Raw genomic sequence first — 57,154 nt, forward strand, 5'->3', positions numbered from 1 at the left:
GGCGGCCCGGCGGCCCCGGCGGCCCGGCGGCCCCGGCGGCCCGGCGGCCCGGCGGCTCGGCGGCCCGCGGTCCTCACCGACCACCCCGACCGACCCTGCGACCCGAAGAACCTCCCTGCTCCTCTCGGCCGCCCTGCTCACGGGGCTCCTGCCGTTCACCGCCACCGGCACGGCGTCGGCTGCCGAGCCCGCGAGCGTGCTGACCGACGCCGCCGTGCGGCCGGTGCGGGAGGGCGGCACGGCGGAGGTGCGGATCTCCGTCACCGGCACGGTCTCCGCACCGGTGACGGTCGCGTACGAAGCTTCCAACTCCCGGGCAACCCGGTTCCAGATCCCGCTGACTACGGCGTGGACGCGGTGCACGGCCACAACAACCTGGTCGGCGCCACCATCACCCCGCACAACGTCGGGCTGAGGGCCGCGCGCGATCCCCGACTCGCCTACCGCGTGGGAGAGGTGACCGCGGCCGAGACCCGTGCCACCGGCAGCCCGGGACTTCTCGCCCTGCTCTGTGTGACACGGGATGAGCGCGGACCGTCTGTCGCTCTTCGGGCGCTACCGGGAGGCGGTGCTGAAGCTGACGGAGGCGTACGGGGCGGTGCGAGGCCGCCGATAGAGGCGGCGGGGGCCGGGTTTCCCCGCTCCTGCCGCCGGCCGCCGACATCGGGGATCGCCCCGCAGCCGCCGGCCGCCGGCACCGTCGGCTCGCCCCGCAGCACAGGCCTCATCGGGCAAAAACCCTCGCCACTGATGTCCCTTTTGCACCCATTCGGGGTAGCGTCAAAGCATGAAGGTCGCACTGACCCGGGCGTTTCCCCGCCTCCTGGTCGCGCTGGTGATCGCGGCACTGGCCATGCTGCCGGCCATGGCGCCGAGCGCGGACGCGGCCACCGGTGTCTCCACCGTCGCGGAGGAACTGCGGGAGGACCCGGTCTACGTGGACCCGGACGTCCGCTTCCCCACGGCGGAGGCGGAGGCCCTCGAGAACGAGATCGAGGACGCCGGTAAACCCGTCTTCATCGCGGTGCTTCCGCAGGACTTCCCCACCGAGGACCTCTTCAGGGACCTGCGCACCGCCACCGGCATCACCGGCCTCTACGCGATCCGCCTCGGTGACCGCTTCGATGCCCGGGCCGACTCCTCGGTGCTCTCTCCCGACGCCGTCCGGAACCTGGTCGCCAGCGTGCAGGGCGAGAACGCGGTGAACCAGCTGAACCAGTTCACGGACCGCGCGCTCGCCAACATCGGCGGCTCGGCCCCGAGCAGCTGGGGCGGGACGAGCGGCGACGACGTACCGACCGGCACGCTGGTCGGGCTCGGCGCGGTGCTCGCCGCGGGCGGCGCCGGCGCCTACGCCCTCGTACGGCGGAACAGGCTGCGGCGCGAGGAGGAGCAGCGAGCCGCCCTCGAAAGGCTGCGGGTCGTCGTCGACGAGGACATCACCGCCTTCGGCGAGGAACTGGACCGGCTCGACTTCCATCCCGCGGAGCCGGGCGCCGACGACGCGATGCGCGCCGACTACGAGCGTGCCCTGGACGCGTACGAGCAGGCCAAGTCCCGGATGGCGGCCGCCGTGCGGCCCGAGGACGTCAAGGCCGTCACGGAGGCCCTGGAGGACGGCCGCTTCTCGCTGGCGCAGCTCGCCGCCCGCCGCGAGCGCCGACCGCTGCCCGAGCGGCGCCCACCCTGCTTCTTCGACCCGCGCCACGGTCCGTCGGTCACCGACGCGACCTGGACCCCGGCTGCCGGCGCACCACGCGAGATCCCCGTCTGCGCGGCGGACGCGACCCGCCTCGCCGACGGACGCGACCCCGAGATCCGCGAGGTCGACACCGACTACGGCCGCCGCCCGTACTGGGACGCGGGCCCGGCCTACGGCCCCTGGGCGGGCGGCTACTTCGGCGGCGGCCTGCTGCCCGGACTGCTCGTCGGCACCCTACTGGGCAGCATGATGGCGACCCCGTCCTACGCGGCCACCTATGGCGCCGGCTACGGCGATTTCGGTGGCGCCGGCTACGAAGGCGGCGATGTCTCCGGCGCGGACTTCGACTCCGGCGACTTCAGCGGCGGTTTCGGAGGCGGCGACTACGGCGGCGGCGACTTCGGGGGTGGCGGGGACTTCGGCGGAGGGTTCTGACCGCGGCGGCGGGCGGGCCTCACACGAGGTCGGGGAGCGCCCTCACGCGAGGTCGGGGAGCGCCCTCACGCGAGGTCGGGGAGCGCCCTCACGCGAGGTCGGGGAGCGCCCTCACGCGAGGTCGGGGAGCGCCCTCACGCGAGGTCGGGAAGCGCCCTCACACGAGGTCGGGGAGCGCCAGCCACTCGTCCCACGAGAGATCACGCCCGACGAACCGCGGCCGCTCGAAGGGCCACACCTCGGCGATCCACCGCGGCACGAAGGTGTCGAGAGACCGCTCAAGTCCGCCCCCGGCCTCGCTGTCGACGACCCACCACGAGATCTCGGCGTCGGCACCGGCCTTCTCCGGCGGATCGATGTAGACGCAGCCGAGCAGGGCCGTGCGGTCGTCGTTCTCGACGGTGTAGTTGAAGGACTGGTGGGCTTCGATCTCGTGCGCGTGCCGCTCCAGGTCGGCCTGGTTCGCCTCGTAGGTCATGGTCTCCGAAGGCCACCCCCAGGCCTTGCCGTAGATGGACCACAGCCGTTCCCGCGAGCCCATCACGGCCGGGTAGTCGAGCGGCGCGTCCGCCCCGCTGATCGGCCGCAGGTGACAGCCGCCGGGGATCTCGACATGAACGGGGTGTGCAAAGCCGTCGGGCAACCAGGTCATGCGCGCGAGGCTAACCGTCGCGCGCACGGCGACGCACCCGGTTTACCGGTGGCCGCTGCGCTCCCGCCTCCACTGCCGCCGAACGCGAGCGCCCGCCCTCCCCGGATGGGGCAGTGGCGGGCGCTCGCGTACGGCAGCTCGTCGAGGAGGCTCCCGGAGGGGTCACTCGGCGTTCTTGATCGCCGAGATGTCGAAGTTCAGCTTGATCTTGTCGGAGACCAGGACGCCGCCGGTCTCGAGCGCCGCGTTCCAGGTCAGGCCCCACTCGGAGCGGAGGATCTCCGCCTTGCCCTCGAAGCCGACGCGCTCGTTGCCGAACGGGTCCTTGGCGGCGCCGTTGAACTCCAGGTCGATGGAGAGCGGCTTGGTGGTGCCGAGGATGGTGAGGTCGCCCGTGATGCGGTAGTCGTCACCGCCGAGCGCCTCCGCCTTGGTGGAGCGGAACGTCATCGTCGGGAACTCCTCCGTCTTGAAGAAGTCCGCGCTCTTGAGGTGCCCGTCCCGGTCCGCGGAACCCGTGCTGATGCTGTCCATCTTGACGTCGATCGACGCGGAGGACTTCGAAGGGTCCGTGCCGTCGAGGTGCAGCGAGCCGGTGAACTCGGTGAAGCTGCCCTTGACGTTGGTGACCATGGCGTGCCGGGCGACGAAGCCGAGCGTCGAGTGGGACGCGTCGATCGCGTAGTCGCCGGTCAGCGCGGCGAGGTCCGGGCTCACGGCGGCGGGCGCCGCGGTGGCGGTCGCCGTCTCGCTGGTCTCGGTGTTCTTGCGGCCGAAGATGCCCATGACGTGCTCCTTGGGGATGTGCCGCGGCCGCTGCGGGGCCACGACGGGAAGCTGTTGAAGATTCAATGGGTCCAACACGGATGACCGTAGACCTATTCCGTTCAATATTCAACATCCCTGAGTCGACGAGTGACGGGTGTTTGGGGCAATCCAGGCCACGGTGCTGTTGGACATTCACCGACAGCGACTGATAAACGGCGTCCCCATGACTGCCACCCGCCGACGTCTCCTCCTCGTCGCGGCACTCGCGGGCGTGCTGTGCCCGGTGCCCGCCGCTTCCGCCCGCATGCACGCCAAAGACCTCGAGGACGAAGGCGAGGATGAAGGCGGGGGCGAGGGCGAGGGCAGGGGCGGGGGTGGGGGCGGGAGCGAGGGGGACGAGTACGAATCCCTTCGCACCCGCTGGCTGGAGATCGCCCTCGGTACCGGGTACGACCCGACGGCCGAGCCCTACGCCTCCCGGCTGCGCGCGACCGGCGAACTCGCCCGGGTGCACCGCGCCACCATGGCCCCGGCACCCGGCTCCCTCTGGCCCGACCGTCCCTTCGACCCGCCGTCCGGAATCACCCAGAGCTACGGCAGGCTGTGGAGGATGGCGCAGGCGTACGTCCAGCCGGGCACCGGATCGACCGGGGACGCGGGCCTGCTGGCGGACGTCGTAGCCGGTCTCGATCATCTGTCGGCGACCGTCTACAACCCGGACACCACCCATTACGGCAACTGGTGGGAGTGGCGGATCGGCAGCCCCCGGATCCTGATGGACATCGTGGCCGCACTCCGCCCCCGGCTCACCGATGACCGGGTGGCCGCCGCCTGTGCCGCCGTGGACCACTTCGTCCCGGACGGCCTGCTGAGCGACTACTCGGGCACCTCCACCGGTGCCAACCGCGTGGACCTGTGCCGCTCCGTGGCCCTGCGGGGCATCGTGGGCCGGGCACCGGACAGGATCGCCCTCGCCCGTGACGCCCTCTCGCCCGTCTTCCCGTACGTCACCCGCGGCGACGGCCTCCACGCCGACGGCTCCTTCGTCCAGCATCTGTGGGTCGCGTACTCGGGCACCTACGGACAGGTCCTCCTCGACGGCCTCGGCCGGCTCTTCGCCCTGCTCGCCGGGTCGCGGTGGGCCGTCACCGACCCCAACCGGCAGATCGTCCTCGACAGCGTCGAGTACGCCTTCGCGCCCCTCATCCACGACGGCCTGGTGATGGACTGCGTCAACGGCCGTGCCATCAGCCGGGGGCGTCTGCTCGGCGACGACGGGCAGGTGATGCGGAGCGACCACGTCCACGGCCAGGCGCTGATCGCCGCGATCGCCCTGCTCGCGGGCGGTGCGAGCGCGGCGGAGCGCGAGCGCTGGCACGGCCGGATCAAGGGCTGGATCGAGCGGGACACCGTCACACCGTTCCGCGCCGCCCCCCAGTTCGGCGTGGCGGATCTGGTGCGGCTGAACGCGATCGCCGACTCCCCGGTGCCCGCCGCCCCCGAGCCCGTGGGGCACCGGCTCTTCGCCGCCATGGACCGCGCGGTCCACCGCCGCCCCCGCTTCACCGCCGCCATCGCGATGGCCTCGGACCGGATCGCGTACTACGAGTGCGGCAACGGCGAGAACCCGCGCGGCTGGCACACCGGCGCCGGGATGGTCTCCTGGTGGCCCCGACAGCCGGACCGGTCCGGCCAGCCGGGCCGTTCCTCAGGCCGGTCCGGCCAGCCGGGCCGTTCCTCAGGCCGGTCCGGCCAGTCCGGCCGGTCCGGCCAGTCCGACCAGTACACGGACTGGTACTGGCCCACCGTGGACTGGTACCGGTTGCCCGGAACGACCGTGTCCACCAAGCGGCTCGCCGACGAGGCGGGCGGCGCATGGGGCGCCGCGCGCCCCGACGTGCGCTGGGTGGGTGGCACCACCGACGGCGAGTACGCGGCCGTCGGCCAGCACCTCAAAGGGCTCGGCTCCACGCTGGAGGCCCGTAAGTCGTGGTTCTGCGCCGACGACGCCGTGGTCTGCCTCGGCGCGGGGATCACCTGCTCGGACGGTGTGCCCGTCGAAACCGTCGTGGACAACCGGAACCTGGGCGAGAACGGCACCCAGGCCCTCACCACCGGCCGCAACTGGGCCCACCTCGAAGGCCACGGCGGCTGGGTCCTCCCCACCGGCCACGGCCGCACCGGCGTCCTGCGCACCCTCCGTGAGGACCGCACCGGCGCCTGGGCCGACGTCAACACCTCGGGCGCCACCGAGCGGCGCACCCGGCGCTGGCAGACGTTGTGGCTGGACCACGGGAGGGACCCGGACGGGGCGTCGTACCTCTACGTCCTGATGCCCGGTGCCGACCGCCGGGAGGTCGCCGCACGGGCGGCCGACCCGTCCTGGCTGACGGTCCTCGCCAACGGCCCGGGCTGCCAGGCCGTCCGCCTCGTCACGGCGACCGGTTCCCTCACGGCCGCCAACTTCTGGAAGGCGGGGACGGCGGGGACGGCGGGGACTGAAGCGATCCCTGGGACCAGGGGGGCGCCGGGAACCAGGGACACCGGGGAGGCGGCGGGGGCGTGGGGAGCTCTCACCGCCTCCGCGGGGGCGAGCGTGCTCGTCCGGTGCGAAGGCGGCCGGGCTAAGCTCTGCGTCGCGGAGCCACCGCGCACCGGACGCCCGCTGGAGATCGTCTGGGACCGCCCGGTACGCCGGGTGGTGCGCCGGGGCCCGGGGGTCGAGGTCCTCGCCACGGGGCGGCGGTTACGGCTCCGTGTCACTCCGGGGATGGCATGTGCCACCCAGGAATGTGAGGTGGCCCTCGGGTGACATTTTTGTGAGCCCTCAACAAGCTGAGACCCCCCTGGGCAGTCAGAAGGCCTGCACGGCGGCATGGTTCTGTTTAGGGCTACCAAGGAATGGGGCCGGAGACTGTGAGGAGTCAACGGCCCGTTTTGCTTGCCGGGCTTCGTAAGGTCGCTACATGACCGTTTTGGACGAGGCTGAAGCTGCTGATTCTGCGGGGGTCGATCCCACCGACGCGCGCGGCCGGGTCGCCGAACTGCACGCGATCCGCACGCAGGCGCTGCGCGGCCCGAGCGACAAGGCGACCGAGGCTCAGCACGCCAAGGGCAAGCTGACGGCGCGGGAGCGGATCGAGCTGCTCCTGGACCCGGGCTCGTTCAGGGAGGTCGAACAGCTGCGGCGGCACCGCGCCACCGGCTTCGGCCTGGAGGCGAAGAAGCCCCACACGGACGGTGTGATCACCGGCTGGGGCACGGTGGAAGGCCGCACGGTCTTCGTCTATGCCCATGACTTCCGGATCTTCGGCGGTGCCCTCGGCGAGGCGCACGCCACCAAGATCCACAAGATCATGGACATGGCCATCTCGGCCGGAGCGCCGCTGGTCTCGCTGAACGACGGCGCCGGTGCCCGGATCCAGGAGGGCGTCAGCGCGCTCGCCGGCTACGGCGGGATCTTCCAGCGCAACACCAAGGCCTCGGGGGTCATCCCGCAGATCTCGGTGATGCTGGGCCCGTGCGCCGGCGGTGCCGCCTATTCCCCGGCCCTGACGGACTTCGTGTTCATGGTCCGCGAGACCTCGCAGATGTTCATCACCGGCCCGGACGTCGTCAAGGCCGTGACCGGTGAGCAGATCACCCAGAACGGACTGGGCGGCGCGGATGTCCACGCCGAGACGAGCGGCGTCTGCCACTTCGCCTACGACGACGAGGAGACCTGCCTCGCCGAGGTTCGTTACCTGCTCTCCCTCCTCCCGCAGAACAACCGCGAGAACCCGCCGCAGACCTCCTGCGAGGACCCCGCGGACCGGCGCTCGGACGTGCTGCTGGACCTGGTCCCGGCCGACGGCAACCGGCCCTACGACATGACCAAGGTCATCGAGGAACTCGTCGACGACGGCGAGTACCTCGAGGTCCACGAGCGCTGGGCGCGCAACATCATCTGTGCGCTGGCCCGGCTGGACGGTCAGGTGGTGGGCATCGTCGCCAACCAGCCGCAGAGCCTGGCGGGCGTGCTGGACATCGAGGCGTCGGAGAAGGCCGCCCGCTTCGTGCAGATGTGCGACGCCTTCAACATCCCGATCGTCACCCTTCTGGACGTGCCCGGCTTCCTGCCCGGCGTCGACCAGGAGCACGGTGGAATCATCCGGCACGGAGCGAAGCTGCTGTACGCGTACTGCAACGCCACCGTGCCGAGGATCTCGCTGATCCTGCGCAAGGCGTACGGAGGTGCCTACATCGTCATGGACAGCCAGTCCATCGGCGCGGACCTCACCTACGCCTGGCCCACCAACGAGATCGCGGTGATGGGCGCCGAAGGAGCCGCCAACGTCATCTTCCGCCGGCAGATCGCCGAGGCCGAGGACCCCGAGGCGATGCGGGCGCGCATGGTCAAGGAGTACAAGGCGGAGCTGATGCACCCCTACTACGCGGCGGAACGCGGACTCGTCGACGACGTCATCGACCCCGCCGAGACCCGCGAGGTCCTGATCCGCTCGCTGGCGATGCTCCGCACGAAGCACGCCGACCTCCCGTCCCGCAAGCACGGAAACCCGCCGCAGTAAGCCACGCGGTAACCCAGTGGAACCTCTGCGGTACCCCTGCGGAAACCTCTCTCCCGGAGACTTCATCCATGAACAACTCTGACATCCGTGTCGAGAAGGGCCACGCCGAACCCGAGGAAGTGGCCGCCATCACCGCGATCCTGCTCGCCCGCGCCGCCGCCCAGCCGGCGTCCGCCGCCCCGGCCCACCGCGGCCGCTCCACGGCCGGCTGGCGCCGCCTGGAGCGCGAGCCGGGCTTCCGGGCGCCGCACAGCTGGCGCTAGCTAGGCGCCAGGTACTGGGTCTTCCAGGTCTGGGCAAGCGCACTCCGCGGCGATGATCGCCGCGGAGGACTGGCCAAGAGGGCCCCTCCACCCCGGAGGGGCCCTTTGCGCTGGAGCGCGCATTCCGCACCCCGGACGGGCGCGCTCCCCGCACCTTGCGCCGCACACCAAAGAGCCGGGGCCCCTCCGCATCGGAGGGGCCCCGGCTCAAGTGCTGAGCGCGTCAGCGCAGGCGCGCCATGAGCGCGTGCTCCACCAGGGTGATCAGCGCCGACTTCGCGTCCGCACGGTGCCGGGCATCCGTCGTGATGATCGGGGTGTCGGGACCGATCTGCAGGGCCTCGCGGACCTCGTCGGGGTTGTACGGCTGCTGGCCGTCGAAGCCGTTGAGCGCGATGACGAACGGGAGCCCGCTGTTCTCGAAGTAGTCGACGGCGGGGAAGCAGTCGGCGAGGCGGCGGGTGTCCACCAGGACGATCGCGCCGATGGCGCCGCGGACGAGGTCGTCCCACATGAACCAGAACCGGTCCTGGCCGGGGGTGCCGAACAGGTACAGGATCAGGTCCTGGTCCAGGGTGATGCGGCCGAAGTCCATGGCGACGGTGGTCGTCGTCTTGTCCCCGGTGTGGGTGAGGTCGTCGATGCCCGCGGACGCGGACGTCATCACGGCCTCCGTGCGCAGCGGGTTGATCTCCGAGACGGCCCCGACGAACGTGGTCTTGCCCACGCCGAAGCCGCCCGCCACCACGATCTTCGCGGAGGTGGTGGAGCGGGAAGGACCGCCGCTAGAGCTTGCGAAGTCCACTGAGCACCCTTTCGAGCAGTGTCACGTCTGGCTGGCCGCCGGCGTTCTCGTCGCCGCCCGGCTGATGGATGGCGACCAGGCCCGCCTCCGCCAAGTCGGCGACGAGGATCCTGGCCACGCCGAGGGGAATCGTCAGCAGCGCCGAGATTTCGGCCACCGACTTGATCTCCCGGCAGAGGTTGCAGATCCGCTGGTGCTCGGGCAGCTGGCCCTGCAGCTGGTGCGGATCCGCGGTGGTGTGCACCAGCGCCTCGATGGCGAGCTGGTAACGGGGCCTGGTGCGGCCACCCGTCATCGCGTACGGGCGCACCAGCGGATTACTGGCACCTCCCGCGGGCGACGGCTCGGGAGAGCGGCGCTGGGGCTGCACCGGCTGGATGCGCGGCGCCGACGGCCGGTCGTAGGGCGACGGCCCGGGACCCTGCGGCTGCTGCGGTGCGTACGGCTGCTGCTGCCGGTGGCTTGGCGCGGAGGGGAAGTTGTACCGGTTCGGCGCAGCGTCGCCCGGTCCCTGGCCCTGTCCGTAGGACCAGTTTCCGGACGATGAACCGCCTGGGGGTGTTGCCACTTTCTCCTCCTCCGACTGTGCCGGGCACCCATCGCGTGGGACCGCGTCCCGAAACTTTAAAGCCACGGGACGCCAAACCGCACCGCCTGTCTGTTAGTTGAGAAGGCTTCCCTGGAGCTCCGCGCGGAGATCCGGGGTGAGCACGGTGCCCGCACGGTCCACCAGCAGGGCCATCTCATACCCGATGAGACCGATGTCCGCTTCGGGATGTGCGAGAACGGCGAGCGAGGAACCGTCGGAGATGGACATGATGAAGAGGAATCCACGCTCCATCTCCACAACCGTCTGGTTCACGCTCCCGCCCTCGAAGATGCGGGAGGCACCCGCGGTCAGCGAGGTCAGACCGGAGGCGACGGCCGCCAACTGGTCGGCTCGATCGCGCGGAAAGCCTTCGGACATCGCCAGAAGGAGTCCGTCGGCGGAGACCACCACCGTGTGGGACACCCCGGGGGTGTTGTCCACGAAATTGGTGATCAACCAGTTCAGGTTCTGCGCCGCCTGGCTCATCGGGCTCACACTAACGCTCCTGGTTGTAGGTGCTGTCAGGACCGAAGCCCTGGCCGTTCGTTTCACTGCCTGCGTTGCGTCCCCTTTGGACACCGCGGCGCAGGTTGCTCAGCCTGCCCCGGACGTCCTCGGGTGCGCGGGAGACCTGTGGGCCGCCCTGTGGGGTCGTTTCCGCCGCGCCCTGGACCAGGTTGGCCTTCGGGACCCGGCGCGGCAGGCCGGAGGAGGTGACCCCGCCCGCCTTCGGTTTGCGGAGCTGTGAGGCCTGCTGCCAGCGCTCGTCGTTCGTCGAACGCCAGTCGCCGCCGAGGCCCGTGGAGGCCCCGAAGCCGTTGGTGGACGGGGTGGCCGCCTTCGGGGCTTCCCGGACCGCCTGCTCCTGCTGCTTGGTGCCGCCGGTGACCTGGCCGTTGCCGTTCGCGGTGGTGCCGCGGCGGGGCAGACCGGCGCTGGTCAGGGCGTGGCCGCCCGAAGGGGCCGCCCCCGGCCGCTCGAAGCCTACGCGGTCCGGCTCGGTCACGTCAGTGGCCTGCTCAGATTCCGTTTCCGGAGCGTACTCGGAGCGGTAGCCGCTCTGGTAATCGGTCTGCTGCGGCCAGTCGTCCTGGTAGGGCTGGTCTTCGAAGGCCGCCAGGGATTCCGGAGAGGGACCCGCGACCGACGTCTGCTCGGCCTCCGCATAGGAGGGTTCGGGGTAACCGCCGCCGTTCGGCGAGTAGTACGAGTCGTCGTACGCCGTCTGCTGCGGCTCCTCATACGTCGTCTGCGGGGCGAAACTCGCTTGCGGCTGCTCGTACGGGGCCTGGCTCTCGCCGTAGGGGCTCTGCTGGTCGTCGTACGCGGGACGCCGCTCGTCGTACGCGGGCTGCCGCTCGTCGTAGGCCGGCTGCCGCTCGTCGTACGAGGACTGCCGCTCGTCGTAGGCGGGCTGCCGCTCGTCGTAGGCCGGCTGCCGCTCGTCGTACGAGGACTGCCGCTCGTCGTAGGCGGGCTGCCGCGGCGCCGACTCCTCGAGGAAGTCCTCGGCCTCGGTGAGCTCCGGGTGACCGGGTGACTGGGACTCCAGGGCCGCCCGGCGCTCTTCACGCATCAGCGAGCGACCGATGGGGTCCAGCTCCCGGATGTCGTCCGGGACGTCCGCGTAGCGGCTGTCGTCGAAGCCGAGCTCGGCCGCCGTGCGCATCGGCCCGCCGAAGTTCTCGCCCTGGAAGGGCTGCTGCTCCGGGATGATCTGCGACACGGTGAACTCGTCGCGCTGCGCCTGGTCGCCGCCGCCACCGTGGGTGATGGCGTCCGGCAGCATGACCAGCGAGGTGGTGCCGGCCTGCTCGCCGGAGGGGCGCAGCTGGACCCGGATGCCGTGCCGGTCGGAGAGCCGGCCGACCACGAACAGGCCCATGCGCTGCGAGATCGCGGCGTCCACGGTCGGCGGGTTGGCCAGCTTGTGGTTGATGTCCGCGAAGTCCTCGGCGGTGAGGCCGATGCCCTTGTCGTGGATCTCGATCATCACGCGGCCGTCCGGGAGACGGGTCGCGGTGACACGGACCTTGGTCTGCGGCGAGGAGAACGTGGTGGCGTTCTCCAGCAGCTCGGCCAGCAGGTGCACGAGGTCGGTCACGGCGCGGCCGTGGATGTCGGCCTCCGGGACGCCGGAGAGCTCGATGCGCTCGTACTGCTCCACTTCGGAGGAGGCGGCCCGCAGGACGTCCACGAGGGGCACCGGCTGGTCCCAGCGACGGCCGGGCTCCTCGCCCGCGAGAACCAGGAGGTTCTCGCCGTTGCGGCGCATACGGGTCGCCAGGTGGTCCAGGCGGAAGAGGTTCTCCAGCTGGTCCGGGTCGGCCTCGTTGTTCTCCAGGTCGGTGATCAGGGTCAGCTGGCCCTCGATCAGCGACTGGTTGCGCCGCGAGAGGTTGGTGAAGATCGCGTTGATGTTGCCCCGCAGCAGGGCCTGCTCGGCGGCGAGCCGGACGGCCTCGCGGTGCACCTGGTCGAAGGCGCGGGCGACCTCGCCGATCTCGTCGCGGGTGTTGATCGGGATGGGCTGCACCCGGGTGTCCACCCGGCCGGGGTCGGTGCGCGAGAGCTGGTCGACCAGCATCGGCAGGCGCTGCTCGGCGATGCCGAAGGCGGCGGTGCGCAGCTGGCGCATGCTGCGGCTCATCTGGCGGGCCATGACACCGGCGATGATGAACGCGGTGAGCAGGGCGACGAGGGTGACGGCGCCGTTGATGTAGGCGTCCCGCTGGGCGTCGGAGGCGATGTTGCCGGCTTCGCTCACCGCGGTGTCGATGAGGCCCTTCTCGACCTGGCTGTAGGCCTCGAACTTACTCGTGGCGGCAGCCATCCAGGTTTCCGGGGTGACGCCCCGCTGCTTCAGCTCGTCCGGGGTGGCGCCGCTGCCGATGAGCTTGATCATGTCGTTCATCTGAGGCGGCGTCTTGAAGGTCCCGCCCCTGGCCTCGATCTTCTGCTTGGCCTCGGCGAGCTTCTTCTGGCCCTCTGTCTGGGCCTTCTGCATGGCCTCGGTGAGCCGGGCGGCGTCGCGCTCGGTGCCGCCGGAGATGTACTCCTGGATGGCGACGTTCTCCAGGTACGCGTACGAGGTGAAGGCCGTGATCTGGAGCTTCCTGGTCTGCTCGTTGGTGCTGGGCTTGACGAGCAGGTGCGTGCCGATCGAGCGCATCAGTGACTCACCGCCCTTGGCCAGCGCGAGGGCGTAGACGGTGCGCCCGTAGGCGGTGATGTTGCCGGTGCCGAGGCCGAGTTCGTTGGTGAACTCCATCAGCAGGTGCTCGACCTGGACGTAGCCCTCTTCGGTCTTCACCGGGTCCGTTTCGGGGGTGAAGGCCGTGGCGCGGACCTTCTCCAGCGTCGGCTCGGCCTCTTCCACCAGGGCCAGCCGGCGCTTGAGGCCGGGCTTGTCGGGCATGCCGACCACGGCCTGGTGGAAGACGTCCTTCATCTCGTCGGTGTAGGCGCGGGCGTTCTTGACGTCCGCGTTGTCCTTGTCGCCGTTCAGCAGCGGCTCGGCGGATATGTCGCGCTCGTTGAGCATCGCCTCGGCGTAGTCCGAGGCGGCGGCCACGATCTTGGCGACCTTTTCCGCGTCCCGCGCCTCCTGCCAGGTGTCGATCGAGTTCTTCACCTGGAAGCCGCCCATGACCAGACCGACAAGGACGGGTATGAGCAGGATCGCGTTCAGTCGGGTCGGCACGCGCCAGTTACGTGGGGACAGCCGACTGCCGCTGGGCGCGGGCGCGGGGGTCGGCTCGGGCACATGTGCGGGTGCCGCTCCGCGCGGCGGCGGGGTGAAGTTGCCCCGTGCCGACGGCTCGGAACCGTTCTTGCTTCGCCTCACTCGACCAACAACCTCTCGGCGTCGGCACCTACACGTGCCGCTGTGTCTCTCCGGGCCCCTGAATACCGGGCAGTTCAGCGGCATTCCAGCATGTCAAACGGCGCAGTTCCAAACACTGGGAAGCCGATCTTCCGACTTGCTGGGAGTGACGGATGCCTCAGATAAAACGGTCATAAAGAGCGAGCCCCGCCAAAAGACGGGGCCTTTGTGAACGCAGCGACACCGGGCGACCGCGACGCGTGTCCAGGCCCCCGGATTTCTCTGTCGAAATGTTATGAACACTATTGCCGACCGTGTCAAAAGACACAGCCGGCGCTGGTGGTATCTACGTCAACTGCCGTATAGGAACGACAACTTGAACATCAATTTGGTCCGGTTGTGTACGGACGTTATCGCAACCGTGCCATCAAAGCGTGCTCGACCAGGGTGATCAGGGCACTCTTCGCATCCGCACGGTGCCGGGCATCCGTGGTGATGATGGGTGAGTCGGGACCGATCTGGAGGGCTTCGCGGACCTCGTCGGGTGTGTACGGCTGGTGCCCGTCGAAGCCGTTGAGCGCGATCACGAAGGGGAGCCCGCTGTTCTCGAAGTAGTCGACGGCGGGGAAGCAGTCGGCGAGGCGGCGGGTGTCGACGAGGACCACGGCGCCGATGGCGCCGCGGACGAGGTCGTCCCACATGAACCAGAACCGGTCCTGGCCGGGGGTGCCGAACAGGTACAGGATCAGGTCCTGGTCCAGGGTGATGCGGCCGAAGTCCATGGCGACGGTGGTCGTCGTCTTGTCCCCGGTGTGGGTGAGGTCGTCGATGCCCGCGGACGCGGACGTCATCACGGCCTCCGTGCGCAGCGGGTTGATCTCCGAGACGGCCCCGACGAACGTGGTCTTGCCCACGCCGAAGCCGCCCGCCACCACGATCTTCGCGGAGGTGGTGGCCCGCCCTCCGTCAGAGCTTGCGAAGTCCACTGAGCACCCTTTCGAGCAGTGTCACGTCCGGCGCGCCGCCGGCGTTCTCGTCGCCGCCCGGCTGGTGGATGGCGACCAGGCCCGCCTCCGCGAGGTCCGCGACGAGGATCCTGGCCACGCCCAGCGGCATGGCCAGCAGGGCCGACACCTCCGCCACGGACTTCACCTCACGGCACAGGTGGCAGATGCGCTGGTGCTCGGGGAGCAACCCCATGAGCGCTGCCGGGTCGGCCGTCGTACTGATCAGCGCCTCGATGGCGAGCTGGTAACGCGGCCGGGTCCGGCCACCGGTCATCGCGTACGGACGTACCAGCGGCTGGTCGCCCTCGTCCCCGTACGGATCTCCGTACGGGTCGTGAGAGGCGGTGGGCGGGGTCATGGATCCTCCGGGCGGGACAGCAAGTCGGGTCGGTCGAGTGCCGTCTAGCGAGGCCGGTGGGGGGAGGTGGGCGGCCGGACGGTTTGTGCGTTCGGTGGTGCCGGGGTGTTTCAGTGCAGCAGGCTGCCCTGCAGCTCGGCTCGGAGGTCGGGGGTGAGTACCGCGCCCGCGCGGTCGACCAGCAGTGCCATCTCGTATCCGACAAGGCCGATGTCGCATTCCGGGTGGGAGAGGACCGCCAGTGACGATCCGTCCGAAATGGACATCAGGAAGAGGAAGCCACGCTCCATCTCCACGACAGTCTGGGCCACGTTCCCGCCCTCGAAGATCCGGGAGGCCCCGGCGGTGAGGGAGGTCAGCCCGGAGGCGACGGCGGCCAGCTGGTCCGCGCGGTCGCGCGGAAAACCCTCCGAAAGCGCCAACAGGAGCCCGTCGGCGGAGACGACGACGGTGTGGGACACCCCCGGGGTGTTGTCCACGAAGTTGGTGATCAACCAGTTGAGGTTTTGTGCCGCCTGGCTCATCTGGCTCAACTAACGCTCCTGCTGGTGAGTGGGGCTGGGGAAGCTGCCGGTCTGGCCGGTACCGGCCTGGCGACCCTGCTGGATGCCCCGTCGGAGATTGGTCAGCCGGCCGCGAACGTCGTCGGGCGAACGCGAGACCTGCGGACCGGATTGGTGCTGTTGTTGCTGAGCCGTGCCCGCCACGAGATTGGCGCGCGGAACCCGGCGCGGCAGGCCGGAGACCGTGACCCCGCCCGCGGCGGGCTGGCGGACCCGCTCGGCCTGTCGGCCGAGTTCGTCGTTGGGCGAGATCCGCCAGGAACCGGTGCTGGTCAGTGACCCGTTCGACCCGTTGCCGCTGGTGCTCGCCGACGCGGTGGCCGGCTGCGGCGCGGGGGCGGACGACGCCGGCGAAGAACCGTTGCTGCCGTTGTCGCCGCCGCCGTGGCCGCCGCCCCGGAACCAGTTGGTCTCCAGGGTGTCGTAGACCGGGGTCCGGCCGTCCCCGGGCCCGGTGGCCGGCGGCAGCGCCTCCGGCTCAGTGCGGCGCGGGGGCTGCGGCGGGCGCGGGGGCAGGGGCCTACCGAGCTCACCGCGGGTGCCGCTCGTTCCCGGACGCTCGAACTGGCCGGTGGAGTTGCCGGTGTTGCCGTCCTCACGGCCCCCCGGCAGGGCGAACTGGCCGGTGGACGCCGGGTCCTGCACCGGGAACTGCCCGGTGGACGCGGGATTCTGCGCGGGGAACTGGCCGGTGGACGCCGGGTCCTGCGTGGGGAACTGGCCGGTGGACGCCGGGTCGTGCGTGGGGAACTGCCCGGTGGACGCCGGGTCCTGCGTGGGGAACTGCCCGGTGGACGCCGGGTCCTGCGTGGGGAACTGCCCGGTGGACGAGGGGTCCTGGACCGGGAACTGCCCTGTGGAGGCGGGCTCCTGGACCGGGAACTGACCCGTCGAACCGCTGTCCCGCTGACTGAAGTCCTGAGTGGGAGCCGGGGTCGGTCCGCCGTACACGTCCGAGCGGACGAACTGGCCGCTGCCCTGCTGCGGAGCACCGTGGCCGGGGCGGGGGAACTGGCCGGTGGCGGCCGGACCCTGCTGGTCGTCGATGCGGGGCAGACGCGAGGTGACGTCCGGTTCCTCGTGGCCGCGCGGGGCGTCCAGCGGGGGACGCGGCGGCACCGGCGGCTGCGCGTTGTCGTCGCTCCAACTCGGCGTCCGGGGCTGGGGGTTGCCTCCGGGCAGCTCGGCGCGCGGACCACCGAGCGGCGGGAGCTGCGGACGGCGCCGACCACCGTCGTCGCCCTGACGCTGCTGCGGTGCGGGCGACGTGCCACGGGCACCGCCGAAGGCGTCCTGACGCCCGGGCTCACGCGCGGCGAAGCCGTCGAAACCGCCGTCCTGGCGCCCGGAGTTCGGGGCCTGGAAGTTCTGTGCGCCCGGCCCGGCCTGTCCGAAGGCGTTACCGGCACCGGCCGGAGCCGGCCGGCCCTGCTGGGGGCCGCCCTGCGGACCACGCGGACCGCCGGGGGCAGCGGGACCGCCGGGACCCGCACCCGGAAGTGCTGCCCGCGAACCGCCGCCGACCTGGCCGCGGGGTGCCGCGCCCGCACCGAGCAGCCCGGGACCGCCGCCGGAGGCGCCGCCACCGAGCGCGGGACCACCCGCGCCGCCGCGGCGAGCTGCCGCGACACCGGCGGCGGCCTGCGCGGCGGCGGGACCGCCTGCGGCCGGTGCACCGGGCTTGCCGGGGGCCGGCTTCTTGCCGCCCTGGGCCACGTCGACGGGGAGCATGACGAGTGCGGTCGTACCACCGGAGTCGGACGGGCGCAGCTGGATGCGGATGCCGTGGCGCTGCGACAGCCGGCCGACCACGAACAGACCCATGCGGCGGGAGACGGAGACGTCCACGGTGGGCGGCGAGGCGAGCCGCTCGTTGATCGCGGCGAGGTCCTCGGGGGAGAGGCCGATACCGGTGTCGTGGATCTCGATCAGTACCCGGCCGTCGGGCAGCGCGTGACCGGTGACCTTGACCTTGGTCTGCGGGGAGGAGAACGAGGTGGCGTTCTCCAGCAGCTCGGCGAGCAGGTGCACGAGGTCGTTGACGACGCGGCCGGCGACCTCGGTCGCCGGGACCTGGGCCAGTTCGATGCGCTCGTACTGCTCCACCTCGGACGCGGCGGCGCGGAGCACGTCGACCAGCGGGACCGGGCGGGTCCAGCGGCGGCCGGGCTCTTCACCCGCGAGAACGAGGAGGTTCTCACCGTTACGGCGCATACGGGTCGCGAGGTGGTCCAGCTTGAACAGCGAGGACAGCTGGTCCGGGTCGGCCTCGCGGGACTCCAGCTCGGAGATCAGCGACAGCTGACGCTGGATGAGACCCTGCGAGCGGCGCGAGAGGTTGGTGAACATCGCGTTGACGTTGCCCCGCAGCAGGGCCTGCTCGGCGGCGAGGCGGACCGCCTCGCGGTGCACGTCGTCGAAGGCCGCGGCCACCCGGCCGATCTCGTCCTTGGAGTGCACACCGACCGACTCGACGGAGGTGTCGACGTCCTGCGGGTCGGACTCGGAGAGCTGCTTGACCAGCTCGGGCAGGCGGTCCTGGGCGACCCGGGTGGCGGTGTCCTGCAGCCGGCGCAGCGAGCGGATCATGGACCGGGCCACGACGAAGGCGCCGACGAGCGAGATACCGAGGACGAGCAGGATCAGCGCACCGGAGATGATGGCTTCGCGCTCGGACTCGTTGCGCAGCTCGCGGGCCTTCTGCTCCATCTCGTTCAGCAGCGTGTCCTCGATCTTGGACATCGCCTGGATCTTCGTGGAGTCGGCGTCGACCCAGTCCTTGTACGAGCGCTTGTCGCGCAGCTGGATGCCGTTCTCCTGGCTCAGCACACGCTCGGAGTACTCGTCGGCTTCCTTGATCGTCGCGCTGCCGTCCGTGAGCGGCTTGATCAGTTCCGCGGCGTCGCCCTGGTAGATATTGCGGAACGAGGCCAGCTCGTTGCGCTCGTTGTCCCAGGCGGACAGGCCGTACTGCCGGTCGTTCTGGGAGAGCTTCCCGAAGTCCCTGTCGTTCACCGGCAGGGCCGCGGCGATCACGGCGCGCTGGGTGGAGGCGTACTCCTTGGCGGAGGAGAAGGCCGCCAGCGCGCGGGTGCGCTGGATCATCTCCGGGTTGGAGGTGGCCTGCGCCATGTCCTGGGAGAGGCCGAGAAGCTGTTCGATCAGCTGGTGGTAGGCCTGGACGGTCTGCTGGGAGTTGCCGTCGTCCTTGTAGGCGTCCTGGCGGATACCGCTGAGCTCGCCGATCTGCTGCGCGATCTGCACCACGTTGTCGCGGACACCGTCGAGGTTCTGGTTCCCGCTGGTGTCGATGTCGTGGGTGCCCTCGAGGAAGGCACTGCGGGCGAGGTCCGTCTTCTCACGGACGTTCTTGACCTCGTAGTCCGCGGCGGAGGCGCCGTGCGAGAGGGGACCGGCCGACTGGTCGCGCTCGTCCTGGAGCGCGGCGGCCAGGTTGGTCGCCTGCTTCGTCATGTCGGTCAGCAGCTTCATGTTGTCGAGCTGCTGAATGTCGTCCATGGACTGGTTGATGCGCAGCGCGCCGAGCGAGGTGGCCGCGACCACCGGAAGCGCGAGGAGCGAGACCAGACGCGTGGAGATGCGCCAGTTGCGCAGTGCTACTCGGGAGCCGGGGCCCGTGGGGGCCGGCGGCTTGGGTGCGGTTGTGTTGGGCCCCGCCGTCGTCCCGGGACGAGCGGCGCTGCCGCCGATCTCACCGGCTGGTGCCGGGCCCGGGTTCTGGGCGTGCGGGGGCGAGGAACCGCGGTCGGTTCCGCCGGTCGGCTCCGGCTCGGCCGAAGCGCTGCCATCCCTCTTGAAACGTCCCTGCACTAGCGTCGCAACCTCTGGACCAGGCGCCCCTCCGCAGCTGCGGAGGGACGGTGTCGGTGTCTTCCGGGCGCGTCACGCCCTTGGTGGTCTTGAGTGACCGGCGCTGGACTTTCCCCTTCCCGCCGCCTTCGGCGCTGCTGTGCGCCCCCTGTGCGCCGGTTTCTTCGTCCGCGGCGGTCCCGGGAATTCCAGCACAGTGCCGGATCCTCGAACAAGGCCCGAGGGTCACACTGTGACCTTGGTGACAGATTGCGAATGCAGCGTTACCAAGAGTGTGAAAGGATCCCGGAGATAACGGACCTTTTTCGCTTATCACTTAGGGGCGGGGGGTGTCCCAGTCGCCATGATCGGGAGCGGAATGGTGGCTTCCGAAGGGCAATGTCCGTTTCGAAGGGGTGGCTCACTGATGCGTAATGCCCGATTTGCCCACTAGTCAGTGAGCAAACTCACACGACCTTCACGGCACCTTTCCGGCATTACACGGGAACTGCATGTTTAGCCTGACGCTTTACATGGATGGCCAATCCGACAACCCGCGCCGCTGACAAGGCACTTCGAGCCCGGCGCCCGCACCGACGAGGTCAACTACAACTGTGAAGACGACGATGATGTTCCGCACCATAGCCAACCCGCGCCGCACCACGCTGGCGCACCTCTCGGACGCGGAGGAACTGCGCGCCGCGGAACAGCAGGAGCACTCCGTCGACCTCCCGGAGCAGACCGCCAACCCCCGGCGCACCGTCCTGATGGAGATCCCGGCCGCCGCGGTCGCGGCGAAGTAGCGCGCGACGCGGCCGCCCGGGCACCGGGCGGCCGCGTGCGGTCATTGCCACGGTGCCACGGGGTCACGGCCCTCGTGCCAGCCGGCGTTCGGGGTTCCGGTGGACACCCGGCCGCCTCAACCGCCGGAGACGAACAGCCCATTGCCGACCGGGTCGACGCGGAAGCGGACGCGGTGCCCCACGTCGATGTCATCCGGCCACGAGGAACACGATTGGCGGGTGCGGGTGCGGGTGCGGGTGCGGGTGCGGGTGCGGTTGCGCAGATGCGCGGGCTGGCGCCGGTGCGGCCGCCGGTGAAGTCCTTGTGGACCTTGGCGCTCCGCCGCAGTAGCTCTCCGCCGAACACGAAGCGGTCGCAGGCGTCCTCCGCGGTCGCGGTCGTGCCGGTACCAGGACCGCCGCAGCGGCCACCGCGCCCACCGTGCCAGGCGTCTCCGTTTCCGCCGCTCGCCCCGTTCTCCCTGGTCTCGATGCCCGATGGCCAAGGTCTGGTCTCGATGCCCGATGGCCGAGGCCGATCCCGACGGCATGAAGTGATCATTGGGCTCGTACGGTCCACCCGTCGGGCGTCTGAGCGGTTCCTTCGGGGTGCCGGGCCCGCTCGGCGCTATTACGGATGCGGCCCATCGGCCCTCGGGCGATAGCCTGGGGCCTTACGACTCCAGCAGCTCAGTGACTCAGTGAGGGGCGCAAGGAACCCGTGCGCATCGCCAGATTCTCCATCGACGGCAATGTCGCCTTCGGCGCGGTCGAGGGCAGCGGCAGCAGCCCCGGCGAGCTCGTCCTCGACATCATCAAGGGCATCCCGTTCTCGGACTTCGAGCTCTCCGGCACCAAGGTCCCGCTGAGCAAGGTCAGGCTGCTGCCCCCCGTGCTCCCGAACAAGGTCGTGGCCTACGGCCGCAACTACGCGGAGCACGCCAGGGAACTGGGCAACGAGGTCCCGGACGCCCCGTTCGCCTTCTTCAAGCCGTCCACCTCGGTGATCGGCCACGGCGACGAGATCCAGTACCCCTCCTTCTCCCAGGACCTGCACCACGAGGCCGAACTGGCCGTGGTCATCGGCCGCATGTGCCGTGAGGTGCCGCGCGAACGGGTAAAGGACGTGATCCTCGGCTACACCTGCGCCAACGACATCACCGCCCGTGACGTCCAGAGGCGCGAGAAGCAGTGGGCCCGGGCCAAGGGCTTCGACACCTCGTGTCCGCTGGGCCCCTGGGTGGAGACGGAGCTGGACCCCTCCGACCTCACGATCCAGCTCACCGTCAACGGGCAGCAACGCCAGCTCGGCCGCACCAGCGAGATGATCCACCCCATCGAGGATCTGATCGTGCACATCTCCGAGGCCATGACGCTGCTCCCCGGCGACGTGATCCTCACGGGCACCCCCGCGGGGGTCGGGCCCCTCACCGTCGGCGACGAGGTCGCCGTCACCATCGAAGGCATCGGCACTCTCACCAACAAGGTTGTCAAGCGTGGCTAGCGCACCCTCCCCCAAGCTCTCGGCGGCGCTCGAGCAGGGGGTACCCCCTCGCGTACGTTTCTGTCCGTCCCCGACCGGCAACCCCCATGTGGGCCTGGTCCGCACGGCCCTGTTCAACTGGGCGTTCGCCCGCCACACCGGCGGCACGTTCGTCTTCCGCATCGAGGACACCGACGCGGCCCGGGACTCCGAGGAGTCCTACGAGCAGCTGCTGGACTCGATGCGCTGGCTGGGCTTCGACTGGGACGAGGGCCCCGAGATCGGCGGCCCGCACGCGCCGTACCGTCAGTCGCAGCGCATGGACCTCTACAAGGACGTCGCCGGGAAGCTGCTCGACGCCGGCCACGCCTACCACTGCTACTGCTCCACGGAGGAGCTGGACGCCCGCCGTGACGCCGCCCGCGCGGCCGGCCGCCCGTCCGGCTACGACGGCCACTGCCGCGATCTCACTGCCGAGCAGAAGGCGGCCTACGAGGCCGAGGGGCGCACCCCGATCGTCCGATTCCGCATGCCCGACGAGACGATCACCTTCACCGACCTGGTCCGCGGCGAGCTGACCTTCACCCCGGAGAACGTCCCGGACTACGGGATCGTCCGGGCCAACGGCGCGCCCCTGTACACCCTGGTGAACCCGGTCGACGACGCCCTGATGGAGATCACCCACGTCCTGCGCGGCGAGGACCTGCTCTCCTCCACCCCCCGCCAGATCGCCCTCTACAAGGCGCTGATCGAGCTGGGCATCGCCAAGTCCGTGCCCGAGTTCGGTCATCTGCCGTACGTCATGGGCGAGGGCAACAAGAAGCTGTCCAAGCGCGACCCGCAGTCCTCCCTGAACCTGTACCGGGAGCGCGGCTTCCTGCCCGAGGGTCTGCTCAACTACCTCTCCCTGCTGGGCTGGTCGCTCTCCGCGGACCGCGACATCTTCTCCACCGAGGAGATGGTGGCGGCCTTCGACGTCGCGGACGTCAACCCCAACCCGGCCCGCTTCGACCTGAAGAAGGCCGAGGCGATCAACTCCGACCACATCCGGCTGCTCGACGTGAAGGAGTTCACCGAGCGCTGCCGGACGTGGCTGAGGGCGCCGTTCGCGCCGTGGGCTCCGGAGGACTTCGACGAGGCGAAGTGGCAGGCGATCGCCCCGCACGCGCAGACCCGTCTGAAGGTCCTCTCCGAGATCACCGAGAACGTCGACTTCCTGTTCCTCCCGCAGCCGGTGTCCGACGAGGCGTCCTGGGCGAAGGCGATGAAGGAGGGCGCGGCCGAGCTGCTCACCACCGCCCGCGCCAAGCTCCTCGAGGCCGACTGGAGCAGCGCCGAGTCGCTGAAGAGCGCAGTCCTCGCGGCGGGCGAGGAGCACGGCCTGAAGCTCGGCAAGGCCCAGGCCCCGGTCCGGGTCGCCGTCACCGGCCGCACGGTCGGCCTGCCGCTCTTCGAGTCCCTGGAAATCCTGGGCAGCGACAAGACGATCGCCCGCATCGACGCGGCACTGGCGAAGCTGGCGGCGTAGCCGCGGCCCGCTATGACGATGGGGCGCCACCCGTGTCGGGTGTCGCCCCATCGTCATACGCCGACCGGCGTGCGGGCTTGCTGGGCGACTTACTCCCCGCGCTTCGCGGGCCAAGCGCGGGCCGCCTGGCTGGCGCGCGTGCCGGCTGGCGGGTGTACGTGCTGGTCGGCTGCCTCACTGGGGCGTTCGCCGGCCGCCTCGCTTGCGTGTTGGTCGGCCGTCTGGCTTGCGTGCTGGCCGGCTGCCTGGCGCGCGTTCGGGTCGGCGGGCTTACGTGCTGGTCGGCTGCCTGGCTCGCGCGTTGGCCGGCCGCCTGGCTCGCGTGCGGGCCGACGGGTTTACGTGCTTCGGCTGCCTGGCGTACGCCCGCGCCCATGTGCCGGCCGACCGCCGGGCTTGCGTGCTGCTTGGCCGCCCGGCGAGAGACATGGCTCCGCCCTCTCGCCCTCACCCGGCTGACATCGCCCACCTTGGCCCTCGGCCGGCCTTGGCCCGGCCGCCTCGGCCTGTGCAGGCGTGGCCGCGGACGCGCACGGCGTACGCGCCGCCGCGGCCCTCACGGCCCACTCCGGCCTTGACGCAGGTTGCGTCAGGCCCCGGGTCTGCCGCGACCCTCGAGGCCGCCGGGCCCCCGGGTCTGCCTCTGCCCTCAGCCGGGCCCCCGGGTCTGCCTCTGCCCTCGGGTCCGCCTTGTCCCTACCAGCCTGCCCCGTCTCACCGGCCCGCGCCCGCCCCGTCACCGGCCCACCCCGTCACCGGCCCGGCCCGGCCCGCGCCCGCCCCGTCACCGGCCCGGCCCGAGGCAACGTGGTTGTGGCCCTGGCGATCGGCCCGCCCGTGTCGCTCGAGCAGAGAGGTCCCACCCCGCAGCGGCCGAGCGTCGTCCCTGGTCTCGTTCCTCGGGCTCCGCCCGGACCCCCACGGGCGGGGACGCGGGGACGTTCTCGCGCCGGTCGCACACCGCCCTGGAGGTGCGGTGCCGAGTCGGACCGTCCAGCGCTACGGTCGTCTCATGAGGATCCAAGCCGTGGTCTGGGACATCGACGACACCCTCTTCGACTACACCACGGCGGACCGCGCCGGGCTGTGGGCCCATCTTTCCGCGGTGGGCCTGCCCCACGCCTACCCCTCCCCGGAGCAGGCCCTGGACCGTTGGCGGGAGGTGAGCGACCAGCAGTGGGCCCGGTTCGCCGCGGGGGAGACCACCTTCGAGGAACAGCGCCGGGAGCGCGTAAGGGTCTTCCTCGGCGAGGAGTTGAGCGACGCCGAGGCCGACGCATGGTTCCACCGCTACGTCGGACACTACGAAGCGGCCTGGGCGCTCTTCCCCGACGTGCTGCCCGTGCTCGACCTCCTCGCCGTCGGCTACCGGCACGCGATCCTGTCCAACTCCAGCCTCAGCAACCAGGATCGCAAGCTGCGCATCCTAGGAGTGCGCGACCGTTTCGAGTCGGTGCTGTGCGCCGCCGAACTCGGCGTCTCCAAGCCGGCGGCGGAGGCCTTCCACGCGGCCTGCGACGCGCTCGGCCTCGCCCCGCACCAGGTCGCCTATGTCGGCGACCACCCAGAGATCGACGGCCGTGGCGCCGCCGACGCCGGAATGTTCGCGGTCTGGATCGACCGCTCGTCCGTGACCGCCGTCACCGGCGGCCCCGCCGTGCCCGAGAACGAGCCGGCCGGAGCGGGCCCGACCCTGCCCGTCGACCTGCGTCGCATCGCCTCCCTCGCCGAACTCCCCGCGCTCCTCGGCCCGGATACCCGTTTTGGAGCGCCGTCCACCTTCGGGTAATGTTCTTCCTGCGCCGCCGGAGAGCGGGCCGAAAGGCCGGAACCCCGAGGCGCAAGCTAAAACAAAGCCCTCGCAGGGGGTTGCGTTTCAGTGGCCTATGGTGTAATTGGCAGCACGACTGATTCTGGTTCAGTTAGTCTTGGTTCGAGTCCAGGTAGGCCAGCTCGCAGAGCTCATCTGCGCCCGTGGAGATCGACTCCACAAAGCCCCCGTTGTGTAGCGGCCTAGCACGCCGCCCTCTCAAGGCGGTAGCGCCGGTTCGAATCCGGTCGGGGGTACAGATCCTTCCCGCGAGGAGAGTCCGGGTCGCACCCCCTCCCCTTGATGCAGGATCGCTAGGGCCCCCGTTGTGTAGCGGCCTAGCACGCCGCCCTCTCAAGGCGGTAGCGCCGGTTCGAATCCGGTCGGGGGTACAAACTGGTCTAAACCACATTGGTCTATGGTGTAATTGGCAGCACGACTGATTCTGGTTCAGTTAGTCTAGGTTCGAGTCCTGGTAGACCAGCTCGGATCTGCGGAAACGCAAGATCCTCGCCCCCGTTGTGTAGCGGCCTAGCACGCCGCCCTCTCAAGGCGGTAGCGCCGGTTCGAATCCGGTCGGGGGTACTCGATCCGAAGGGGCCTTCCGTACGCGGGAGGCCCCTTCCGCATGCTCGGACACCGTGGACGCGTCGGCGACGGGACGCGTCGGGACAATCGACTTGGACTCAGGCGGTCAGCGGCACGGCGTGGATCTCGTCCGCCGGGTGGCCGCTGCGCTCGTGGATACGCTGCACCGCCTCCGCCGACGGGGCCTCCGACAGGCAGTACACGACCCCGGACTCCGGGTCCGCCCAGGCCTGCTTGAAGTGGACACTCTCCTCTCTCTCGATGGCGAGGTCCGCACGGTGGGCAGCCCGCAGTTGCTCGCCCGTGATCCCCTTCATCCCGTGATGGACGTCCATGAACTCGGCCATGATCACACACCTCCTGGGGGCACTACTTCCATGCTGCACCCGCCGTCACAGGCGCCGCATCCGGCGCGGAGGCACACCTCAAGGGCTTTGCAGCAGCGGCGTTGATCCGTCACCCGAGGACGGTCGGTGAGCCCAGGATGGTCAGTCACCCGTGCACGGTCGGTCGCCCGAAGACGGTCGGCTCCCAACCGCGGTCGGCCCGTGGCGGCCGACCCGGAGGGTCAGCCCGAGCGCCGCAGCGCCTCGGACAACCGCGCCGCCGCGTCGATCACGGCCTGTGCGTGCATCCGGCCCGGGTGCCGGGTCAGCCGCTCGATCGGTCCGGAGACCGAGACGGCGGCCACCACGCGGTTCGACGGTCCGCGCACAGGCGCCGAGACCGACGCGACCCCCGGCTCCCGCTCGCCGATCGACTGGGCCCAGCCCCGGCGTCGTACCCCGGACAGGGCCGTCGCCGTGAAACGCGCGCCCTGCAGTCCCCGGTGCAGCCGCTCCGGCTCCTCCCAGGCCATCAGGATCTGGGCCGACGAGCCCGCCTTCATCGTCAACGTCGAGCCGACGGGCACCGTGTCCCGAAGGCCGGACAGCCGCTCCGCCGCGGCCACGCAGATGCGCATGTCCCCCTGGCGACGGTAGAGCTGTGCGCTCTCGCCCGTGACGTCCCGCAGATGCGTCAGCACCGGGCCGGCCGTGGCGAGCAGCCGGTCCTCGCCCGCCGCCGCGGCCAGCTCGGCCAGCCGGGGACCCAGAATGAAACGGCCCTGCATGTCCCGCGCCACCATGCGGTGGTGTTCCAGTGCCACGGCCAGTCGATGAGCCGTGGGTCGTGCGAGTCCCGTGGCCGCGACCAGCCCCGCGAGGGTGGCCGGACCGGACTCCAGGGCGCTGAGGACAAGGGCCGCCTTGTCCAGAACGCCCACGCCGCTAGAGTTGTCCATGAAACGATACTCGCGTCTCACTCTGTGAAACGCAAGTTCAATTTCCCGGCGGACTTGCCACCCTGTACGTATCAACGGCCCGATGGACCGACGGGTCCGGCGGACGCCGTCCAGTACTGGGGTACGGACGACGACGTCTACATCTCTAGTTGGGCCGGGCGACCACAGCCGGCCGAAGGGAAAGCGATGGGTAGGACACTCGCGGAGAAGGTCTGGGACGACCATGTCGTCCGGCGCGCCGAGGGCGAGCCCGACCTCCTCTTCATCGATCTGCACCTGCTGCACGAGGTGACCAGCCCCCAGGCCTTCGACGGCCTCCGCAAGAGCGGCCGCACCGTGCGGCGCCTCGACCTCACCATCGCGACCGAGGACCACAACACCCCGACCCTCGACATCGACAAGCCGATCGCCGACCCGGTCTCCCGTGCCCAGCTGGAGACCCTGCGCAAGAACTGCGCGGAGTTCGGCGTACGGCTGCACCCGCTCGGCGATGTCGAGCAGGGCGTCGTCCACGTGGTGGGACCGCAGCTGGGCCTGACCCAGCCCGGCACCACCGTGGTCTGCGGTGACTCCCACACCTCCACGCACGGCGCCTTCGGCGCGCTCGCCTTCGGTATCGGCACCTCCCAGGTCGAGCACGTGCTGGCCACCCAGACGCTGCCGCTGGCCCGCCCGAAGACCATGGCGATCACGGTCGACGGCGAGCTGCCCGAGGGCGTCACGGCCAAGGACCTGATCCTGGCGATCATCGCCAAGATCGGCACCGGCGGTGGCCAGGGCTACATCCTGGAATACCGCGGCTCGGCCATCGAGAAGCTCTCGATGGAGGCCCGGATGACCATCTGCAACATGTCGATCGAGGCCGGCGCACGCGCGGGCATGATCGCCCCCGACGAGACCACCTTCGCCTACCTCAAGGGCCGCCCGCACGCCCCCGAGGGCGAGGACTGGGACGCCGCCGTCGCCTACTGGAAGACGCTGAAGACCGACGACGACGCGGAGTTCGACGCCGAGGTCCGCATCGACGCCGCCTCACTGTCCCCGTTCGTCACCTGGGGCACCAACCCCGGCCAGGGTGCGCCGCTTTCGGCGTCCGTCCCCGACCCGGCTTCGTACGAGGACGCTTCGGAGCGACTGGCCGCCGAAAAGGCCCTGGAATACATGGGGTTGACCGCGGGACAGCCGCTGCGCGAGATCAAGGTCGACACCGTCTTCGTAGGTTCCTGCACCAACGGCCGCATCGAGGACCTGCGCGCCGCCGCGGAGATCCTCAAAGAACGCAAAGTCGCCGACGGCGTACGGATGCTGGTCGTCCCCGGCTCCGCGCGCGTGGGTCTGCAGGCCGTCTCCGAGGGCCTGGACGTGGTCTTCAAGGACGCCGGCGCCGAATGGCGGCACGCGGGCTGCTCGATGTGTCTGGGCATGAACCCCGACCAGCTGGCCCCGGGCGAGCGTTCCGCCTCCACCTCCAACCGCAACTTCGAGGGCAGGCAGGGCAAGGGCGGCCGTACGCACCTGGTCTCCCCGCAGGTCGCCGCCGCCACCGCCGTACTCGGCCACCTGGCCTCCCCGGCCGACCTGTCCGACGCCGACACCCGCACGCCCGCTGGAGTCTGAACAGCCATGGAAGCATTCACCACGCACACCGGCCGGGCCGTTCCGCTGCGCCGCAGCAATGTGGACACCGACCAGATCATCCCCGCGCACTGGCTCAAGAAGGTGACCCGGGACGGCTTCGAGGACGGGCTGTTCGAGGCCTGGCGCAAGGACTCGTCCTTCATCCTCAACCAGCCGGAGCGGGAGGGCGCCACCGTCCTGGTCGCCGGCCCCGACTTCGGCACCGGCTCCTCCCGCGAGCACGCCGTGTGGGCGCTGCAGAACTACGGCTTCAAGACCGTGATCTCCTCCCGCTTCGCCGACATCTTCCGCGGCAACTCGCTGAAGAACGGTCTGCTCACGGTCGTTCTGGAGCAGAAGATCGTGGACGCGCTCTGGGAGCTCACCGAGAAGGACCCCGAGGCCGAGATCACGGTCGACCTCCAGGCCCGCGAGGTGCGCGCCGAGGGCATCACCGCCTCCTTCGAGCTGGACGAGAACTCCCGCTGGCGGCTGCTGAACGGCCTGGACGACATCTCGATCACGCTGCGGAACGAGGCGGACATCGCGGCGTACGAGGCGGGCCGCCCCTCGTACAAGCCGCGGACCCTCCCCGTCTGAGACGTTCGACGCGAGAGCCTTCACGGGCCGCCCGCGCCAGTCTGAATCCAGCCATAGCAACACCCCTCTGTACCCCCAATCGTGGACGGTTGGGGGTACAGCCGTGTCTGCCCCCGGCCGGGCCCGGAGCAACCCCGAAACGCATGCCAACTTGCCTAGTTACAAAGGGCTTTGCCTGGGTACCCGGACCTCGGTGCCGCGCTCGGCGGAAGTGCCGGAGAGGCCTCTGGGAGACGGCAGTTGTCCCCTGGGCAGGCGACAACTCGCCCCAGATGGCACAATCTGTGCATGGACAACGACGGCCAACTCAAGCTCTATACGGCGGTCGCGGCCCAACTCAAGGAAGCGCACTCAAGGGTGCGCGCACTGCAAGTCCCGGAGGGCGTACGGATGGCGCTGACCCGGAAGCTGCTGGTCATTACGGCCGCGGCCAAGCACGATCTCGCCGATGCGACAAGGCGTCTGGAGAGCTTCATGAAGGACCTCGACGAGGGGCGAATCCCCGAAGAGGGCCTCTGAGGAACTCCGTGACCGTCCGAGTCGGATGCGGCACAAGGGTGATTAGCCCGTTTCGTGTTTGATTTGCGGTATATATCTGCCTAACGTGCGAAAACGCTTGAACACTTTCGTTCCGGCAATGTCTCCGAAGGGGAAGACGTGAACAAGGCGCAGCTCGTAGAAGCGATTGCCGACAAGGTCGGCGGGCGTCAGCAGGCCGCCGACGCGGTCGACGCCGTACTGGATGCGATCGTCCGTGCAACTGTGGCGGGGGAGCGGGTCTCGGTCACCGGATTCGGTTCCTTCGAGAAGGTCGACCGCCCCGCCCGTTACGCCCGCAACCCGCAGACCGGCGAGCGGGTCCGGGTGAAGAAGACCTCTGTTCCGCGCTTCCGTGCGGGCCAGGGCTTCAAGGACCTGGTGAGCGGCACGAAGAAACTCCCGCGCGGAGGCGAGGTCGCCGTGAAGAAGGCGCCCAAGGGCAGCCTGACCGGCGGTGCAGCGGCCACGGTCAAGAAGGCCGCGGCGAAGAAGGCCACCGCCAAGACCACCACGGCGCGCAAGACCGCTGCCACGAAGAAGGCCGCGGCGAAGAAGACCACCCCCGCCGCGCAGAAGACGACGGCCAAGAAGGCCGCCGCCAAGCAGACTCAGGCGAAGAAGACCACGGCCAAGAAGACGACGGCCAAGAAGGCCGCCGCCAAGAAGGCGCCGGCCAAGAAGGCCCCGGCCAAGAAGGCCCCGGCCAGGAAATCGACGGCGCGCAAGACCACCGCCAAGAAGACGACCACCGCCCGTTCGTGACAAGGGCGCTGGGCACTCACGCACTGGGCCGGGCTCCCACGGGAGCCCGGCCCGCGGCGTTGTCCGGTGCGTGATCCCCTCAGAACGTATACAGCGTCACCAGCGTGACGCGTCGCGCCTCACCTTCACCCGCGACCTCGATACGCACCCGCTGTCCCGGCCGCAACATCCGCAACCCACCCGCGTCGAACGCGGCCCCGTCGAACGCCAGCGGTGTTCCGTCGTCGAGCAACACCTGCCCGCTACGGGTCTCGGGTTCGTATGTGTACGCGGTCGCCTGCATGGGGGAAGCGTACTAAGCCCCTCGGACGGGCCGGTGGCTGCGCCCCTTCAGGGGCCGGGGAACTACGCGATAAACCAGTGGCGGCCCGCAGTGTGGGGAATCGGGGACGCGGGGCAGCGCCCCGTCGGGGCGAGAGAAACCACGCCCGGCCCGCAGCAGACGGAAAACCGGGGCCGGGGCACCACCCAGGACGGCTGACCAGCGCAGCGCCGCCGCTCAGCGGAGCGCCATCCGTGCCGCCACCGCGGCCGTCCGCGGCCCCACTCCCAGTGCGAGCGCAGCCCGCAGATCGTTCCCGGTATCCACGTCCTGGCGGACCGAATCCACCGACGGCACGGCGAGTTCCACCGCCCCCGACGCCCGGTGCCGCGCCCGTGAATCCGTGCCGAAGGCGGGCAGCAATTGCCGCCCGGGCGCACAGGTCAGCAGCGTCGTACCGATTCCCGCCGCGTCCGGGAGGAAAGCGCGCGGGAATTCGGCGGCGGCGTCGAGAACCCGCGCCAATTCCATGGGGCGCAACGCCGGCAGATCGGCGTTCAGGGCGGCCACGGCGGACTCCGGGCGGGGAACGCGCACAACGGCCGCGGCATGCGTCAGCGCGGCGTTCATGCCCCCGCCGGGCTCGTCGGCGACGATATGCGCGCCCAGCGCGGCCAGCTCACGGCCCGCCAGCGTGTCACCCGTGACGACCGCCACATCCCGCACCGCCGGGCAGTCCACCGCCGCGGCCACGGTGTCCTGTGCGAACGCCAGCGCCAGGCCGGGCCGCAGCGCGTCCGCGGCGGTGTCCGAGAGTCGGCTCTTGGCGCGTGCCAAGGCCTTCAGGGGTATCACCAGAGTCCACTGCACCTGTGCTCCCGCCCTCCGCCTCCGGGCCCTTCCACCCGCCCGCGTAGGCCCCATTGTCACCTGCCCGCACACGCGGCAGGCGGGCGCGCCGCACCGCGGGCGTACGGTGTTCTCGACAGACGCGCGGCCTGGAGCCACACTTGTCCGGCCCGCAGGCCCCACCGGCCCCCAGGCCCCAACGGAAGGTGTCCGAGTGTCCCGCCGCAGAATCGGCTTCTGGTATCGCTTCGCAGCGGTCCTGTGCAAACCGCCTCTGGTGGTTCTGGTCAAGCGGGACTGGCGCGGAATGGAGAACATTCCGAGGGACGGCGGTTTTATCACCGCGGTCAACCACAATTCTCATGTGGACCCGTTCGCGTATGCCCACTATCAGTACAACACCGGCCGAGTTCCACGTTTCCTCGCCAAGAGCGGCCTTTTCAAGAAGGGATTCATCGGCGCCGCGATGCGCGGTACCGGACAGATCCCCGTCTACCGCGAGAGCACCGACGCGCTCAGCGCCTTCCGGGCCGCCGTCGACGCGGTGGAGCGCGGCGAGTGCGTGGTGTTCTATCCCGAGGGCACCATCACCCGCGACCCCAACCAGTGGCCGATGACCGGCAAGACCGGCGCCGCCCGGGTCGCCCTGCAGACCAAGTGCCCGGTCGTCCCCGTGGCCCAGTGGGGCGCCAACCTGCTGCTGCCGCCGTACGCCAAGAAGCTCAACGTCTTCCCGCGCAAGACACACCACGTGCTGGCGGGCCCACCGGTCGACCTGTCGCGCTTCTACGACAAGGAAATGACTCCGGAGGTCCTGAAGGAGGCGACCGAGGTCATCATGGCCGCGATCACCGCGCAGCTCGAGGTGATCCGCGGCGAGAAGGCGCCCGAGGTGCCCTTCGACCCGCGTCAGGTGCGCTTGGAGCAGCGCCGCAGGACCGAGGCCCAGACGCAGGAGCGGGCCGAGGAGCAGAAGGGGCACAGCAAGTGACGTCATCCGGCGAGCCCGTCAGGGCGGCCGTCTTCGGGACCGGATCGTGGGGCACGGCCTTCGGCATGGTGCTCGCCGACGCGGGGTGCGAAGTCACCCTGTGGGCGCGGCGCCCGGAGGTCGCCGAGGCGGTCAACTCGACCCGCACCAACCCGGACTACCTCCCGGGCATCGAACTGCCCGCGAACATGCGGGCCACGACCGACCCCGCCGAAGCGGCGGCCGGCGCCGAGTTCACGGTGCTCACCGTTCCCTCGCAGACCCTGCGCGCCAACCTCGCCGACTGGACCCCGCTGCTGCACCGGGGCACCGTCCTCGTGTCGCTGATGAAGGGCGTCGAACTCGGTTCCGCGATGCGGATGAGCGAGGTCATCGAGGACGTCGCCAAGGTGGGGCCCGAGCGCGTCGCCGTCGTCACCGGGCCCAATCTCGCCCGGGAGATCGCCGCCCGCATGCCGGCCGCCGCGGTGGTCGCCGCCACCTCCGAAGAGGTCGCCCGGCGCCTGCAGGCCGCCTGCCACACCCCGTACTTCCGCCCGTACACCAATCCCGACGTCGTGGGCTGCGAACTCGGCGGAGCCGTCAAGAACGTCATCGGGCTCGCCGTAGGCATCGCGGACGGCATGGGCCTCGGCGACAACGCCAAGGGCTCGCTCATCACCCGCGGACTCGCCGAGACGACCCGGCTCGGTCTCGCCATGGGCGCCGACCCGCTGACCTTCTCCGGTCTCGCCGGCCTGGGCGACCTGGTGGCCACCTGCTCCTCGCCGCTCTCGCGCAACCACACCTTCGGCACCAACCTCGGCAAGGGCATGACCCTGGAGGAGACCATCGCGGTCACCAAGCAGACCGCGGAGGGCGTCAAGTCCTGTGAGTCGGTGCTCGATCTGGCCCGTCGGCACGGCGTCGACATGCCGATCACCGAGACCGTCGTGGGCATCGTCCACGACGGCAAGCCGCCGGTGGTCGCGCTCAAGGAGCTGATGTCGCGCAGCGCCAAGCCCGAACGACGCTGAGCGATCACGGCCCGGAAAACCGGCTGCCGAGCCGGGTAACCAGCCCGTGCCGCCGCTGACTCAGGACCTACCAGCAGGTACTCTCAACGCGATATGAGCGCTGAGAACCTGCCCCAGAGCCCCGAGCCGCAGCCCCGGAAACCGCGTGTGGCCGTCGTCTTCGGCGGCCGCAGCTCCGAACACGGGATCTCCATCGTCACCGCCGGAGCGGTCCTGCGCGCCATCGACCGGACGAAGTACGACGTGCTGCCCATCGGCATCACCCGTGACGGCCGTTGGGCGCTCACCGCGGACGACCCGGAGCGGATGGCGATCCTCGACCGGCAGCAACCGAGCGTGGAACAGCTCGCCGAGTCCGGCGAGGGCGGCGTGGTCCTCCCGGTCGACCCGGCCAACCGTGAAGTCGTCTACAGCGAGCCGGGATCGGTCCCCAAGGCCCTCGGCGAGGTCGACGTCGTCTTCCCGATGCTGCACGGCCCGTACGGCGAGGACGGCACCCTCCAGGGCCTGCTGGAGCTCTCCGGGATCCCGTACGTCGGCTCGGGCGTGCTCTCGTCCGCGGTCGGCCAGGACAAGGAGTACATGAAGCGGGTCTTCATCTCCTTCGGGCTGCCCGTCGGCCCGTATCTGGTGATCCGGCCCCGCGAGTGGGAGCGCGACGAGTCCGCCGTACGCGGCAGGATCGCCGACTTCGCCGGGGAGCACGGCTGGCCGCTGTTCATCAAGCCCGCGCGCGCGGGCTCCTCGATCGGCATCACCAAGGTCGACTCCTTCGAGGGGCTCGACGAGGCGATCGCGCAGGCGCGGCACCACGACCCGAAGATCCTCGTGGAGGCGGCGGTGCGCGGCCGTGAGATCGAGTGCGGGGTGCTGGAGTTCGAGGACGGCCCGCGGGCCTCGGTCCCCGCGGAGATCCCGGCGGTGCAGTCCCACGAGTTCTACGACTTCGAGGCCAAGTACATCGACGCAGCGCCCGGGGTGGTGCCCGCGCCGCTCACCGACGAGCAGACCGCCGAGGTGCGGCGCCTGGCGATCGAGGCCTTCGAGGCTGCGTCCTGCGAGGGCCTCGTACGCGCGGACTTCTTCCTCACCGAGGACGGCGAGTTCGTGATCAACGAGATCAACACCATGCCCGGCTTCACGCCGATCTCCATGTACCCGCGGATGTGGCAGGAGACCGGGGTCAGCTACCCGGAGTTGGTGGACCGCCTGATCCAGGCGGCCCTGCGCCGCTCCACCGGCCTGCGCTGAGCGCCCCGTCAGGGGAGCGGAAACCGAGGAGTTAGCGACGGCCGGCCCGCACCCGTGCGGCCGGCCTGCGAGGGCGAGAACGGACGCGGCGCCGCGGGGGCTCGACGGAGCCGTCCAGTGCCTGGGGGCGGGGCCCGGATGCCGGGCCCGGCCCGGAACTCCACCGCCGAGCCCGGCCCGAAGAGTGAGGCTCGGAGAGTGGGGCCCGAGAGTGGTGCCGCGCCCGGAGGTGGGGCCCGGAGAGTGGGGCCCGCGGCTCGCGGGCGCCGCAGCCGCGGATGTGGGAGTCGGGGCGTCGGCCTCAGCGGCACGGAGAACCGCGTAACCGGCCTCAGGCGGCCCGCATTCGTGCGGCGGTGCCGCGGAGGGCGGGCCGGGCACGGCGAGGGCTCGACGGCGCCGTCGGCGTCGCTGGAGCGCCGCAGTCCCCGGGAGCGGGAGTTCGGGAGAGCCGGACCCAGGGTGGCGGAGTGTCGGAGCCGGAGTCAGTGTGTCGGTGTCAGGTCGCCTGGGGGCGCCGCGGTCCCCGGGGTGCGGGAGTTCGGGGGGCGTCGGCCCAGGGATCGGAGCCGGAGTCAGGGCGTCGGCGTCAGGTCGCCCGGAACCTCGCAGTTCCGGAGTTCGGGGGCGCCGGACCCGAGTGTGGCGGAGTGTCACCGCCGGAGTCAGGGCGTCGGTGTCAGCGGTGGGCAGGCGGCCTGGTGTGCGCAGCCCGGTCCGCGTCGTCCGTCAGGCGGCCCGCGAGCACGCACGGGACGCAGGGGCCAGGGCGCAACAGTACAACCGTGGAACGGTGCACCCCTAGTCCGCGATGCCTTCCGGTATCGCGGACGCGATCGGCTTCGCGAATCCCGTCAGCGGGCCCGCCCCGTCGCCCGCCCGCTCCTTCGGCAGTGTGACCTCGACATAGGCACGCCGCAGCGTGGTGGTGAAGCGGACCGAACCGTCGTCCCGCTTGTCCACCAGCCAGCCCACGCCGTCCACCGTGGCACCGAGCGCGTCGGCCGTGTTCAGCTCCGCAGGCCGGGGTACACCGCAGCGCAGTATGATCGCCGGGCTCCCCCAGCCCGCGGTCAGCGGGGAAGGGGGCTCGGGATCATTTCGTTCCAGACCGTCGACCTTCTGCGGCAGCACCTTGTCGAGGTTCCGGCACAGCTCGGCGACCTTCGCCTCGGGGGAGGGAATCGGTGCCGTGGCGCTGTCCTCCGTTGAGGAACAGGCCGTGATCGACAACAGCAGGGCAAACGCGGGCAGGCCGAAGGGCCGGTGACGGGAGAACTTCACCGGCCAAGGGTAGACGGGGGCTAGAGGTGCACGACCGGGCAGGTCAGGGTGCGCGTGATGCCGTCCACTTGCTGGACCTTGGCGACCACCATGCGGCCGAGTTCATCGACCGTGTCGGCCTGGGCGCGCACGATCACGTCGTACGGTCCGGTCACGTCCTCGGCCTGGAGCACTCCAGGGATCTTGCTGATTGTGTCGGCGACGGTCGACGCTTTGCCGACTTCCGTCTGGATCAGGATGTACGCCTGTACCACGGAACCTCCAGGGCGGCCACGAGGATCATGTGGGGAGAAGGGACGCCACGGTATCGCGTCGCCGCTCGCCGCGGGGAGACCCGTGGTAGGGGTGGCGCGCACACCGCGGAGCACCGGGGTGCGCCGCGCACCGCATTCCGCGGCCCTCGGGGGCAGACGGTGACGGTCGGCTCGACCGTACCCAGGACAGTGACGGCTCGCGACCGGGCACAGGTCGCAGGTGAGGGAGCAGGAGCATGAAGGGCACCGTGGGCGAGTTGGGGGAGTTCGGGCTCATCAGGGAGCTCACCTCGCGCCTGACCACCACTCCGGCGGTCCGGGTCGGCCCCGGAGACGACGCCGCGGTGGTGTCCGCGCCCGACCGCAGGGTCGTGGCGAGCACCGACGTCCTGCTGGAGGGGCGGCACTTCCGCCGCGACTGGTCCACCGCCTACGACGTGGGCCGCAAGGCGGCGGCGCAGAACCTCGCGGACATCGCCGCCATGGGCGCGGTGCCGACCGCGCTGCTGCTCGGTCTGGTCGTCCCGGCGGAACTCCCCGCCACCTGGGCCACCGAGCTGATGGACGGGCTGCGCGACGAGTGCCAGGTCGCGGGCGCGGCCGTGGTCGGCGGTGACGTCGTCCGCGGCGACACCATCACCATCGCCATCACCGCCCTCGGCGACCTGCGCAACCACGAGCCGGTGACCCGGGCCGGCGCCCAGCCCGGCGACGTGGTCGCGGTGACCGGCTGGCTGGGCTGGTCCGCGGCCGGACACGCGGTGCTCTCCCGCGGCTTCCGCTCGCCGCGCGCGTTCGTCGAGGCGCACCGGCGGCCCGAGCCGCCCTACCACGCGGGACCGGCCGCCGCCGGCCTCGGGGCGACGGCGATGTGCGACGTCAGCGACGGTCTCATCGCCGACCTCGGACACATCGCGGAGGCGAGCAAGGTACGCATCGATGTGCGCTCGGGAGCCATCGACATCCCATCGCAGATGAACGACATCGGTCAGGCCGTCGGGGTCGACCCGATCCAGTGGGTGCTCACCGGCGGCGAGGACCACGCGATCGTGGCGACCTTCCCGCCCGACGTGAAGCTGCCCGCCCGCTGGAAGGTGATCGGCGAAGTGCTCAACCCCTCGGCGCTGCCCCAGGTGACGGTTGACGGGGCGCCGTGGACCAACAAGGGCGGGTGGGACCACTTCGGGGACATCGAGTCATGAGCGCGCCGTCACGGGGAGCCGCGCCACGGACGACTCCGCCCCGGGTGCTGACGGTGGCGGGCTCCGACTCCGGCGGGGGCGCCGGGATCCAGGCCGACCTCAAGACCATGCTCGCGCTGGGTGTGCACGGCATGAGCGTTGTCACCGCCGTCACCGCGCAGAACTCCGTCGGGGTGCAGGGCGCCTGGGAACTGCCCGTGGAGGCGGTGCGGGCCCAGTACCGCAGCGTCGTGGACGACATCGGGGTGCAGGCGGTCAAGACGGGGATGCTGGCCTCGGCCGGACTCGTGGAGGCGGTCGCCGAGTTGCTCGCGGGTACGCGGGCCCCGGTCGTCGTCGACCCGGTCGGGGTCTCCAAGCACGGCGACCCGCTGCTGGCGGCCTCCGCCCTCGACTCCGTCCGTACGAAGCTGCTGCCGGTGGCGACGGTGGCCACGCCCAACCTCGACGAGGTCGTCCAACTCACCGGAATGCGGGTCACGTCGGAGGAGCAGCTGCCCCGGGCCGCGGCGGCCGTGCTCGGGTTCGGGCCGCGCTGGGTGCTGATCAAGGGGGGTCATCTCGCCGGTGACGCGGTCGATCTGCTGACCGACGGCTCGGCGGAGCACTGGCTGCGGGCTCCCCGCCACGACAACCGCCACACGCACGGCACTGGGTGCACCCTCGCCTCGGCCATCGCCTCCGGCCTGGCGAAGGGCCAGTCCGTGCCGGAAGCGGCACGGGCGGCCAAGGAGTACGTGACCGGTGCGATCGCGGCGGGATTCGCGCTCGGGGACGGGATCGGCCCGGTGGACCACGGGTGGCGGGGGCGCCTTTAGAGCTCGCTCGGAGCTCTTGGGCGGCCTTCCGGGACCCCGGTCCCGCACGGGCATGGCAAAAGCCGGTCCACCCGAGGTGGACCGGCTTGGTGGCCGTGCGCTAGCCGGTCGTCAGCGCGAGACCTTTCCGGCCTTGATGCACGAGGTGCAAGCGTTCACGCGCTTCGGCGTCCCACCGACCACGGTACGCACACGCTGGATGTTCGGGTTCCAGCGACGGGACGTACGGCGGTGCGAGTGCGAGATGTTGTTGCCGAAGCCCGGGCCCTTGCCGCAGACGTCGCAGTTGGCAGCCACGGGGTCACTCCAAAGACTTCAGATGCTCTTACGGTTTGATCCCGGCATGCCGGGATCAGGATCAACTAGATCCGAGTGGCGGTGCCAGGGGAAGGCCCGAACTGGTTCGGGCAACCGGAGCAGCATATAACGGCTGCGTCCGTAGAAGGAAATTACCATGCTCCGGGGGCTCCCCGTTCCGGCCCCCGCCCCAGCTCCCCGCCCCAGCCACTGTCCCAGCCCCGCCCAGGGCATACCGAGGCCCGGCCCTCCCGGGCCCCTCTTCCGGAGGAACCCCTTCCGGAGGCTACTCTGCGTCCAGTTCAGCTGCTCTGGGAGGCGCAGGTGCCGCAGGTGCCATTCGACGCTGTCGCGGTGCGCGCCTGGTGCGGGCTCGCGCTCAACGCGCTCGGGCGGGCGCGCGAGGAGATCGACGCGATCAACGTGTATCCCGTCGCGGACGGGGACACCGGGACGAACCTCTATCTGACCCTGGAGTCGGCCACCCAGGCCGTGGAGGCGGTGTTCGCGGGACACGAGGTCGGTGGCCCCGTCCGCGAGAACGCCGGCGCCGAACGGCCGTCGTTCGCCGAGGCCGTGCGGGCCATGGCGCACGGAGCGCTGATCGGGGCCCGGGGCAACTCCGGCACGATCCTCGCGCAGCTGCTGCGTGGCATGGCACAGGTGCTCGCCGCCGACGGCGGGGCGCCGCACATCGACGGACCGGCGCTGCGGCTCGCGCTGCGGCACGCGGCACAGTCCGCGCGGGAGGCGGTGGCGCACCCCGTGGAGGGGACGGTCCTGACGGTGGCCTCGGCCGCCGCCGACGCGGCCCACGGCGCAGAGGGCGACTGCGGCGTCGTCGCCCGCGCCGCCTACGACGGCGCCCGAGCGGCCCTCACGGCGACCACGGGACAACTTCCGGCCCTCAGGCGGGCGGGAGTCGTGGACGCGGGTGGGCGGGGCCTGGTGACCGTCCTGGCGGCCCTCAAGGAGGCGCTCACCGGCGAGGCACCGGGGCCGGTCGCCGGGCCAGCCACCGCACGCCACGGGGCGCCCCCGTCCGACCCAGCCGACCTGACCGACCTGTCCGCCCCATCCGGCCTGCCTGGCCTGTCCGGCCTGGCCGAAGGGGGCCTCGACGCGGCCTCGCACGCAGGCGAGGGCGGCCCCGCCTTCGAGGTGATCTATCTGCTGGAGGCCGACGACACGGCGGTGGCGCGGCTGAAGGAGCGGCTCGACGGCCTCGGGGACTCGCTCGTCGTCGTCGGTGGGGACGGACTGTGGAACGTGCACGTGCACGTCGACGACGCCGGGGCCGCCGTGGAGGCCGGTGTCGAGGCCGGGCGGCCGTACCGGATCCGGATCACGCACTTCGGTGCCGGTGACGCGCACACCGCGGGCAGCCGGCCGCCCCGCGAGCGTACTCAGCGGGCCGTGGTGGCCGTCGTGCCGGGCGAGGGGCTGGCCGGGCTCTACACCGAGGCGGGAGCGACGACCGTACTCGCCCGGCCCGGCGAGCCGCCCGCCAGCGGTGAGCTGGTCGAGGCGGTACGGCGGGCCCACGCGCGCGAGGTGGTGCTGCTGCCCAACGACGCCGACCTGCGCCACACCGCCGCCGCGGCGGCCGAGCAGGCCCGGGCCGAGGGCGTCCGGGTCGCACTGATCCCCACGCGCTCGGCTGTCCAGGGCATCGCGGCGCTCGCCGTGCACGAGCCGGAGCGCCGGTTCGACGAGGACGTGGTGTCGATGACCTCGGCCGCGGGGGCGACCCGTTACGCGGAGGTGGCCATCGCCGAACGGCAGTCCTGGACCATGGCCGGCATCTGTCAGGCCGGTGACGTACTGGGCCTCATCGAGGGGGACGTCGCGGTCATCGGCTCCGACGTCACCGCCACCGCCGAGACCGTACTCGACCGCATGCTCTCGGCGGGCGGGGAGATGGTCACCCTGGTGCTGGGCGACACGGCTCCCGAGTCCGTGGTCGGACACCTGGAGACCCACGTCAGGGAGTCGTACCTGGCGGTGGACACGGTGGTGTACCGGGGCGGGCGGCAGGGCGCGCTGCTGCTGATCGGCGTGGAGTAGCCCCCACCTGTACGGGGCGGGTGGCGCCCACGCATGTACGGGGCGGGTGGGGGGGAGAGCGTGAACGCCCACCCCACCCATCACGGCCCGTGCCGGCCCTCAGCGACCGCCTAGGCCTGCCCCTCCGCCACCTCCAGCAACCGCCCCGCCTCGGCCGTCCTCGCCCGCGCCGTCTCATCGTCGGCGGCCTCCGCCCCGGCGTCCGCGTACGCCGAGAGCACCGAACGCGCGCGCTCCGCCGCGGCGTCCATGCGCCCCAGGTCGGCCTCCAGCCAGCCCGCGGCCAGCTCCGCGCCCGTGCGGCTGTCCAGCGCCCCGGCCCCCAGCGCCGCGAAGCCCGCGGCGGCCCGGGACATGTGGTCCAGTGCCTCCTCGAACGCCTTCTGGACCTCGTCGTCGGACTCGTCCGCCACGGACCGGGCGATCAGATCACCGAACTGCCGGTGGGTGTTGGCCAGCTCGGCCAGCACCGACTCCTCGCCGTCCGCCGGACCGGCGGCCAGCGCCCGTTCGCACTCCTGCGCCGCCGTGCCCATCAGCTCACGCGCCGCGGCCACCCCGTCGTCCTCCTGCGCCGCGACCCACGCGCGTGCGCGCAGGGAACGGACCAGGCCGTGCACATTGCCCAGGGACCGCCACAGTTCACCGGCCCGCTCGTAGGCCCGGACCGCCTCGGTTGGCAGACCCGCGTGGCCCAGCGCCTCGGCGGCCAGGTGCGCGAGCATCGCGTGGTCGCGCTGCTCCGGCCAGTGCCGGGCGATCTCGGCCGCGCGCAGCCACTGCTCGGCGGCCTGGCGGTGCTCCCCGAGCTCGGTGTGGCAGTCGCCGAGCCACCACTGGGTCTGCACGATCGCCCCGTCGCCGTGTGTCTCGGCGGTCAGGTCGGGCAGCGCCGACTCCAGCACCTCAGCGGCCTCGGCGAACCGGCCCAGCCGCAGCAGGAAACCGCCGAGCTGGTGCCGGGCCCAGGCGCCGAACGTCGCGCTCTCGCCCGCCTCGTCGGCCCAGTGCGCCGCCTCCAGCGCGTGCTCGGCCGCGGGCCCGAGACGTCCGCTGGAACCGAGGATCTCCGCGAGCTGGAGATTGAGCTGGGCGTGGCCCATCGGCTCCAGTTGGCCCGCGCCGTGCTCCAGCGCGGCTCGGGACGCCCGCTCCGCGGTCTCCATGTCGCCCAGGTGGCTCGCGAGACCGGCCAGCCGGGCCTCGTACTCCACCGCGAACCACGGCAGTCCGGCCGCCACGTACGCCGCCGACGTCTCGGCGAACAGCCCGGCGGCCGCCTCCGCGTCCCCGACGTGCGCCGCGAGTTCCCCGAGCATCCCGTGCGCCTCGGCGGCCCGCGAAGCCAGCCGTACCTCGTCGGTGTGCGGCCCGACCAGGTCCAGGAGCTCCTGCGCGGCCGCCGCGGCCGTCACCACGGCTTCGTCGTCGACGGATTGTGTGGCCCCGTGTGCCCGCTGCATCAGGATCCGGGCCCGGCCCACCAGCACCGAGGCCACCTGCCGGACGTCCGTGCCGCCCTCGGCGTACAGCGCCAGCACACGCTCGTACGGCTCCGCGATCGCCTCCAGCGCCTCGGGCAGCCGTCCGTTCAGCGCCACGACACAGGCGCCCCGCGCGCGTGCCGCCAGCGCCTCGCCCAGGTCGCCGGCCTCCTCGTACAACCGCGCGGCCTCCGCGAAGAGCTCCACGCCGTCCGGCCCGAGCCCCATCGCCGAGTGGTCGGCGATCTCCGCGCGGTCCCGGACGTCCAGCTCCGCACCGGCGGCCTCGGCCTCCCGTGCCACCGCCGCCCACGCCTCCACGGAAGCCGGGTTCATGGCCGCGGAGAGGCGGCGGGCCTCGGCCAGCAGCTCGGTCAGGTCGCGTTCCCCGCGCTCCTCGTTCTCCCGGGCGGGGGGAGCCGGCTGCTTCGGTACGGACGCCGTGACCGTGCGCGTCCTCCGCACCCCCAGCGGCAGCCGCTCCACCAGCGGCTCCTGCTCCATCCGCTCCTTGATCCGGGAGGAGATGTACGAGGTGCCGTTGCGCTCGTCGAACCGGGCCGCCAGCGCCAGCGCCTCCACGCGCGCGTGGGCGGCGAGTTCAGCGGCAGTCCAGGTGCGGCCCGCCGGGCCCGGCACGGTCTGCTCACCGAGACCGAGGCTGACCAGACGGTCCGTCAGCAACGCGACCACAGCCAGGAAGTCCATGTGCGAGCGCGGCTCACCGGTGTCCGTGAAGTACGCGGGCCGCTCGGCCAGCAGCTCCAGGCCCCGGGCCTCGTTCCCGGTCAGCGCGCAGAACTCCACGTGGTCCGCGTACGCGCCGCGCATGCTCTCCATCGCCCGCACCAGCCGGAAGCCGCGCAGATGATGGGCGCGTGCCTCGTCCAGCCGGCCCAGCCGCAGCAGCGGCAGCAGCGAGGAGGCGAGCACGGCGTGCGGCTCGTGGGCGCAGCTGTACTCGCCCTCCAGGACCGGGCGCCACAGCTCCAGGGCTTCCGCGTCCTGCCGCAGCAGCGCCTTCCACCACCCCTGGTCGTGCAGTTCGCAGGCGTGGCAGTCGGCCATGGAGTCCCGGTCCGCGGCGAGCCACGCCGCGTAGGCGCGTTCGGCCCGCGCTCGGTCGCCGATGTGGTTCGCGACGCTGAACTCGGCACTGCGCACGGCCCGTTCGGTGTGCCCGGCGAGCCGGTAGCGGTGTTCCATCTCGCCGAGCCACTTCTCGATGGAGGCGAGCGGGATGTGCGGCTGGCTCAGCATCCCGGCCGACATCCACTTGAAGACCCAGTGCAGGGAGTGGATCTCGTACTCGTCGAAGTCCTCGGGCCGTTCGTCCCACATGCGCAGCAGCCGCGCGAACGGGACGAACATCTTGTCCTTCTCGGAGCTGTAGTTGTAGACCTTCAGCTGGTGCCCGAGCGCCTCGATCACGGCCAGCGGGATGTTCAGCTTCTCGGCCTCCACGAGCAGTTGCTCGGCGCGGGCGTTGCGCGCCGGGCCCTCCGGCTGCTCGTAGTTCTCCTGCATGGCCTCGCGCAGCGCGTCGAAGTCCATGGCGGCCGGGACGCCGTGGACGCCGGGGAGTTCGCTCATCGGCGGCCGTCCTCCTCGGAGTTGGTGTGGGTGGCCCACTCGAGCAGGCCGATGAACGAGCGGTTGAGGAGCGCCGTGTCCGCCGGCCTGAGCGGCCGCTGCGCCATCAGCAGGGCCTGCCCGTACAGGGACTCGGTGGCGGTGCCGATCAGCTCCGGGTCGGCGAGCGAACTGACCCGCCGGATCAGTGGGTTGAGATGGTTGAGCACCAGCCGGGCGCGCGGCGCGCTGCCGCGCAGCGAGCCGAGGATGCCCGCCCACAGGTCATCGGCCCGTTCCTCGGCGTCCGCCCGCGCCTGCTCATGACGCGCCGCCCGGTCGTCCAGATGGAGGGCGGGCACCGACAGCGGGTGGAAGGAACGCAGGACCACATCGCAGCCCAGGGGGTCCAGCCTGGCGCGCGCGGCGGCCAGGAACCCGGCCATCGCCAGTTCCTCGGCCGGGTCCACGGCGTCCAGATGGGCCGTAACGGTGTCGGCGTCCAGTTCCGCGACCACCGTCCCGGGACGCACCTTCGGCAGCGCCTCCACCAGCTCGCTGTCGTAGGTGTAACCGCCGTTGATCACGCCGACGCCCTGCGCGGAGGCGATCGGCGCGACCTGCCGGTACTCCTCCACGGTGCGGGTGAAGTGCACGATCGGGTGACGCTGTGCGAACTCCTCCAGCGACAGCCGTCCGTCGGTCGTCTCGAACGGCAGCCACGGCAGCATCGTGCGCAGCATCTCCGCGTCGTGCCGGGCCAGCGACTTCACACCCAGGTAGTGCACCGACAGGAAGGCTGCGAGCCGTTCCGGATCGCCTGCCGCGAGCCCCGTCAGCCAGGACCGAATCCTTTCACCGAGGGCTTCCCGTACGGCCGCCAGCGTCTCGTCCTCGTACAGCGACTCACGCGATGCCGTGGGCCGCAGCGTGTCCGTGTCGATGACGCAGCGCACGAAGAAGGCCCAGTCGGGCAGCAGTTGTTCGGCCCGCTCGGTGAGCAGCATGCCCTTCAGGTGCACCCGGTGGGTGGCGCGCTGGGCGGGCGAGACCGCGGTCGGCAGGACGTAGGCGACCCCGCGGATCCCGGCGACCGGCACGTCCAGATCGATCGAGTCCAGGGGTGAGAAGCCGAACAGGTCGTGGCAGTGCCGGGTCAGCGCCACCCGCCGGGTCGACGGGCTCGGATACGGCCGGTCCCAGGGCGCCGGCAGCTCGGTGACCGGCTGGTCGCCCACCCGCACGTCGTACGGCAGCAGTGAGCCGAAGTCCCGCGCCAGGCCGAGCACCCGCTCCTCCGACAGCCACTCGGCGGCACCCGCGCGGGCCACCAGGTGCACGGTGGTGCCCGGCTCGGGCCGGGCCTCGGAGGGCAGCGTACGGACGGTGTACGAGCCGTCGTCCCGCGCCGTCCACTCCACCGGGAGGGCGTCCGGCGTACGCGCCGAACGGCTCACCACACGGATGCGTTCGGCCACCACGAAACAGGCCAGCAGACCGATGCCGAACTGGCCCAGGAAGTCGGAGCGCGCCGACTCCAGGCCGTCGGCGCCGTCCGCGCGCTTGGAGCTGCGTCCGATGGTGGCGAGGAGGTTGTGGACGTCCGTCTCGGTGAGACCCACGCCGGAGTCCTCCACGCGCAACGCGCCGTCCGCCGCGTGCAGCCGGACTCTGGCGGGCGCGCCCGGTTGCTCGGCGAGCCGAGCGGTGATCGCGTCCACGGCGTTCTGCAGCAGTTCGCGCAGATAGACCTTGGGACTGGAGTAGAGGTGGTGGGAGAGGAGGTCCACGAGGCCGCGCAGGTCGACCTGGAACGTATGGGGTGACCGAGTTTCGGGTGACTGAGTCTGAGGATCCATCGTCGCAGCGCCGGTGGGGGGACGGGCGACGGCGCAGGGGTCGGGCGGCCGTGACCGCGAAGGAGGTCGGGGCGCGCCATCCTAGGCCTGGAACGATCGCCCTGACCAGCGGATTCCTGATACACGCAGGCTAGGGAGCCGCGGACGCTGCCGGACACCCGGCCGGAGACCCGGCCCGACGGGTCTACGGCTTTGTCAGTGGTGTGGTGTGCAATGGATCTCGTGTCTGCACTTCAAGCACCGCTGAAGAAGGTGATCGGCCCCGCCACCGCGAAGGTGATGGCCGAGCACCTCGGCCTGCACACCGTCGGAGACCTCCTGCACCACTATCCGCGGCGGTACGCGGAGCGCGGCGAGCTGACCCGGCTGTCGGACCTGCCGCTGGACGAACACGTCACGGTCGTGGCCCAGGTCGCCAGCGCCCGGGTCCTGAAGTTCGGCGGCGGCAGCGGGCAGCGACTCGAGGTGGTCATCACCGACGGCAGCGGACAGCTCCAACTGGTCTTCTTCGGCAGGGGAGTCCACAAGCCGCACAAAGATCTCCTGCCGGGCACCCGCGCGATGTTCGCGGGCAAGGTCTCCGTCTTCAACCGGAAGCTCCAGCTGGCCCACCCGGCCTACGAGTTGCTCCGCGGCGACGGCGAGGAGGCGGGCGCGGCGGTGGACAGCTGGGCGGGCGCCCTCATCCCGATCTACCCGGCGACCGCCAAGCTGGAGTCGTGGAAGATCGCCAAGTCCGTCGACACGGTGCTGCCCAGTGCGCGCGAGGCGGTCGACCCGCTGCCGCCCTCCCTGCGTGACGGCCGCGGTCTGATCCCGCTCCCCGAGGCCCTGGAGAAGATCCATCGCCCGCGGACCAAGGCGGACGTGGCCGCGGCCCGGTCCCGGCTGAAGTGGGACGAGGCCTTCGTCCTCCAGGTGGCCCTGGCCCGCCGCCGCTTCACCGACACCCAGCTTCCGGCCGTGGCCCGCCGCCCCCGGCCGGACGGCCTTCTGACGGCCTTCGACGCCCGGCTGCCCTTCACGCTCACCGAGGGCCAGCGCAAGGTCTCCAAGGAGATCTTCGACGACCTGGCGACCGAGCACCCGATGCACCGGCTGCTGCAGGGAGAGGTGGGCAGCGGCAAGACGATGGTGGCGCTGCGCGCCATGCTCGCCGTGGTCGACACCGGCGGACAGGCCGCGATGCTGGCGCCCACCGAGGTGCTCGCGCAGCAGCACCACCGGTCGGTCACCGAGATGATGGGGGAACTGGCCGAGGGTGGGATGCTCGGCGGGGCGGAGCACTCCACGAAGGTGGTGCTGCTCACCGGTTCCATGGGCGCTGCGGCGCGGCGGCAGGCCCTGCTCGACCTCGCGACGGGCGAGGCCGGCATCGTCATCGGCACCCACGCCCTGATCGAGGACAAGGTGCAGTTCCACGACCTCGGTCTGGTCGTCGTCGACGAGCAGCACCGGTTCGGCGTCGAACAGCGTGACGCCCTGCGCGGCAAGGGCAAACAGCCGCCGCATCTCCTCGTCATGACGGCCACGCCCATTCCGCGCACGGTCGCGATGACGGTCTTCGGCGATCTCGAGACCTCCGTCCTGGACCAGCTCCCGGCCGGACGTTCGCCCATCGCGAGCCATGTGGTGCCCGCCGCCGACAAACCGCACTTCCTGGCCCGGGCCTGGGAACGGGTCCGGGAGGAGGTCGCCCACGGCCACCAGGCGTACGTGGTCTGCCCGCGGATCGGGGACGAGGAGGACACCCCGGGGAAGGCCAGGAAGAAGTCGCCGGAGGACGAGGCGGAGAAGCGGCCGCCGCTGGCCGTGCTGGAGGTGGCGGACGGGCTCGCGGCCGGGCCCCTGCAGGGGCTGAAGGTCGAGGTCCTGCACGGCCGGATGGCACCCGACGACAAGGACGCCGTGATGCGCCGGTTCGCCGTCGGAGAGACGGACGTGCTGGTCGCCACGACGGTGATCGAGGTCGGCGTGAACGTACCGAACGCCACGGTGATGGTCATCATGGACGCCGACCGCTTCGGCGTCTCCCAACTCCACCAGCTGCGCGGCCGGGTCGGGCGGGGTTCGGCGCCGGGACTGTGCCTGCTGGTCACCGAGATGCCGGAGGCGAGCGCCGCCCGCGCCCGGCTGGGCGCCGTTGCCTCCACCCTCGACGGCTTCGAACTCTCCCGCCTCGACCTGGAACAGCGCCGCGAGGGCGACGTCCTCGGCCAGGCCCAGTCCGGTGCGCGCACCTCGCTGCGCATGCTGACGGTGATAGACGACGAGGAGATCATCGCGGAGGCCCGCGAGGAGGCCACCGCCGTGGTGGCCGCCGATCCTGAGCTTGCTGGGCTTCCCGGACTGCGTACGGCGTTGGACGCGCTGCTGGACGAGGAGCGCGAGCAGTATCTGGAGAAGGGGTGAGGAACCCGCCCCCGGGGCTACGGGACTCCGCCCCCCGGGGGCTATGGGGCTCCGCCCCCCGGGGGCTATGGGGCTCCGCCCCGGATCCCCGCTCGTCGAACGCGGGAGGGGCCGGGAGATCCGCGAAGCCCGGCACCCCGCAGCCACGCAAAGACTGCGAGACTGGCAGCGTTCACCCCGGAGTACCCCGGAACGCAAAGGACCAGGACCCCATGACCCGCGTGATCGCCGGCAGAGCCGGCGGACGCCGACTCGCCGTCCCGCCGGGCAACGGCACCCGCCCCACCTCGGACCGCGCCCGCGAGGGACTCTTCTCCACCTGGCAGTCGCTGCTCGGCGGACCGCTGGAGGGCGAGCGCGTGCTCGACCTGTACGCGGGCTCGGGCGCGGTCGGCCTGGAAGCCCTGTCACGCGGCGCCGCGCACGCCCTCCTGGTCGAGGCGGACCCCCGCGCCGTGCGCACCGTTCGCGAGAACGTGAAGTCGCTCGCGCTGACGGGCGCCGAGGTCAGGTCGGGCAAAGCGGAACAGATCATTCGCGCCTCGGCGCCCCCGGCCCCGTACGAACTCGTCTTCCTCGACCCGCCGTACGCCGTCTCCGACCACGATCTTCGGGAGATTCTGCTCACACTCCGGACCGGGGGCTGGCTCGCCGGTGACGCCCTCGTCACCGTGGAGCGCAGCACCAGGGGCGGTGATTTCCGGTGGCCGGACGGCTTCGAGGCCCTCAGGGCCCGTCGCTACGGCGAGGGGACGTTTTGGTACGGTCGCGCCGCCCACAGCGAAGTTGCCGCCGACGAAGCCGACGCCGGCGAAGACGCATCATGACCGGACCGGAGAGCGAGGGACCTCAGTTGCGCCGCGCCGTCTGTCCCGGGTCGTTCGACCCGATCACCAACGGACACCTCGACATCATCGCCCGTGCTTCCAAGTTGTACGACGTCGTGCACGTGGCCGTGATGATCAACCAGTCCAAGAAGGGTCTGTTCACGGTCGACGAGCGGATCGAGCTGATCCGCGCGGTCACCGCCGAGTACGGCAACGTCGAGGTCGAGTCCTTCCACGGCCTCCTCGTCGACTTCTGCAAGCAGCGCGACATCCCCGCCATCGTCAAGGGCCTGCGCGCGGTCAGCGACTTCGACTACGAGCTGCAGATGGCTCAGATGAACAACGGCCTCTCGGGTGTCGAGACCCTCTTCGTCCCCACCAACCCCACCTACAGCTTCCTCTCCTCCTCCCTGGTCAAGGAGGTCGCCGCCTGGGGCGGCGACGTCTCCCACCTCGTCCCGGGCGTGGTCCTGGACGCCCTCAACGAGCGCCTCGGCAAGAAATGACGTGCCGTACGGGGCCGTAGGTGACCCCGTGTCATCCGGTGTCGGCCCGGCGACGACTGGCCGTACAGTCGTCCCGTCCGTCTCCAACACATCCGTAGAGAGTGGCGAGCGCCCGGTGGACGTGCAGAAGAAGCTCGATGAGATCGTCTCGGCGGTGGGCAGCGCCCGGTCCATGCCCATGTCCGCCTCGTGCGTGGTCAACCGCGCCGAGCTGCTCGCACTGCTCGAAGAGGTGCGGGCAGCCCTGCCCGGCTCCCTCGCCCAGGCCCAGGAGCTGATCGGCGACCGCGACCAGACCATCGCGCAGGCCCGCCAGGAGGCCGACCGCATCATCGAGAACGCCCGCGCCGAGCGGGGCTCGCTCATCTCCGACACCGAGATCGCCCGCCGCTCCCAGTCCGAGGCCGACCGCATCCTCGCCGAGGCCCGCCGGGAGGCCGAGGAGATCCGCGCCGAGGCCGACGAATACGTCGACTCCAAGCTCGCCAACTTCGAGGTCGTCCTCACCAAGACCCTCGGCTCCGTCGGCCGCGGCCGGGAGAAGCTGCTCGGCACGGGACCGGGCCTGGACGAGCACGGCTACGCGGACGAGGACGCTCCCGAGCGCAGCCACGACCCCGAGACGCTGCGCCGCACCGCCGACCAGTACGTGGACGCCAAGCTCGGCGCCTTCGAGGCGGTCCTCGCCAAGACCCTGGAGGCGGTCGGCCGGGGCCGCGAGAAGCTGCACGGCCGGATCGCCACCGACGACCTCGGCTCGCTCGCCCTGGACGAGGACGGAACGCCCGCCCAGCACACCACCGACGCGGAGTTCCTCGCCGATCTCGCCGAAGCGGGGCAGGCGGGGCCCGTGCAGCAGCAGCCCGCGGCCGCCGTCCCCGCCCAGCCGCAGTACCACGGCGGGCAGGACGCCTACGCGTACCAGCAGGGCCAGGACCCCTACGCGTACCAGCAGCAGTACGCGGCGCAGGACCCGTACGGCTACCAGCAGGCCGACCCGTACGCCGCCTCCGCCACGTACCAGCAGCAGGGATACGACCAGCAGGCCGCGTACGGCCACGACCGGCACGGCCAGGGTTACCAACAGCAACCGGGGACCCAGGCGGGCCAGACCCAGCGGCAGCCGGGCGCCCTCGACGAGACCAGCTTCTTCGACACCACCATGATCAGCGCCGAGCAGCTACGGGCGTACGAACAGGGGCGCTGAGGATTCGCCGGGGACCGCTCGGCGCATTCGTCGGATCAGTCCCGGGCGGGGTCCGGGGCCGGGGTCCGGGGCCGAATTGGGCCGAGCGGGCATGGACCGGTATCCTGGCTCTTCGGTCGCACGTACGCTAACGCTGTTTTCGTGGCGTCCGCGATCACCGCTGCCCGGAACGAGGGCCGCGACCCCCAGAGTTTCGAAGACCGAAAGCAGGAATGGCCCTGAACGCCCGCCTCGACCACCGCAACCCTCTCGTGTTCGACACACACGAGCTGGGGCGGCGGCCTGGTGCGCTGAGGCGCCTGACCCGCACGGTCGACGCCCCCAAGGATCTCGGTATCCAGGGGGTCATCGGAGTGCCGGAAGGCACCCCGGTGGAGCTCGAACTCCGCCTGGAGTCGGTCATGGAAGGTGTGCTCGTCACCGGCACCGGCCGTGCCGTCGCCAAGGGGGAGTGCGTAAGGTGTCTGGAGCCGCTTGAGCTGGAGCTCGAAGCGGACTTCCAGGAGATGTTCTCGTACCCTGACGCCGACGACCGGGGCCGCCATCACGCGGACGCCGGCGACGACGCCGAGGACGACGAGGACAGGCTCTTCCTCGAGGACAGCATGTTCGACCTCGAGCCCGTGCTGCGCGATGCGGTGGTGCTCGCACTGCCCATGCAGCCGGTGTGCCAGGACGACTGCCCGGGCCTGTGCTCCCAGTGCGGGGCACGGCTCGCGGACGACCCGGACCACCATCACGACGCCGTCGACATCCGTTGGGCGGCACTGCAGGGACTCGCCGGCACCATGAGGGACGGCGAGAAGGACGACAAGAGCGGCGCCGAACCGGGCGTCGACGAGAAGCAGGAGAAGTAGCCGTGGCTGTTCCGAAGCGGAAGATGTCGCGCAGCAACACGCGCCACCGCCGGTCGCAGTGGAAGGCTGCGGTCCCCACCCTGGTTGCGTGCGAGCGCTGCCACGAGCCGAAGCTGCAGCACATCGCGTGCCCGTCGTGCGGCACCTACAACAAGCGCCAGGTCCTCGAGGTCTGAGCGGCTGGTGAGAGGTCTGATGTCTGACGCCAAGGCGGACTCAAACGCCAGGAAGAAGGCGGACAACACAGCCTCGTCCCACACGCTTCTGGAAGGGCGGCTCGGCTACAAGCTCGAGTCCGCCCTTCTGGTGCGTGCGCTGACACACCGTTCGTACGCGTACGAGAACGGCGGTCTGCCGACCAACGAGCGGCTGGAGTTCCTCGGGGACTCCGTGCTCGGTCTGGTCGTCACGGACACGCTGTACCGCACCCACCCGGACCTGCCCGAGGGCCAACTGGCCAAGCTGCGGGCCGCGGTGGTCAATTCGCGTGCGCTGGCGGAGGTCGGCCGCGGTCTCGACCTGGGCTCCTTCATCCGGCTCGGCCGGGGCGAAGAGGGTACGGGCGGCCGGGACAAGGCATCCATCCTCGCCGACACCCTCGAAGCGGTGATCGGCGCGGTCTACCTCGATCAGGGCCTGGACTCGGCGGCGGAGCTGGTGCACCGCCTCTTCGACCCGCTGATCGAGAAGTCCTCGAACCTCGGTGCCGGCCTGGACTGGAAGACCAGCCTCCAGGAACTCACCGCGACCGAGGGACTCGGCGTGCCCGAGTACCTGGTCACGGAGACCGGCCCGGACCACGAGAAGACCTTTACTGCTGCCGCCCGCGTCGGAGGCGTCTCGTACGGCACCGGCACCGGCCGCAGCAAGAAGGAAGCGGAGCAACAGGCGGCGGAGTCCGCCTGGCGCGCCATCCGCTCCGCGGCGGACGAACGCGCGGCAGCGGCGAAGGCGAAGGCGACCGCCGAGGCAGCTGCCGAGGCCGCCGCCGAGGCCGATGAAGCCACCGCACCGGCCGGGGGGATCGCAGACACCCCCTCGGCATCCGCCTGACAACGGAAACGAACAGAACCGAACGCCCGCCCCGGCCGGGGCGGGCGTTATGGTGCGTGGGGGAGCGAAGATGCCCGAACTGCCCGAGGTCGAGGTCGTACGGCGGGGACTCGAGCGGTGGGTCGCCCACCGGACCGTCACCGACGTCGAGGTGCTGCACCCGCGTGCCGTACGACGTCATGCGGCCGGAGGCGAGGACTTCGCACACCGGCTCAAGGGACACCGCATCGGCACCCCGAGCCGCCGCGGAAAGTACCTGTGGCTGCCCGTCGAGGACACCACCACCTCCGTCCTCGCCCACCTGGGGATGAGCGGACAGCTCCTGGTCCAGCCGCACGACGCGCCCGACGAGAAGCACCTGCGCATCCGCGTCCGCTTCGACGACCCGCTCGGCACCGAGCTGCGCTTCGTCGACCAGCGCACCTTCGGCGGGCTCTCCCTGCACGAGAACACTGCCGAAGGGCTGCCCGACGTCATCGCGCACATCGCCCGGGACCCGCTCGACCCGCTCTTCGACGATGCCGCCTTCCACACCGCGCTGCGCCGGCGTCGCACCACGATCAAGCGCGCCCTGCTGGACCAGTCGCTGATCAGCGGCGTCGGCAACATCTACGCCGACGAGGCGCTGTGGCGTTCCCGGCTGCACTACGACCGGCCCACCGCCACCTTCACCCGGCCCCGGACCGCCGCACTGCTCGGCCATGTCCGCGACGTGATGAACGCCGCGCTCGCCGTCGGCGGCACCAGCTTCGACAGCCTCTACGTCAACGTCAACGGCGAGTCCGGCTACTTCGACCGGTCGCTGGACGCCTACGGGCGCGAGGACGAACCCTGCCGGCGCTGTGGGACGCCTATGAGGCGGCGGTCCTGGATGAACCGCTCCAGCTACTTCTGCCCGCGCTGTCAGCGCCCACCGGTCTCCCGCCCTCGCCCTTGACCGAGCGCTCCGCGCGGCCCTTCCTATTCGCGGGCCGAGTCGTAGCGCTCCCGGGCACGCATGACGTCGTCCATGCGGCCCTCCACGAACTCGATGAGGTTGAGCAGCCGCCCGGCGACCTCACGGCCGAGGGGCGTCAGCTCGTAGTCGACGCGGGGCGGGTTGGTGGGCTGGGCCTCGCGGTGGACCAGGCCGTCGCGCTCCAGGGCGTGCAGGGTCTGCGACAGCATCTTCTCGCTGACACCGTCGACCCGCCGGCGCAGCGCGTTGAACCGGAGCGAGCCCTCGTACAGCGCTCCCAGGGTGAGCGCGCCCCAGCGGCCGGTGGCGTGCTCCAGCGTCGCGCGAGACGGGCAGGCGCGCGAGAACACGTCGTACGCCAGGTTCTCCGCGGAGCTCTCCGACAGATCTCCCTGACGGCGCTCCTCGGACGCGGTGATGTCCATTCCTTCACTGTACGCCCGCACAGCGCTACCTGGGGAAGTGCGCTGTCTCTCGGTTAGTGCCCGGCGGATCGGCAGTGAGTCAGTGCAGGGGCCCCGCCGCCGAGCGCCCGACCTCCTGTCAGAGCCCTGGCGGGGCGAGCGGACGGTAACCGGCAGGCCTGCGCGCTCGGCTCAGTAGCCGAAGTCCTGGGTCCACCACGGTCCGCCGTCGCCGAACTGCACACCCACTCCCAGCGTCTTGAAGTCGCAGTTCAGGATGTTGGCCTTGTGGCCGGGGCTGTTCATCCAGGCGTCCATGACCGCCTGCGCGGTGCCCTGGCCGCGGGCTATGTTCTCGCCGCCGAGGCTGGTGATGCCGGCCGCCGCCGCCCGGTCCCACGGGTCGGCCCCGGTCGGGTCGACGTGGTCGAAGAAGTCACGCGCGGCCATGTCGTCGCTGAAGGCCTCCGCGAGCTTGGCCAGCGGTCCCGACTTGGTCAGTGGGCTGCAGCCCACCTTGGCCCGCTCCTCGTTGACCAGCTTCAGCACCTCGGCCGCCGCCGCGGCCGTCTCGGAAGCCTGGGCCGGCAGGGAGACCTTCGGAGGTTCCGCCTCCGCCTCCGCCTTCTCCTTCTCCTCCGTCGGCTCCGGCTTCGGCGCGGTGGTCTTCTCCTCGACCGACGGCGCCTTCGTCGACGGCGTCGCCGAGGGCTCCTCGGTCTTCTCCTGTGACGGCGTCGTGGTCGGCGTCGTGGTGCGCTGAGCGTCCCTGCTGGTGCCGGAGTCCTGGCGCTCCTCGACGGCCTCGCTCGCGCCGCCGTCGGTGTGCAGACCGCTGGGCAGGGTGCCCGTCGACTGCACCTTGCCCGAGTTGTTGCCGCCCAGCGAGTAGTTCTCGGCGCCCGGGATCAGTCCGGAGGCGACCGCGGCCGTGCCCAGTGCGACGGCCGCGGAGACCCCGAGCAGGCCCGTGCGCACCGGTGTCACGGTCTTCGGCTTGCGGTGCGAGGCCTTCGGCCCGGCCGCGACGGCCTCCGGGTGGCGGCCCAGCGTCGGCCGCGGCTGACCCGCGACGCCGCCGGTGCGCTGCCGAGGCACCAAGGGAAGACCCGAGGACACGGCGGTCACCGGCTCCTGGACGAGCGTCATCGGCTCCGGCTGAACGGCGGACACGTTTCCGTAGGCATCCGTGTGAACAATGGACAGGTTTCCGTACGTATCCGTCAGGGAACGACCTGCCTGCGGGTCGACGCCGTAACCACCGATGTACGGTTCGTCGTCGAACTCCTCGGAGGCGCTACCCGCGTAGTCCTCGATCCGGCCACTCGAGTACTGCTCCGAGTAGCCGTGCGTGGTGGTGCTGTACGTATCCGTGACCCCCGTGGCGCGGCCTGTGGCGGCGCGTCCGGCGGCGGAGCGTCGGTGGCGTCCCATGTCCTGGCCTTCCTGGTCCTCGGTCAACGCGCCTCACTCGTACGAGTGAGGTTCATTGGCAGGGGACGGTACCTCATGACGCAGGGGAGCGAAGTGCCCCCAGGGGTTTTGGCCGGTTAGCGTGCACCCATGAGCGAGGATGTGCGAATGGTCGCGTGGGTGCGCGGACGCGTCCAGGGAGTGGGTTTCCGCTGGTTCACACGGGCCAAGGCGCTGGAGATCGGCGGCCTGAGTGGTTTTGCTCTCAATTTGGGCGACGGACGGGTCCAGGTGGTCGCCGAGGGCTCCCGCGGCGGCTGCGAGCGCCTCCTCGACTGGCTCCGGGGCGACGACACACCCGGCCGGGTCGACGGTGTCACTGAGATCTGGGACACGCCGCGAGGGGGTTACGAAGGCTTCGCCGTTCGCTGAGGCCGGTCGCCCGGACCCCGCAGTTGGGGCGCCCGGGGCAGGCCCGGGGCATCTGCCCGGGGCAGAAACCGCCTGGTGGTTGCCAAGAACCGCCGGCCGTGGGAGGCTCCGCCCTTAAGGATGATCGCCACGCCCTGCCGGCCCCGCGAGAGCTGCAGCGTCGCCCGTTCCGGGCCGCGCACTGTCGGGTTGCCCGCCAATACTGGGCGTGATCGTGTTGACCGTCAAACTTTTTGGTGAGACGCTGAAAGCCCCGCGCACCTTAGCTGTTTGGCATGTAAGAACGACAGCGAGAACTGAAGAGTGCCAGACACCGCGGGTGCGATTTCCCTCACGACCCACACCGCACTTCGGTCGGTCACTCAGTGTGGAGGACCATCAGTCATGGCAAAGGCGCTTCTCGGTTACGTCGGCGGCTCCGACCCGCGACTCCTCGCCGAGATGCGACGGCTCCAGCAGCGCGTACAGGATCTGGAATCCGAGCTCGTACGGATCCAGGCCGAAAACGACGCACTGACGGCTGCCGCTTCTCACGACCAGCTTCTGGAGAGCATCGACGTACCCCAGGCGGAGCCTGCGCTGACCTGACCACTGCATCACCACCCCGTATCAGTGGCCAGGCTGCCCGTTGTCAGCCGCTACCGCATCATTGCAAGGGACGCTTCGGCGTCCCTTCTTTCTTGGCCCCCCGTGCTCCTGCCGCGTTCCTACACCGGTCTTTCACTCTCTATAACGTCTGATGTGCCCTGCACGTTCATGGGTGAAACCGCGCGTTCATGGAGTGAGACCGACAGCGAAAGGTAGAGTCCGGCGGCGTGCACCTCAAGGCCCTGACCCTGCGCGGGTTCAAATCGTTCGCCTCGGCGACCACGCTCAGGTTCGAACCCGGCATCACCTGTGTCGTGGGCCCCAACGGTTCCGGCAAGTCCAACGTCGTGGACGCGCTCAGCTGGGTCATGGGGGAGCAGGGGGCCAAGTCGCTGCGCGGCGGCAAGATGGAGGACGTCATCTTCGCCGGCACCACCGGGCGTCCACCGCTCGGCCGGGCCGAGGTGTCGCTGACCATCGACAACTCCGACGGCGCGCTGCCGATCGAGTACTCAGAGGTCACCATCACGCGGATCATGTTCCGCAACGGCGGCAGCGAGTACCAGATCAACGGTGACACCTGTCGTCTGCTGGACATCCAGGAGTTGTTGTCCGACTCCGGCATCGGCCGCGAGATGCATGTGATCGTGGGTCAGGGGCAGCTGGACTCCGTACTGCACGCCGATCCGATGGGCCGCCGGGCCTTCATCGAGGAGGCCGCGGGCGTGCTCAAGCACCGCAAGCGCAAGGAGAAGGCGCTGCGGAAGCTGGACGCCATGCAGGCGAACCTCGCCCGCGTCCAGGACCTGACGGACGAACTGCGCCGACAGCTCAAGCCCTTGGGCCGCCAGGCCGCGGTCGCGCGCCGGGCGGCCGTGATCCAGGCCGACCTCCGGGACGCCCGGCTGCGGCTGCTCGCCGACGACCTCGTACGGTTGAGGGAGGGCCTA

Annotated in this window: 50 protein-coding genes, 5 tRNA genes and 1 pseudogene (1 of these 56 cut by a window edge); 35 read left to right on the forward strand and 21 right to left on the reverse strand. The window is 70.9% G+C overall.

What is annotated here, in order from left to right:
* Nucleotides 1–313: 313 nt before the first annotated feature.
* Nucleotides 314–531, forward strand: a pseudogene (locus tag EF387_RS48780) (glycoside hydrolase family 3 N-terminal domain-containing protein); the annotation flags it as partial.
* A 256-nt stretch (nt 532–787) separates the two neighbouring features.
* Entirely contained in the window at nt 788–2,137 is a 1,350-nt protein-coding gene (locus tag EF387_RS36415) for a hypothetical protein (protein WP_128380896.1), read from the forward strand.
* Between the two features lie 157 nt (nt 2,138–2,294).
* On the opposite strand, the gene EF387_RS36420 is transcribed toward EF387_RS36415, so the two are convergent.
* On the reverse strand, nt 2,295–2,789 hold the full coding sequence (locus EF387_RS36420; protein WP_128380897.1) for a GNAT family N-acetyltransferase: 495 nt from the start codon (nt 2,787–2,789) through the stop codon (nt 2,295–2,297).
* Between the two features lie 162 nt (nt 2,790–2,951).
* The gene (locus EF387_RS36425) at nt 2,952–3,575 is read right to left on the reverse strand and encodes a YceI family protein (protein ID WP_128380898.1); all 624 of its coding nucleotides are present in this window, start codon (nt 3,573–3,575) and stop codon (nt 2,952–2,954) included.
* Between the two features lie 205 nt (nt 3,576–3,780).
* Between EF387_RS36425 and EF387_RS36430 the strand changes: the two genes are divergently transcribed.
* The 3 genes from EF387_RS36430 (at nt 3,781) to EF387_RS36440 (ending at nt 8,388) form a co-directional block, all read left to right on the forward strand.
* Nucleotides 3,781–6,369: a polysaccharide lyase 8 family protein gene (locus EF387_RS36430; RefSeq protein ID WP_238431903.1), complete on the forward strand. Its 2,589-nt coding sequence runs from the start codon at nt 3,781–3,783 to the stop codon at nt 6,367–6,369.
* A 154-nt stretch (nt 6,370–6,523) separates the two neighbouring features.
* Nucleotides 6,524–8,125, forward strand: coding sequence for an acyl-CoA carboxylase subunit beta (locus EF387_RS36435; protein WP_128380899.1), 1,602 nt, complete (start codon nt 6,524–6,526; stop codon nt 8,123–8,125).
* A gap of 68 nt (nt 8,126–8,193) precedes the next feature.
* The gene (locus EF387_RS36440; protein ID WP_128380900.1) at nt 8,194–8,388 is read left to right on the forward strand and encodes an acyl-CoA carboxylase subunit epsilon; all 195 of its coding nucleotides are present in this window, start codon (nt 8,194–8,196) and stop codon (nt 8,386–8,388) included.
* A 223-nt stretch (nt 8,389–8,611) separates the two neighbouring features.
* On the opposite strand, the gene EF387_RS36445 is transcribed toward EF387_RS36440, so the two are convergent.
* The 8 genes from EF387_RS36445 to EF387_RS36480 all read right to left on the reverse strand — a co-directional run bounded on the left by EF387_RS36445 (nt 8,612) and on the right by EF387_RS36480 (nt 19,367).
* Complete coding sequence (locus EF387_RS36445; protein WP_009314218.1) at nt 8,612–9,193, reverse strand: GTP-binding protein; 582 nt, start codon at nt 9,191–9,193, stop codon at nt 8,612–8,614.
* The gene (locus EF387_RS36450) at nt 9,174–9,761 is read right to left on the reverse strand and encodes a DUF742 domain-containing protein (RefSeq protein WP_128380901.1); all 588 of its coding nucleotides are present in this window, start codon (nt 9,759–9,761) and stop codon (nt 9,174–9,176) included. Before EF387_RS36450 ends, EF387_RS36445 begins: the two co-directional genes overlap by 20 nt.
* A gap of 93 nt (nt 9,762–9,854) precedes the next feature.
* Nucleotides 9,855–10,268 carry a roadblock/LC7 domain-containing protein gene (locus EF387_RS36455; protein WP_004983065.1) on the reverse strand — a complete coding sequence of 138 codons (414 nt, stop codon included), beginning with the start codon at nt 10,266–10,268 and terminating at the stop codon, nt 9,855–9,857.
* 10 nt (nt 10,269–10,278) lie between these two features.
* On the reverse strand, nt 10,279–13,629 hold the full coding sequence (locus EF387_RS36460; RefSeq protein ID WP_202918482.1) for a sensor histidine kinase: 3,351 nt from the start codon (nt 13,627–13,629) through the stop codon (nt 10,279–10,281).
* 389 nt (nt 13,630–14,018) lie between these two features.
* Entirely contained in the window at nt 14,019–14,594 is a 576-nt protein-coding gene (locus tag EF387_RS36465; RefSeq protein WP_033321071.1) for a GTP-binding protein, read from the reverse strand.
* On the reverse strand, nt 14,575–14,973 hold the full coding sequence (locus EF387_RS36470; RefSeq protein ID WP_128380903.1) for a DUF742 domain-containing protein: 399 nt from the start codon (nt 14,971–14,973) through the stop codon (nt 14,575–14,577). Before EF387_RS36470 ends, EF387_RS36465 begins: the two co-directional genes overlap by 20 nt.
* 110 nt (nt 14,974–15,083) lie before the next feature.
* Nucleotides 15,084–15,497, reverse strand: a complete 414-nt coding sequence (locus tag EF387_RS36475) for a roadblock/LC7 domain-containing protein (RefSeq protein WP_128380981.1) — start codon at nt 15,495–15,497, stop codon at nt 15,084–15,086.
* 9 nt (nt 15,498–15,506) lie between these two features.
* Entirely contained in the window at nt 15,507–19,367 is a 3,861-nt protein-coding gene (locus tag EF387_RS36480; RefSeq protein WP_128380904.1) for a sensor histidine kinase, read from the reverse strand.
* Between the two features lie 593 nt (nt 19,368–19,960).
* Between EF387_RS36480 and EF387_RS36485 the strand changes: the two genes are divergently transcribed.
* The 9 genes from EF387_RS36485 (at nt 19,961) to EF387_RS36525 (ending at nt 25,534) form a co-directional block, all read left to right on the forward strand.
* Nucleotides 19,961–20,149, forward strand: a complete 189-nt coding sequence (locus tag EF387_RS36485) for a hypothetical protein (protein ID WP_128380905.1) — start codon at nt 19,961–19,963, stop codon at nt 20,147–20,149.
* A 700-nt stretch (nt 20,150–20,849) separates the two neighbouring features.
* Nucleotides 20,850–21,632 (forward strand): fumarylacetoacetate hydrolase family protein, encoded by a 783-nt coding sequence (locus EF387_RS36490; protein ID WP_128380906.1) that lies wholly within the window; start codon nt 20,850–20,852, stop codon nt 21,630–21,632.
* A complete protein-coding gene (gene gltX, locus EF387_RS36495) occupies nt 21,625–23,139 on the forward strand; it encodes a glutamate--tRNA ligase (RefSeq protein ID WP_128380907.1) in 1,515 nt (504 codons plus the stop codon). Before EF387_RS36490 ends, gltX begins: the two co-directional genes overlap by 8 nt.
* Nucleotides 23,140–24,151: 1,012 nt before the next feature.
* Complete coding sequence (locus EF387_RS36500; protein WP_128380908.1) at nt 24,152–24,928, forward strand: HAD family hydrolase; 777 nt, start codon at nt 24,152–24,154, stop codon at nt 24,926–24,928.
* A gap of 91 nt (nt 24,929–25,019) precedes the next feature.
* Nucleotides 25,020–25,091 (forward strand) — tRNA-Gln (locus tag EF387_RS36505).
* Between the two features lie 42 nt (nt 25,092–25,133).
* Nucleotides 25,134–25,206: transfer RNA gene (locus tag EF387_RS36510), tRNA-Glu, on the forward strand.
* Nucleotides 25,207–25,268: 62 nt separating this feature from the next.
* Nucleotides 25,269–25,341, forward strand: a tRNA-Glu gene (locus tag EF387_RS36515).
* 20 nt (nt 25,342–25,361) lie between these two features.
* A tRNA-Gln gene (locus EF387_RS36520) sits at nt 25,362–25,433 on the forward strand.
* Between the two features lie 28 nt (nt 25,434–25,461).
* Nucleotides 25,462–25,534 (forward strand) — tRNA-Glu (locus EF387_RS36525).
* Nucleotides 25,535–25,635: 101 nt separating this feature from the next.
* Here the strand turns inward: EF387_RS36525 and EF387_RS36530 are convergent.
* Both EF387_RS36530 and ndgR read right to left on the reverse strand, forming a co-directional pair.
* Nucleotides 25,636–25,884 (reverse strand): SCO4226 family nickel-binding protein, encoded by a 249-nt coding sequence (locus tag EF387_RS36530; RefSeq protein WP_128380909.1) that lies wholly within the window; start codon nt 25,882–25,884, stop codon nt 25,636–25,638.
* A gap of 221 nt (nt 25,885–26,105) precedes the next feature.
* Nucleotides 26,106–26,822, reverse strand: a complete 717-nt coding sequence (gene ndgR / locus EF387_RS36535; RefSeq protein ID WP_026278050.1) for an IclR family transcriptional regulator NdgR — start codon at nt 26,820–26,822, stop codon at nt 26,106–26,108.
* 186 nt (nt 26,823–27,008) lie between these two features.
* Between ndgR and leuC the strand changes: the two genes are divergently transcribed.
* From leuC to EF387_RS36555, 4 genes are all read left to right on the forward strand, one after another.
* Entirely contained in the window at nt 27,009–28,439 is a 1,431-nt protein-coding gene (gene leuC, locus EF387_RS36540) for a 3-isopropylmalate dehydratase large subunit (RefSeq protein ID WP_128380910.1), read from the forward strand.
* Nucleotides 28,440–28,445: 6 nt separating this feature from the next.
* Nucleotides 28,446–29,039 (forward strand): 3-isopropylmalate dehydratase small subunit, encoded by a 594-nt coding sequence (gene leuD / locus EF387_RS36545; RefSeq protein ID WP_128380911.1) that lies wholly within the window; start codon nt 28,446–28,448, stop codon nt 29,037–29,039.
* A 288-nt stretch (nt 29,040–29,327) separates the two neighbouring features.
* Nucleotides 29,328–29,558 carry an SCO5555 family protein gene (locus tag EF387_RS36550; protein WP_128380912.1) on the forward strand — a complete coding sequence of 77 codons (231 nt, stop codon included), beginning with the start codon at nt 29,328–29,330 and terminating at the stop codon, nt 29,556–29,558.
* 138 nt (nt 29,559–29,696) lie between these two features.
* Complete coding sequence (locus tag EF387_RS36555) at nt 29,697–30,341, forward strand: HU family DNA-binding protein (RefSeq protein WP_128380913.1); 645 nt, start codon at nt 29,697–29,699, stop codon at nt 30,339–30,341.
* Between the two features lie 79 nt (nt 30,342–30,420).
* Here EF387_RS36555 and EF387_RS36560 read toward each other — a convergent pair whose 3' ends face one another.
* Both EF387_RS36560 and cofC read right to left on the reverse strand, forming a co-directional pair.
* Nucleotides 30,421–30,624 carry a hypothetical protein gene (locus tag EF387_RS36560; RefSeq protein WP_128380914.1) on the reverse strand — a complete coding sequence of 68 codons (204 nt, stop codon included), beginning with the start codon at nt 30,622–30,624 and terminating at the stop codon, nt 30,421–30,423.
* Nucleotides 30,625–30,840: 216 nt separating this feature from the next.
* On the reverse strand, nt 30,841–31,473 hold the full coding sequence (gene cofC, locus EF387_RS36565) for a 2-phospho-L-lactate guanylyltransferase (protein WP_128380915.1): 633 nt from the start codon (nt 31,471–31,473) through the stop codon (nt 30,841–30,843).
* Nucleotides 31,474–31,666: 193 nt separating this feature from the next.
* Here cofC and EF387_RS36570 point away from each other — a divergent pair, with 193 nt between their 5' ends.
* From EF387_RS36570 to EF387_RS36580, 3 genes are all read left to right on the forward strand, one after another.
* Nucleotides 31,667–32,443 (forward strand): lysophospholipid acyltransferase family protein, encoded by a 777-nt coding sequence (locus tag EF387_RS36570; protein ID WP_128380916.1) that lies wholly within the window; start codon nt 31,667–31,669, stop codon nt 32,441–32,443.
* Nucleotides 32,440–33,459, forward strand: coding sequence for an NAD(P)H-dependent glycerol-3-phosphate dehydrogenase (locus EF387_RS36575; RefSeq protein ID WP_128380917.1), 1,020 nt, complete (start codon nt 32,440–32,442; stop codon nt 33,457–33,459). The genes EF387_RS36570 and EF387_RS36575 overlap by 4 nt, the downstream gene beginning before the upstream one ends.
* Before the next feature lie 93 nt (nt 33,460–33,552).
* Entirely contained in the window at nt 33,553–34,710 is a 1,158-nt protein-coding gene (locus EF387_RS36580; RefSeq protein WP_128380918.1) for a D-alanine--D-alanine ligase family protein, read from the forward strand.
* 801 nt (nt 34,711–35,511) lie between these two features.
* On the opposite strand, the gene EF387_RS36585 is transcribed toward EF387_RS36580, so the two are convergent.
* Both EF387_RS36585 and EF387_RS36590 read right to left on the reverse strand, forming a co-directional pair.
* Entirely contained in the window at nt 35,512–35,994 is a 483-nt protein-coding gene (locus EF387_RS36585; RefSeq protein ID WP_128380919.1) for a DUF3515 domain-containing protein, read from the reverse strand.
* 20 nt (nt 35,995–36,014) lie between these two features.
* Nucleotides 36,015–36,248, reverse strand: coding sequence for an Lrp/AsnC family transcriptional regulator (locus tag EF387_RS36590; RefSeq protein ID WP_015036438.1), 234 nt, complete (start codon nt 36,246–36,248; stop codon nt 36,015–36,017).
* Between the two features lie 236 nt (nt 36,249–36,484).
* Between EF387_RS36590 and EF387_RS36595 the strand changes: the two genes are divergently transcribed.
* Both EF387_RS36595 and thiD read left to right on the forward strand, forming a co-directional pair.
* The gene (locus EF387_RS36595) at nt 36,485–37,450 is read left to right on the forward strand and encodes a thiamine-phosphate kinase (RefSeq protein ID WP_128380920.1); all 966 of its coding nucleotides are present in this window, start codon (nt 36,485–36,487) and stop codon (nt 37,448–37,450) included.
* Nucleotides 37,447–38,268, forward strand: a complete 822-nt coding sequence (gene thiD / locus EF387_RS36600) for a bifunctional hydroxymethylpyrimidine kinase/phosphomethylpyrimidine kinase (RefSeq protein WP_128380921.1) — start codon at nt 37,447–37,449, stop codon at nt 38,266–38,268. Before EF387_RS36595 ends, thiD begins: the two co-directional genes overlap by 4 nt.
* A gap of 111 nt (nt 38,269–38,379) precedes the next feature.
* Here thiD and rpmB read toward each other — a convergent pair whose 3' ends face one another.
* Nucleotides 38,380–38,565, reverse strand: a complete 186-nt coding sequence (rpmB, locus tag EF387_RS36605) for a 50S ribosomal protein L28 (protein WP_003993230.1) — start codon at nt 38,563–38,565, stop codon at nt 38,380–38,382.
* A gap of 324 nt (nt 38,566–38,889) precedes the next feature.
* Here rpmB and EF387_RS36610 point away from each other — a divergent pair, with 324 nt between their 5' ends.
* Complete coding sequence (locus tag EF387_RS36610; protein WP_420802659.1) at nt 38,890–40,632, forward strand: DAK2 domain-containing protein; 1,743 nt, start codon at nt 38,890–38,892, stop codon at nt 40,630–40,632.
* A 110-nt stretch (nt 40,633–40,742) separates the two neighbouring features.
* Here EF387_RS36610 and EF387_RS36615 read toward each other — a convergent pair whose 3' ends face one another.
* Both EF387_RS36615 and EF387_RS36620 read right to left on the reverse strand, forming a co-directional pair.
* Entirely contained in the window at nt 40,743–43,709 is a 2,967-nt protein-coding gene (locus tag EF387_RS36615) for a tetratricopeptide repeat protein (protein WP_238431905.1), read from the reverse strand.
* Nucleotides 43,706–45,547, reverse strand: a complete 1,842-nt coding sequence (locus EF387_RS36620) for an HSP90 family protein (RefSeq protein ID WP_128380922.1) — start codon at nt 45,545–45,547, stop codon at nt 43,706–43,708. The genes EF387_RS36615 and EF387_RS36620 overlap by 4 nt, the downstream gene beginning before the upstream one ends.
* A gap of 213 nt (nt 45,548–45,760) precedes the next feature.
* On the opposite strand from EF387_RS36620, the gene recG reads away from it, so the two are divergent.
* The 8 genes from recG (at nt 45,761) to mutM (ending at nt 53,346) form a co-directional block, all read left to right on the forward strand.
* Nucleotides 45,761–47,959: an ATP-dependent DNA helicase RecG gene (recG, locus tag EF387_RS36625; RefSeq protein ID WP_128380923.1), complete on the forward strand. Its 2,199-nt coding sequence runs from the start codon at nt 45,761–45,763 to the stop codon at nt 47,957–47,959.
* 212 nt (nt 47,960–48,171) lie between these two features.
* Nucleotides 48,172–48,786, forward strand: a complete 615-nt coding sequence (rsmD, locus tag EF387_RS36630) for a 16S rRNA (guanine(966)-N(2))-methyltransferase RsmD (RefSeq protein ID WP_128380924.1) — start codon at nt 48,172–48,174, stop codon at nt 48,784–48,786.
* 26 nt (nt 48,787–48,812) lie between these two features.
* On the forward strand, nt 48,813–49,292 hold the full coding sequence (gene coaD, locus EF387_RS36635; protein WP_202918484.1) for a pantetheine-phosphate adenylyltransferase: 480 nt from the start codon (nt 48,813–48,815) through the stop codon (nt 49,290–49,292).
* Nucleotides 49,293–49,407: 115 nt separating this feature from the next.
* Nucleotides 49,408–50,499, forward strand: a complete 1,092-nt coding sequence (locus EF387_RS36640) for an ATP synthase F0 subunit B (protein ID WP_128380926.1) — start codon at nt 49,408–49,410, stop codon at nt 50,497–50,499.
* 212 nt (nt 50,500–50,711) lie between these two features.
* Nucleotides 50,712–51,356, forward strand: a complete 645-nt coding sequence (locus EF387_RS36645; RefSeq protein WP_128380927.1) for a YceD family protein — start codon at nt 50,712–50,714, stop codon at nt 51,354–51,356.
* A gap of 2 nt (nt 51,357–51,358) precedes the next feature.
* Nucleotides 51,359–51,532, forward strand: coding sequence for a 50S ribosomal protein L32 (rpmF, locus tag EF387_RS36650; RefSeq protein ID WP_007493396.1), 174 nt, complete (start codon nt 51,359–51,361; stop codon nt 51,530–51,532).
* A gap of 19 nt (nt 51,533–51,551) precedes the next feature.
* Nucleotides 51,552–52,409, forward strand: a complete 858-nt coding sequence (gene rnc / locus EF387_RS36655) for a ribonuclease III (protein ID WP_128380928.1) — start codon at nt 51,552–51,554, stop codon at nt 52,407–52,409.
* Nucleotides 52,410–52,479: 70 nt separating this feature from the next.
* On the forward strand, nt 52,480–53,346 hold the full coding sequence (gene mutM, locus EF387_RS36660; RefSeq protein ID WP_128380929.1) for a bifunctional DNA-formamidopyrimidine glycosylase/DNA-(apurinic or apyrimidinic site) lyase: 867 nt from the start codon (nt 52,480–52,482) through the stop codon (nt 53,344–53,346).
* A gap of 23 nt (nt 53,347–53,369) precedes the next feature.
* Here the strand turns inward: mutM and EF387_RS36665 are convergent, their stop codons facing one another.
* Nucleotides 53,370–53,792 (reverse strand): winged helix-turn-helix transcriptional regulator, encoded by a 423-nt coding sequence (locus EF387_RS36665; RefSeq protein WP_162467265.1) that lies wholly within the window; start codon nt 53,790–53,792, stop codon nt 53,370–53,372.
* Between the two features lie 171 nt (nt 53,793–53,963).
* On the reverse strand, nt 53,964–55,205 hold the full coding sequence (locus tag EF387_RS36670) for a CAP domain-containing protein (protein ID WP_128380931.1): 1,242 nt from the start codon (nt 55,203–55,205) through the stop codon (nt 53,964–53,966).
* Between the two features lie 129 nt (nt 55,206–55,334).
* Here EF387_RS36670 and EF387_RS36675 point away from each other — a divergent pair, with 129 nt between their 5' ends.
* The 3 genes from EF387_RS36675 to EF387_RS36685 all read left to right on the forward strand — a co-directional run.
* On the forward strand, nt 55,335–55,616 hold the full coding sequence (locus tag EF387_RS36675) for an acylphosphatase (RefSeq protein ID WP_128380932.1): 282 nt from the start codon (nt 55,335–55,337) through the stop codon (nt 55,614–55,616).
* Nucleotides 55,617–56,000: 384 nt separating this feature from the next.
* A complete protein-coding gene (locus EF387_RS36680) occupies nt 56,001–56,204 on the forward strand; it encodes a hypothetical protein (protein WP_128380933.1) in 204 nt (67 codons plus the stop codon).
* A gap of 227 nt (nt 56,205–56,431) precedes the next feature.
* Nucleotides 56,432–57,154, forward strand: the start of a protein-coding gene (locus EF387_RS36685) for an AAA family ATPase (RefSeq protein ID WP_128380934.1). The gene runs 3,051 nt beyond the window's last position; the window shows 723 of its 3,774 coding nt (coding positions 1–723); the start codon lies at nt 56,432–56,434; the stop codon falls past the right edge of the window.

The sequence above is a fragment of the Streptomyces cavernae genome, from assembly GCF_004023625.1.
Lineage (GTDB): Bacteria > Actinomycetota > Actinomycetes > Streptomycetales > Streptomycetaceae > Streptomyces > Streptomyces cavernae.

What these genes read in the sequence shown, in the direction of transcription:
- EF387_RS36470 (WP_128380903.1), bottom strand. Translation starts at nt 14,973, where the DNA reads ATGACCCCGCCCACCGCCTCTCACGACCCGTACGGAGATCCGTACGGG.
- EF387_RS36500 (WP_128380908.1), top strand. Translation starts at nt 24,152, where the DNA reads ATGAGGATCCAAGCCGTGGTCTGGGACATCGACGACACCCTCTTCGAC.
- EF387_RS36430 (WP_238431903.1), top strand. Translation starts at nt 3,781, where the DNA reads ATGACTGCCACCCGCCGACGTCTCCTCCTCGTCGCGGCACTCGCGGGC.
- EF387_RS36665 (WP_162467265.1), bottom strand. Translation starts at nt 53,792, where the DNA reads ATGGACATCACCGCGTCCGAGGAGCGCCGTCAGGGAGATCTGTCGGAG.
- thiD (WP_128380921.1), top strand. Translation starts at nt 37,447, where the DNA reads ATGAGCGCGCCGTCACGGGGAGCCGCGCCACGGACGACTCCGCCCCGG.
- mutM (WP_128380929.1), top strand. Translation starts at nt 52,480, where the DNA reads ATGCCCGAACTGCCCGAGGTCGAGGTCGTACGGCGGGGACTCGAGCGG.
- EF387_RS36455 (WP_004983065.1), bottom strand. Translation starts at nt 10,268, where the DNA reads ATGAGCCAGGCGGCGCAGAACCTGAACTGGTTGATCACCAATTTCGTG.
- EF387_RS36670 (WP_128380931.1), bottom strand. Translation starts at nt 55,205, where the DNA reads ATGGGACGCCACCGACGCTCCGCCGCCGGACGCGCCGCCACAGGCCGC.
- EF387_RS36675 (WP_128380932.1), top strand. Translation starts at nt 55,335, where the DNA reads ATGAGCGAGGATGTGCGAATGGTCGCGTGGGTGCGCGGACGCGTCCAG.
- leuD (WP_128380911.1), top strand. Translation starts at nt 28,446, where the DNA reads ATGGAAGCATTCACCACGCACACCGGCCGGGCCGTTCCGCTGCGCCGC.
- EF387_RS36620 (WP_128380922.1), bottom strand. Translation starts at nt 45,547, where the DNA reads ATGGATCCTCAGACTCAGTCACCCGAAACTCGGTCACCCCATACGTTC.
- EF387_RS36475 (WP_128380981.1), bottom strand. Translation starts at nt 15,497, where the DNA reads ATGAGCCAGGCGGCACAAAACCTCAACTGGTTGATCACCAACTTCGTG.
- EF387_RS36680 (WP_128380933.1), top strand. Translation starts at nt 56,001, where the DNA reads ATGGCAAAGGCGCTTCTCGGTTACGTCGGCGGCTCCGACCCGCGACTC.
- EF387_RS36420 (WP_128380897.1), bottom strand. Translation starts at nt 2,789, where the DNA reads ATGACCTGGTTGCCCGACGGCTTTGCACACCCCGTTCATGTCGAGATC.
- rsmD (WP_128380924.1), top strand. Translation starts at nt 48,172, where the DNA reads ATGACCCGCGTGATCGCCGGCAGAGCCGGCGGACGCCGACTCGCCGTC.
- EF387_RS36560 (WP_128380914.1), bottom strand. Translation starts at nt 30,624, where the DNA reads ATGCAGGCGACCGCGTACACATACGAACCCGAGACCCGTAGCGGGCAG.
- EF387_RS36435 (WP_128380899.1), top strand. Translation starts at nt 6,524, where the DNA reads ATGACCGTTTTGGACGAGGCTGAAGCTGCTGATTCTGCGGGGGTCGAT.
- EF387_RS36440 (WP_128380900.1), top strand. Translation starts at nt 8,194, where the DNA reads ATGAACAACTCTGACATCCGTGTCGAGAAGGGCCACGCCGAACCCGAG.
- EF387_RS36415 (WP_128380896.1), top strand. Translation starts at nt 788, where the DNA reads ATGAAGGTCGCACTGACCCGGGCGTTTCCCCGCCTCCTGGTCGCGCTG.
- leuC (WP_128380910.1), top strand. Translation starts at nt 27,009, where the DNA reads ATGGGTAGGACACTCGCGGAGAAGGTCTGGGACGACCATGTCGTCCGG.
- EF387_RS36615 (WP_238431905.1), bottom strand. Translation starts at nt 43,709, where the DNA reads ATGAGCGAACTCCCCGGCGTCCACGGCGTCCCGGCCGCCATGGACTTC.
- ndgR (WP_026278050.1), bottom strand. Translation starts at nt 26,822, where the DNA reads ATGGACAACTCTAGCGGCGTGGGCGTTCTGGACAAGGCGGCCCTTGTC.
- EF387_RS36550 (WP_128380912.1), top strand. Translation starts at nt 29,328, where the DNA reads ATGGACAACGACGGCCAACTCAAGCTCTATACGGCGGTCGCGGCCCAA.
- EF387_RS36425 (WP_128380898.1), bottom strand. Translation starts at nt 3,575, where the DNA reads ATGGGCATCTTCGGCCGCAAGAACACCGAGACCAGCGAGACGGCGACC.
- EF387_RS36530 (WP_128380909.1), bottom strand. Translation starts at nt 25,884, where the DNA reads ATGGCCGAGTTCATGGACGTCCATCACGGGATGAAGGGGATCACGGGC.
- EF387_RS36645 (WP_128380927.1), top strand. Translation starts at nt 50,712, where the DNA reads ATGGCCCTGAACGCCCGCCTCGACCACCGCAACCCTCTCGTGTTCGAC.
- rnc (WP_128380928.1), top strand. Translation starts at nt 51,552, where the DNA reads ATGTCTGACGCCAAGGCGGACTCAAACGCCAGGAAGAAGGCGGACAAC.
- recG (WP_128380923.1), top strand. Translation starts at nt 45,761, where the DNA reads ATGGATCTCGTGTCTGCACTTCAAGCACCGCTGAAGAAGGTGATCGGC.
- EF387_RS36595 (WP_128380920.1), top strand. Translation starts at nt 36,485, where the DNA reads ATGAAGGGCACCGTGGGCGAGTTGGGGGAGTTCGGGCTCATCAGGGAG.
- EF387_RS36580 (WP_128380918.1), top strand. Translation starts at nt 33,553, where the DNA reads ATGAGCGCTGAGAACCTGCCCCAGAGCCCCGAGCCGCAGCCCCGGAAA.